The organism is Pseudoalteromonas 'SMAR', assembly GCF_048515945.1.
GTDB lineage: Bacteria > Pseudomonadota > Gammaproteobacteria > Enterobacterales > Alteromonadaceae > Pseudoalteromonas.
This window is the reverse complement of sequence record NZ_JBLWMW010000020.1, coordinates 1-57,671: the sequence shown is the minus strand read 5'-3', so window position 1 is coordinate 57,671 and position 57,671 is coordinate 1. Positions and strand designations below refer to the sequence as shown.

Below are 57,671 nucleotides of genomic sequence, written 5' to 3'. Positions count from 1 at the left end.
GTGCGATTAAACGTTATTTCAATATGACGGCCATCTTGCATTTTTAGTAGCAGGGCTTCTGGGGCTTCACGATGGCCACATAAGGCAACGAACTGGCGACAGTTTTTTAGCCCGCAGTGACTGCCGTTGGCAAAGAAAGCCAACAGGTGGTTGTAGTAAACCACATAGTTGCTTACCTCGGCGTGAGAGCCAAACTCAAGCGGGCATTGCTCGTCTAAATACTGCTTTGCCAGTTCAGTTTGCTGCACTTTGTCGTTTGTGATTGGGGTTGTTGTCTGTTGCTGTAACTGCGCTGCCATGATCCACCTCACTTGTTCATGTTGTCATGTAATAGGAAATATATTCTGGTTGTTTCGTGTACATTTTGAGTGTAGGGTAAATATTCAAATAATTTCACAAAAAGAATTTCACAGTGTGAATTTCACAAAACAAGGGTGTGAAATCATGGCTAAAGTGGCAAGTTTAATCAGAAAATCCCATTTTCTCGGCACCAAAATACGTAACTTAAGAAAAAGAAATCACTTAACGCTAGAGGACCTTTCGGCACGCTGTGTCAAACAAGATCCAGCCAGTGCCCCTTCGGTGTCTTACCTATCGATGATAGAGCGCGGCCAGCGTACCCCCAGTGAAGCCATGCTGGAGAATTTTTCTAGCGTGTTCCAAAAGCCCATAGACTGGTTTTTAGACAGCCAGCCCGAGGCACCTGAGTTGGCTCCAGATAAGGGCAATTCGGGTGGTATTATGGGGATGGCGTTGGAGCCAAACTTTTTGTTTGCCAAAGAAATTTTACAAATAGCGATTCCGGAGATGCTGTCTCAAGCTGGGATCAGCGGTCGTCAGTTTGCACACTTGCTGATCCGTGCCCACCAAGAACATCATCAAAACCATTTCCCCGATTTAGAGCGTGCCGCCGATGAAGTGGGGGGCAAAAACCTCTATCTCAGTGTCGATGAGCTCAAGAGCATTTTACAGCAAAAAGGCCGTACACTGGTGTGGTTTAAACAAGACAGTCACCCAGATCAGGGGCTTATAACGTCATACTTTAAAGAACCCAATCAGGTGTATCTTAATGAACAATTAAAACAGCACCCAGCGCGGCTAAAATACGATTTAGCGGTGCATATTGGTCATGCTGTGCTGCACACCACTGAGGGCTTAGAGTGTACCTTGACCACCGGTGAAAGCCGTCAGGATGCCCATACTTTCGATCACGATACCCCCAATGCGCAAGATATCCTAAGAGCCTGGCAGGACTTTGAGTCGAGCTTTTTTGCCGGTGCTCTACTGTGTCCCAGAACGCCATTTCGGCAACTGCTTGAAAGTCGTGGCTACGATATTCGCGTGCATCAACAATTGGGGATATCGGCCTCGGTGGTGATGCGTAGAATGACCTCGGTGTCTCCTTACCCTCACTGGCACTATTTTGATGCTTACCAAGCCGGTAAGCTTAAAGCGGTCTATCGCGGTAATGGTATCCCACTGCCATGGGGGAATATGCGCAGCGTGGCCGATCCTTGCCAGCATTGGGCGGTGTTTCGCAAGTTTCACGATGACAGCCAACAGTCCAGTGCCCAGTTGTCGATCCTCAATGTTGATGGCAAGCCCCGGCTTTACTGTTGTGAATCAGTGAAAATTATCGATGTGGCGGATCGTCCTCGGGTGCTATGCGCTGGGCTTGATTTAACCCCGGCTATTGCAGCACAAGGAATTGATGCCGATGCCTTAGTCGGTGAATTGCAACAAGCTTGCATACAACATGGTGGTGCCAGTGTGGTGCCGTACCATATGAAAACGCAGTTATTGCGCGTTGCGAAAATCTTGAATATTCAATGGGTCGAACGTGGTTTAGATGGGGTGGTGCGGGTGATTTGCACTCGCGGTAAAAGTTGTCCTAGGCAGCCAAGTTGTTATGTCGAGAGGCATAGTTGACGCCATCCGGTGAATTTTTGTTGAGTTTTTGATAATAAAAGTTGAAAAAATCGGCGTTGCATGCCATATTTTTTATGCAGTTTGTTTACATCTGCTTAATACTCATTCTTTTAACTATCATCTAGGAGACGTAAATGTTCATCTACAACAAACAGCGCCCTAGTGATCTGCATGAATGTTCCGTTAATTACCACTTGAGTGAGTGGTTCGACGAATAGCCTCACCTGAATTTTAATTCTATTCCCACTGACAATATGTCGGGCGGGTTTATCACGTTCCGTATCAATGCGAATGTAAACTCGAACCTTAATTGCGTTTGGCTTTTGCAAAAAACGAAATGAATAAGGCTTACTTCTGCGCGTGTGACCATCGTCATCTGTGTATAAGTTGCCGCGGGCGCTTCGGGCAAAATACGCTGTGCAGCAGCCTAGCTTTGCAAGGGTACGGATCATAGAAACATATATCATTCAGGTAAATACTATGAAAAACAATAACATTCTATTTGTATCACTAGCGGCTTTAATGCTTGTGACAAGCCATAGCTATGCTTGCTCAACTACTGAAACAGAACCGAACGACAGCGAAGGTAATGCCAATAGTGGAGTGTGCAATAACACCACAATTAGCGGCGAGTTATCCAGAAGGGATATCGACTGGTTTACTTTTGATGTGGCGGCACCAGGTTCAATAGATATTTCCCTAGACCATAGCTCTGGTGATGATTTTGACTGGTTCTTATATCAAGAGACTGGCTCAGCGGTTATCAGTAGGGAAACCAGTCAAATTCCAGAAACGGGAAGTTTTTATGCTGAGACGGCAGGTACCTATTATTTAAAACTAACGCGATACAGTGGTTCTGGTTGGTATGATTTGATTGTTAATTTTGTCCAAGATGAAACTCCTCCGCCATCAACTGGAGAGTGTAATTACGGTATTCGGCCGTCAAAACCTAGGTCATTAAAGGCATATCTTGCTGGTAATAGCTCAGACACTTGCAATACGCTGACACCAGATAACGGTGCCACGCTCTTAATGGGAGGGGGAACCGATGTTGATAACGCCTTAAGCCAAAGAGTCGCTCCTCATATTGGTAATGGTGCTGATGTGGTGGTACTGCGTACTTCAGGCACAGACGCGTACAATGATTACTTACTTGGTCTGATGGCGGCAGATTCCGTTGAGACCTTAATTATTGACTCTGTTAGCAAGGCTAATGACCCTTATGTTGATTGGGCTATTCGCAGTGCCGAGTTTGTCTGGTTTGCTGGAGGCGATCAGTCTGATTATCTAAATACATGGCAAGGAACTTTTGTTCAAAGCGCGGTGCAGCACGTTTTTGATAAGGGCGGTGTTGTTGGTGGCACATCAGCGGGAATGGCATTACTGGCCGACAGTATTTACGATCCTGATGGGGTGCTCGGTGCTATTTCCAGTGAAGTAGTAACTGATTATTGTCACGAAACACTGAACTTTAGTAGTCGATTTGTTGCTATTCCCATGCTAGACAATTCGCTAACAGACACGCACTTTGCTGAGCGTGACAGAATGGGACGTGCAGCCGTATCTTTAGCTCGTCACAGTAGTAACTATTTTAATATTGCAGCAAGCGAAGCAACATCAATTTTCATCAATAGCGACGGTGAAGGGATCGTGGATGGCAGCGCTGAAGTTTATATTCTTAAAGAAACAGCAGACACTAAAAGAACAGCACTTGCTTGCGGTGAAGCAGTACAATATCAAGACTTTTTGCGAGTAAAAGTGTTGCCGGGGCAGAGTTACAACATCTACACCCATACACATAGTAGCAGTGAACTTGCAGTCTCCATTGACGGCAACTTGAATAACTTCTATTTACCCAATAATCCTTATTAATCAGATAAGTACAATTACTTTTCTGCGCAAAAACCCAATGCCGTTGTCGGTATTGGGTTTTATATCTGGAGTAAAAGGACCGTACTAAGGGTCGTATTCTATGGTTGAGCTATGCATTTTAGTTAGCTCATTTCTAATCACGAGTTCAGATGAAAGCGCAATGATTACCCGTGGCGAATATTTTCAATATTCAATGGCTCGAACGTGGTTTAGATGGGGTGGCGGGTGATTTGCACTCGCGGTAAAAGTTGTCCTAGGCAGCCAAGTTGTTATCTAGAAGGTGCTTGAGTTGCTGCTAGCTATGAGGATTTAAGGCTGCAATGGTGGCGCCTTTAGGCTAAAATGGCGAACCGTCTCAGTGAATGGTTACTATGAATATTGCAATTAAAAGCGAAACCAACCCCAACGTCTCCTGCAGTAATTGCAAAGCGTGTTGCTGCCGTTTAGAAGTCATGATTATTTCAGATACTGGGGTACCAGAGACCTTTATCGAACGCGATCAGTTTGGCAGCGAAACCATGCGGCGACTGGATGATGGCTGGTGTGCGGCGCTGGATAGAGACACTTTTATGTGTACGATTTATGAAAACCGTCCTTGGATCTGCCGTGAGTTTGAAATGGGCTCTTACGAGTGCATTGAACAACGTGATGCTACCTTGTAAGGCAATTCATGGCATGAAAAGGTGTGCTAACTAGGGCAATATCGCGGCCTTGATGACACGGAAATAGCATCAGTGATGCGCGCTTACCGCTGCAGGCAAGAGCTTGTGGCAAACGCGCTATGTTTGTTAGTGATTAGATTTTATTGCGAATTAGGTCTCTGACCATAAAGCGGTTGGGGTGAATGGCCTGATGAACACGTTCACTGAAGGGCCGTGGCTCTGTGAGTAAACTTGATACTAGGTGCTCTGTAGCAAGCGGCGCACTGCATAGGCCCCGAGCGCCAAAGCCAGTAACTAGGTGCAAGCCTTGATGGGGTTGTGTAAGTGGTGCAAAGTCAAATTGCTTACCCTTTCTTAAATTAGCAAAGCCGTGACAGAAATCCTCAGGATCTTGAACTTGCCCTAGCATGGGTAAGTGATCATTAAAACAGCAGCGCACGGCAGCCTTAGCACTGGTGATAGCGCCTAAACTGGTGGCAAAGTCGCTGTCTGGGTAGAAACGCTGAAGCTGGGCGCGATTGCTGTCATCGTCCTGGGCTTTTAAGGCTCGACTTTTACTATTTTTATCAAAGGTTGCCCCCATGCAATGGTAGCCCTCAAGAGCTGGGGTGAAATACCCCTTGTGGCATAACACGGTTTTTAGCTGCTGCGATGCTTCTCCCGCTTCCACATGCGACACTTGTCCACGCACTCCATGGAGTGGAATATGGCGCGTTTGTTCAAAGCGATCACTGTGCTCTCCGGCGCACACGAAAACATCGCTGAAAGGACCATATTGCTGACCTTGACTGTGCAATATCCAGCCGGCATCGGTGTGTTCGAGTGCTTCAATGTCGGTATTAAAGTGGCTTTCTATGTGCTGTAATTGACTTGCTGCTGAGAAAACCGCTTGGGTAGCTTGGGCCGGATGCAGCCATCCTGCTTCGGGAATATAGAGGCCACCATAAGGTAGGGGTGTGCCGGCAAGCTCCGAGGCCATGTGTTTATCTACGGCATAGATCAGCGCCTGGGGCCAATTGGCTTTATCGGTTATATTCTGGTGCTGTTGCTGTTTTGCCTCGGTGACGGATTGCAGCAGTACGCCGCACCAGTCATGGGCAAAGTCAAAACCGGCTTGGTGCACCTGCTGATACAGGCGTTTAGCGTATAAGAAGCTATGGGCATAAAACTCACTCGGTGGGGTCGTATCCGCTTGCAGATTAGGATAAAGCGCCCCTTGGCGGTTGTGAGATGCGCCCATGGCAAGCTGGGGATCTTGGCAAAATAAACTGGCCGCAATGCCACGCTTAGCTAAATGGTAAAGTAGGCAGCTTGAAGCGATGCCGCCACCAATCACAGCAACATCACTCAGCTGACGTGACTGGGTATGATAAAAAGACGGGGTGTTGTGCTGCTCAGTGGCCTGCGGCAAGACGCCCACCACCATCTCGCGTTTACGACCAAATCCTTTTACTTTTTGGCATTCAAACCCAGCTTGTTGCAGTCCTCTGCGCACAAAGCCAGCTGCAGTGAAGGTGGCAAAGGTGGCATTGGCTCTACTCATGTTCGCCATGGCATCAAACAAAGACTGCTGCCACATATCTGGGTTTTTGCTTGGAGCGAAGCCATCTAAAAACCAGGCATCAACAAACCCTTCCTCACTGTAGCTAAGTTGTGGCAGGGTGTCGTGAATGTCACCAAACCACAGATCCAGTATTACAGAACCGTGCTCAAACTCGAGGCGATGACAGCCCGATAACGCCATCGGGTACTGCTGGCACAGTTGTGTAGCCAGCGGCTGTAAAGTGGGCCATGCCGATAAGGCTGGAATAAGGTCATTGAGGTGAATGGGGAACTTTTCAAACGAGACAAAGTGCAGTTGTGTGACATTGGCATTACTGGGTCGCGCTAAAAACTGTGCCCAGGCGTTTAAAAAGTTTAACCCGGTACCAAAGCCGGTTTCAGCAATAACAAATTTGCTCTTGCCATGATTTTGTAACCGCTTATCGATATGGTTTTGCTGATAGAAGACATAATGTGACTCGGCTAAGCCGTCATCATTAGAAAAATAGACGTCATCAAAACTATTGGCGACTGGGGTGCCGGCCTCGTTGAAATGTATTTCAGCGTTTTTAATCATGGAAAACTCTATGTTAGGCTATTTTAGGCCTATTTTACTGACTTTTAGGGTAATAGTCTGGTTGCATTTTTACTTATTTAGGTTCAGAGTACATGTGTACGCTGGAAAGCTGACCACTTGGGACTAAAATTCAGCGTATACTACGCACAATTTAGTTAATTCGAAGGGAATAACCCATGAGAAGAGCCGTTATTACGGGTATCGGTGTCGTTTCAAGCATCGGTAACGACAAGCAAGAAGTTTTAGAATCATTAAAAGCTGGCAAAAGTGGTATTGCTTTTAACCAAGAGTTTGCTGATTACAACCTTCGTAGTCAGGTTTCAGGTAAAATTGATATCGACATTAAGTCGCTTGTAGACCGTAAAGCACATCGCTTTATGGGCGATGCCGCTGCATTTTCTTATATTTCAATGGCCCAAGCCATTGCGGATTCCGGTTTATCTGACGAACAAGTGTCTAACGAGCGTACTGGTCTTATTGTTGGCTCTGGCGGTGGTTCGTCAAAATATCAGGTTGAAGCGGCGGATATCCTGCGTGAAAAAGGGGTCAAGCGAGTAGGCCCATACATGGTGCCTAGAACCATGGCCAGCACCACTTCAGCTTGCCTCGCAACGCCGTTTAAAATCAAAGGTGTTAACTATTCTATAAGCTCAGCATGCGCGACGTCTGCGCACTGTATTGGCAATGCGGTTGAACAAATTCAGCTGGGTAAACAAGACGTCATCTTCGCTGGTGGCGGTGAAGAACTGCACTGGACGTTGGCGATGGAGTTTGATGCTATGGGTGCATTGTCAACAAAATACAATGACACGCCTGAGCGCGCTTCTCGAACTTATGACGCTAACCGTGATGGCTTTGTTATCTCTGGCGGTGGCGGTATCGTTGTGGTTGAAGAGCTTGAGCATGCGCTAGCACGTGGTGCCCACATTTATGCTGAAATTGTTGGTTATGGTGCGACTTCTGATGGCTACGACATGGTGGCGCCATCGGGTGAGGGCGCGGTTCGCTGTATGAAGCAAGCCATGCAAGGGCTTGAAGGGCCAATTGATTACCTTAACACTCATGGCACCTCAACCCCTGTAGGTGACGTTAAAGAGCTTGGGGCAATTCAAGAATTGTTTGGCAATAACTCGCCTGCGATCAGTGCTACCAAAGCAATGACGGGCCATGCTCTAGGTGCAGCAGGTGTACACGAAGCCATCTATTCGTTGTTGATGCTAGACAATGACTTTATTGCGCCATCAATCAACATTGATGAGTTAGATGAGCAAGCGCAAGGTTTGGATATTGTTACTGAGCGTCGCGATGGTGCGCTTAATACGGTTATGTCTAACAGCTTTGGCTTCGGTGGTACTAACGCGACTTTAGTGATGTCGAAATACAAAGGCTAATTGCTGATTTCTAATACCAATTCGCTTAATTAAGTGGTCTATTTGAGGCAAGAAAATTCTGTCGATAACACCGCTCTCGCGTCCTGCTACCGCCAAGGTACCTACATCCGTGTAGGCAAGGCAAAAATTTTGCTATTTAGTTGTTCTAAATAAGAAATTTTTAACGCAGTTAGCGTCGAATTTACTCCCTCAAATTGAGCAAGTATTAATGCGGATTGGTATACTAGCATGAACAACAAAAGGCCCCCAATCATCATTGGGGGCCTTTTACGTTGTCTGCTGTAGTGTTTTGCAATCGGCTTGCTGTTAACGTACTTTGTGTTTCATCAAACGCTCTTTATCGCGTGACCAGTCGCGGTCTTTGATGTCTGCACGTTTGTCGTGTTGCTTTTTACCTTTTGCAAGATAAAACTCGAGCTTAACCCAGCATTTTTTCCAATACATTGCCGTAGCAATAAGTGAATACCCTTCACGCTCCGTAGCACCAATTAAACGAGATATTTCACGCTTGTTTAATAGTAACTTGCGATACCGTAAGGGATCACAAACCACATGAGAAGAGGCGCTATTTAATGGTTGGATTTGGCTACCCAGCAGGTAGGCTTCACCATTTTTGATGTGAATATATGTATCGGAAATATTGACCTTACCGGCACGGATGCTCTTAACTTCCCAGCCTTGTAATTCAATACCTGCCTCGAACTTATCGTGTAGTGAATACTCATGACGCGCTTTTTTGTTGAGCGCTATGGTATTGCTGTTTGATTTACTTGAATTTTTCTTTGCCATAATGGCCTAGTTTACCTATAAATCGGGTTATAAGACAGCGCTTTTTAAGCGATGTCGCGTATTTTTACCTAGTCAGTGCCTGCAAACAAGATAATTCTTCAAAAGCTTGGTAAAATCACCACATATAATTTTGGAGTGTCTATGCCACAGATAGAAAAAAGTGCATTGGTGATGTATAGCACCACTGAGATGTTTGAATTAGTCAACGATGTTGATGCCTATCCCGCTTTTTTACCGCACTGCTCGAATGCCAAGGTGATCGATAGTGATAACCAAGGAATGACCGCGAGCTTGGAGATCTCTAAAGCCGGGATAAAAAAGTGGTTTACTACTAAGAACCAATTTGACGACAACCGAGTTAAAATGCAGCTTGTTGATGGGCCATTTAAATCATTACATGGCTATTGGGAGTTCACGGCTTTGGATGACCAAGCGTGTAAGGTCAGTTTAAAGCTGGAGTTTGAATTCGCCAGTAAACTCATCGAAATGGCGTTTGGCAAGTTGTTCAACGAAGTTGCAAAGAGTATGGTGGCCGCCTTTACTCAACGAGCAAAAGTGGTGTACGGAGCAAGGTAATGATAAAAGTGGAAGTGGTTTTTGCGTTGCCAGACAAAGCAACCAGTTTAACCGTTGACGTGCCAGAAGGCACCTCTGCTGAGCAGGCTGTGCTCCAGTCAGGAATTTTAGAGCAATGCCCTGAGATTGATGCTAATAACCTGACATTAGGAGTGTGGAATCGTACGGTGAAACTTCACCATGTGGTAAAAGAAGGCGATCGTATCGAAATTTATCGTCCGCTTATTGCCGACCCGAAAGAGGCCAGAAGACGCCGAGCAGAAAAGGCAAAAGAGGAAGGCAGAGCCAGTAAAGTGACTGGTGGCAGGCCCACCGAGCAGAAATAACAAAAAAGGGATGTTGCCATCCCTTTTTACTATTGATCGAGTGGAGTATCAAAGTTTTCGGGTTTGTCGAAGTCGCCGCTTACTCTAGCAAGCTTGTCATTTTCGAAATACACCGTAAAAGATTTCCTTACTTCCGATTCGCGGTCAATATTGAATACATATTTATAGTGCCAAACATCATCATTAAAGGCATCTTTTGCCAGTGGTGTGCCCAACACATAAATAACTTGCTCTCTAGTCATCTCAACACGCAGTTTATCGACATCTGACTGCTCTAAGAAATTACCTTGTGGCACGTTGATGCGATAAATCCAGCTAGAGCAGCCCGATGTAAATATCATCATCACTACAGCACTGAGCCAAACAGAAAGGGTTTTATTAGACAGCATGAAATTGTGTATCCTTATTATCAGTTGTTTGCATGATACCTATTGCACAGAGAAGGTAAAGTCTCTTAGCGGATTTGGACTGCGCTCAGTGTAAAAAGTTCGCCGGGAAGTTGCAATAGAGAGATAGTGGCAGTATGGCGTTGAGCAAAACCAATTACACGAGACAGACAACACTATATTGCTTAAGCTGGGTGGTGTGGCAATAACGAGAAGCCTGGCAAAGTGATTGTGACTTTAATTGGGTGATTGCTTAGTGAATTGGTATAAAAGGTGTATTTTGTTAGGAAAAAAATGGTTAACTGCAATGGCAGTTCCGCCGCAGCCGATGTGGAGTATTTATATTGTCGAAACCCGAGGAGGCCATTGGTATACCGGTGTTACCACTGACGTGGCCAGAAGAGTAAGTCAGCACCAAAGTGGTAAAGGCGCAAAAAACTTACGCGGCAAAGGACCTTTAACGTTAAAGTATCAACGTCAGGTTGGCAGTAAATCTCAGGCTTTGAAATTGGAGTGGCAGCTTAAAAAGCTGACCAAAACCCAAAAAGTCCAGTTTGTCGCGTCCAATGGCCAACGTGCTAACGACAAGATAAAAGCGTTATTAGCAAATCAATCGCATCAAAGCTGAGTAATGCAATGGCCTGCTAATCAGTGATTGCCGTCGGTTTGGCTAGCAGCATGATAAAGCGGTTAATGAGTTCGACGCTGGCTTGGTACTTGTTGAGGTCGATATTGTCGATACTATCGCTGATTTTATGGTGGTGCTGATCTTCCCCCATGCCAAAGTAGATATAAGGGATCCCTTGGCGATAAAAGGCATAATGATCGCTCGCCTTATGCCAGTTAATTCTGGCGTTGTTGCTATAGCGAGCTAATTGCCGAGTTGAAGAGACTACTTTGAGTTGGATTTCTGGGCTAGGTAGTGCTTTTAATATACTTTCGTAATCAGAAAAGCGTGGTGACAGTAAGGCAAAAAGGCGGTTGCGATGATTCACCGCTAACATGTCTAAGTTAATATTAAACGCCACCTTTTGATCTAGTGTATCTGCGTAAAATTTGGCGCCATGAAGGCCCCTTTCCTCGGCGTCAGTGGCGACAAATAAAAAGTCTCTAGCGCGAGCTTGAGTCGATAAGTTGTGCGCTATGTTAAGCATGGCAGCAACACCAGAAGCGTTATCATTGGCTCCCGGGTAATGGCGTTCACCATGGCGTCCGAGGCCGTCATAATGGGCGCTTAACACAATAGCATCAGTGCATCGCTGTTTAGTACAGGGAAGTTTTGCGATGACATTATGCCCTGTGGCTTGGCTAAAGAACCCAGCAGGAAAAGTAAAAGGTTGATAGCTAGGCTGTGCTGCCATGCTGTCAAAGCGAGCAAAGATATACTCGGCACTCAAGTTGGGTGTTTTGGCGCCACTTTTCCGGCCTAAATGTTGCTCACTGGCCAGTGTGTTTAGGTCGAGTAACAGAGTATTAGGCATTTGCGCCTGTGTTCCCACTGGCCAAAACAGAGCCGTTAAAGTTAATAAGCTTGCCAGAAATATCTTCAGAATCATCATATGCTGAACACGTTGGTTGTTAATAAGAGGCTGATGGTTCAACCAGATGTTGAGCGACCCCTCTTAGCACCGCCAGCTTACCTTCATACACTCGTTTGTCATGACTAAACAGTGCCATTTGATGGGCACGTGTTAACAAATGTTCAGCCTGGTCAAGATCACCGGCAACGTAGGCCACCTTAGCTAAGCCAAAATAACTACCATGTAAATGCTTATCAAGCACTTTTGCCTGGGTGTAATAGCGCTTTGCTTGTTTCATATTACCCTTTTTAAACGCTTCATCACCCAATACCAACATATAATATGGGTTCGACTTCCTCGCTAGATGAATACGGTGTTCTAATTCTTGCGCCTCTGCTGTTCGCTGGGTTATAGAGTAAAGTTTAGCGAGGTTGCTCATGACATTGAGGTTATCATCATTAATTTCGAGCGCTTGGTTGTAGGCACGCTCAGCCAGTTTAAACTGACCACTAATACGATAAAGAATGCCGAGATTACCCCAGGCACCATCATGGTAAGGGTCGACTTTGATAGCCGCATTGTAATAGCTATATGCTAAGTCTAACTGATCATTTATCATCGCCATTGCCCCTTTGTTACTATAGAACATGGCGAGTATAGTGTCGGCGCTAATCGCGGTGGTAGCAAAATCACGGCCTCGGCTGTTGGGGTCGAAGTCAATGGTGACGGATGCCGGTTTTACATAAAATGTTTTGACGTCATTGTTAACTTTATCGACTTCAGATACACGAACATTCACATGACCGGTAAGTAAGCTGTAACCACGGCTTTGGTCCCAGTATTCAGGAATATGTACCCGCTGAAACTGGGTGTGTAAGCCTAAATGTCGAGAAATAGCGTGCGCTAAGATAGAAAGCGATAAGCAATTAGCATTCATATTACGATATGTCTGGTTTGCAGTGAGGTTAGCGCCAGATTGATAGGACATGGATTGATCGCCACTTTCAACTAAAAATCGTAGCAACTGCTTGGCCTGCTTTAAACCAACCGTATCCGCTTTAAAGTACATACCTAATTGCTGTTGAATATCTTCGTTAAGCTTGAAGACTTCATCACGCGTTTCTACCGCTTGTATTTCAAAGGGCTTGGCAGAAACCAGTATGGTGTTGTCGATATCGATGGTTTTGGTGGCTTTACAGCCCACGATAGTGACAGATAATAGTAACAGTGAGAGCAACTGGCGTGTTTGCATACAACCTCCTACAGGGTAACGAAAGTGCAAAACATCGTCATTATGAGATTTGCTTGTACCCAACTACTTTCTTATACCTTAGTACAATAATAGTCAATTGCGGTAGACAAACTTGTTACTGAATATGACTAATGGTTGGCGTAGGCAACCTGCTGATTGCTACGCCATTGGTCACAGATTAAAAACTAGCAACTAGGTCATCCAGTGTTTTCGCCGAGGTTGCTAGACGCTGAATGGCTTGTTCGGTATCGAGTTGCTCATGCATTACTGAGTCACTGATTTCACTGATCTGCTCAATGTTACGGCCAACATCGGCAACCACATTACTCTGTTGCTCTGTTGCCGTAGCGATAAGTGCAGTCATATCATTGATTTGGTTTGCGGTTTCAGAGATCTCAAGCATTAAATCAACAGACATTTGCATGGTATCGACACTCTGTTCTGCCTGTTTACTTGATTGTTGGATCTGGGTGACTATGCTGTCAGAAACCTGAGTAAGCTCGGAAATGGTTGCTTGAATCTCGTCTGTTGACTGTGAGGTACGGCTGGCTAACGCACGAACCTCATCAGCGACCACGGCAAAGCCACGACCATGCTCGCCAGCTCGGGCAGATTCAATCGCCGCGTTTAATGCCAGTAAGTTAGTTTGCTCAGAGATGCCACTGATGACGTCAACGATATTGGCAATGGACTTGGTCTTTTGCGCCAGTGTAGCCACTTGAGATGCCATGTTGTCGATGTCTGTCGCTAACAGGTGCAATGTCTCTTGGCTTTGTTGTACGCCTTGGCGACTGCTTGCAGTGGATACTTTACTCTCTTCAGTGAGCTTAGCTGTATTGGTGGCGCTACTGGCAATTTCTTGCACGGTGGCGCCCATTTCATTTATTGCTGCAGCAACAGACATGGTTTGCGACTTTTGCTCTTCTAGTGACTGCGAGTTTTGCTGGCTTTGTGTTAACACTGCCTCACTAGTTGCGCGAATAGAGTGGCTTTCTTGGGCCACCATGTGGATCGCCTCTTCAATTTTGGTCATAAACTGGTTAAAGCCATTCGCCAAAGCATGCAACTCAGGCTGCGAGGAGTCAGGCAAACGATAGTCTAATTTGGCATCACCATTGCCTAGTTGATCAAATAACTCTGCCATATTCTTTAGAGGCGCACTGAGGTTTTTTGACAGCAGCATACTGATAAAACTAGCCACCAAAGCAATAACCAGTGAAAACCCGATGATCTGCCACTGCAACTCAGTGATGCCACTGTATACTTCGCTGGTGGGCACTTGAGCAACAACCAAAAGATCGGTATTTGGAATAGGGCTGGCAGCAACCAAATTGGTTTCACCATCCACCTCTAGCTCTTTGACGATAAAACTATCGGTATTACTAAATACGTCGCTATCGTTACCATAAAAGTCGCTTAGAGACGATTTCGCTACTTTACCGGCATCGGGGTGAAGTTGCACTGTGCCTTGGCGGTTAATGACAAAGACAAAGCCGGTTTGCTCAATCTTCATATTGGCTAACATGGCCTGCATGTCGTCAATGCTTTTCGCCAACCCCGCCAGACCAATGCCGTTAAGCTGCTGGTGGTTCACAAACATCTTCACATCACCAGGAGCTTCTTGATAGATGCTAATAGAAAACGCCTGACTACTTTGCGTAAAGCCGAAAAACCAACCGTCTTGTTCACGGTTTAGCTGGCGCAAAAAGCCATTTTGATTCCAGTAGTTATGGTTTTCTCGGTTCGCCCATGAGGCCGTTACTAAGTCATATTGAGCAGCAATGCGTTTGAGCTCATTCACTAACAAAGTCTCATCAAGTTGGTTTTGCTGTGCACTTTGCGTAATAAATAAGTTACTGGATAGCTGTTGTGCTGCATTCTTTAAGCTATTAATTTCCTTGCTCAGTGATTTATTTATACTTTCTACTTTGCTGGGTAATTCAGATTGCAGCATGCGTTCATTTGTGAGCGTTTTGGCGCTGTAGAGCGAGGTAACCCCGATCAAACAAGCAACCGCTATGGCAATAAGACTACCTAGTAAAGTAATTCTTTGAGTTATAGTTAAGCCTGTATTTTGCATTAGATTTGTGTGTGTAATCCCGTGGAACCGATTATTCTAGCATAGTAAATAACCAGCTCGGAACAAGTTGGCATGCTCTAAAAGCAAAAAAATTATCTTGTAGATGAGTGCCATAACAAGACAGGCAGATTGAGCGAAGACAAATAAAAGGCCACAACCTCAGGGAGGGAAGTGGCCTTGGTTTCTAACAAGCGAATCGGTTGTGATGCATCACCTTCTGCTGTGCACAAGAGCACCATCATTAGATTATTTTCTTCATATCAGACATGTAGCCGCGCAAGGTTGCACCGACTTTTTCAACCGGATGATTACGAATGGCTTGATTCACCGCAATTAACTTTTGGTTGTCTACGTAGCCATCAGCTGCTGTTAAACCTTGGCCAATATCACTCACACTTACGCTTTGCATAAAGGGTTGTAATAAAGGTAAACACGCATGATTGTACAAGTAACAGCCGTATTCTGCCGTATCAGAAATAGTCCGGTTCATTTCAAACAGCTTTTTACGTGCGATGGTATTGGCGATTAATGGTGTTTCATGTAGTGACTCATAATAAGCGGATTCGTCAATGATCCCCGCAGCGGTCATGGTTTCGAAGGCCAGCTCTACACCGGCTTTAACCATCGCCACCATTAAGATACCTTGATCGAAAAACGCTTGCTCTGAGATTTCGGCATCGCTGTTGGCTTGCTTTTCAAACGCGGTTTCTGCGGTTTCGGCTCGCCAAGCATGGAGCTTAGCATCGTCTTCAGCCCAATCGGCCATCATGCCCTTGGAGAACTCACCACTGATAATATCGTCCATGTGCTTGTTATAAAGCGGGCGCATTAGCGTTTTTAACTGCTCACTTAAGTCAAAAGCACGAAGCTTTGCTGGGTTAGATAGCCTATCCATCATGTTGGTGATACCACCATGTTTAAGTGCTTCAGTGATGACTTCCCAGCCATATTGGACTAATTTTGAGGCGTAACCAGGTTCTATCCCTTCTGCGACCATTTTGTCAAAGCATAATATTGAACCGGTTTGCAGCATGCCGCATAAAATGGTTTGTTCGCCCATTAAGTCCGATTTCACTTCGGCAATGAAGGACGATTGTAATACCCCAGCTCGGTGGCCACCGGTGCCAGCTGCATACGCTTTCGCTTGTTCTAAGCCTTTGCCCTCAGGATCGTTTTCTGGGTGAACGGCGATCAAAGTGGGGACACCAAAGCCGCGTTTGTACTCCTCTCGAACTTCAGTACCAGGGCATTTAGGGGCAACCATGATCACCGTTAGGTCGTCGCGCACTTGCATCCCTTCCTCAACAATATTAAAGCCATGAGAGTAGGCTAGGGTGGCGCCTTTTTTCATCAGTGGCATTACGGCGTTGACCACCGCTGTATGCTGTTTGTCTGGGGTTAAGTTAAGCACCAAATCCGCTTCGGGAATAAGTTCTTCATAAGTACCAACCACAAAGCCATTTTCGCTGGCGTTGAGGTAAGATTGTCTTTTTTCTGCGATGGCAGAAGGACGTAGTGCGTAACTTACGTCAAGCCCCGAGTCACGTAAATTAAGGCCTTGGTTTAAACCTTGAGCACCACAGCCGACAATCACTAGCTTTTTGCCAAGGAGGGCATCGACACCTTGTTCGAACTCTTGGGGATCCATGAAGTGACATTGAGAAAGCTGAGCTAATTGCTCACGCAAAGATAAAGTATTAAAGTAATTCGACATGATATTTCCTGATGCTGTCCAAGTAGAAACTCAGTGTAGAGTAGAGCGTGGTTTTGGTTGCGTAAAATGATATATTTGAACTATAGTATTTCAAAAGGTGAAATACTATGAATCATAAACAATTAAAATACTTTCTTGCTCTGGCTGACACACTGCACTTTTCTCGCGCCAGTGAGCGTTGTTTTGTCAGTCCACCCACATTAAGTCGACAAATTAAGCAGTTAGAGGAAGAAGTTGGGGCGCCACTGTTTTTGCGAGATAACCGCACAGTTGAGTTAACCCAGCAAGGCAAAGCATTTATTCACTATGCCCAGTCGACTTTATCGAGTTGGCGGCAATTTAAGAGTGAGTGTGTAGACGATAATAAACCACTCAGTGGTGAGCTCAGTTTATTTTGTTCGGTGACCGCGACTTACAGTTTTATTTATGATTTATTCTCACGGTTTCGTCACCAATACCCCCAGGTAGAGTTGAACCTCATTACTGGCGATCCGGCGCATTCAATTGCGCAAGTGGCCAGTGGCAAAGAAGATGTGGCGGTGGCGGTAAGGCCAAAACACTTGCCCAGTGGCATCGAATATTTGCCGATTGGTCGCTCGCGCTTAGTGTTTATTGGCCCCACCATGGACTGCCCCCTAAAAGCCACCTTAGAGCAGCACAGCAATGGTGAAATGCCATGGCACAGCTTGTCTTTTATTATGCCAGAGCAGGGCGTATTGAAAGAAAGGGTGGATAATTTTTGCAAAAAACACCATTTTACGCCCAAGGTGTATACCCATGTTTCAGGTCACGAAGCCATGGTGGCACTGGCCAGCCTTGGCTTTGGTATTGCTTGTGTGCCAGAAATCGTGATCAGTCAAAGCCCGTTCAAAAATCAAGTGCAACTATTACAGCTGCGTTCAGACGAAATTGAAATTGGCTTAGTAACTAAGAATAAAAGACTATACGACCCGGTGGTTAAGGCCCTATGGGATACGGCAAAAGGATTATTTACGTTGTAAAGCATCTATTCAGCTTGTGTGACTACACTGTTGCCATCCAAATTGAATGAATGAGGTGCGTCGGTGTCTACTATCTTGGTTGCACAAAGCAATGACACGCAATTAACAACACAACAAAAAATGCTTGAAGAACAGGGGTATGACGTTGAATTATTAAGGGAAATAGGGCAAATAAACGGTTACGCAGGGAAATCAATCAGTGGTGTTGTGCTCGATCAAGCTATCGCTTCGGTTCCCAGCTGTGACTCAATTAGTCAATTTCGACAAAAATTTAAAGCGCCAGTGATCATCAGCCTAGACAGTCACGATGAAGATGTCCACAGTTTGTTTTTAGAGCTCGGTGCTGATGAAGTCATCGCCAAAGACGCCAAACCCCGACTTTGGCGTGCCCGTCTAGATGCTTTATTGAAACGGCAACTACCCTATGAAGAGGAGTCGCAACCTGAACAACTGAGTTTTGGTCAACTCCACATTGATAAAAACACTCGTCGAGTGAGCTTTGCGCAAGAGCGCATTGACTTGACTACCCATGAATTTGAATTGCTATGGCTATTGGCCAGTCAAGCAGGCAAAGTGGTCAAGCGTGAATTTGTCTATGAACAAATCTTGGGTAAATATTATCGCCCAGACACTCGCACCATTGACGTCAGAATTTCTCGCTTACGAAAAAAATTACACGATAACCCCAGTCGCCCTGAGAAAATCAAGACTATCTGGCGACAAGGTTATTTATTTGTAACCGATGTGTGGAATTAAAACACGGCTGGGTGGTTTTTGAGCAACAACCTATTGTTTTGTTCTAATAATTGATTTACTTGTCCCAGATCAACTGCGGCTTATTTTTTAGACATAAATCCATTGCTACGGGTTTATGTCTTTGTTTTATATGTACCTCTTAGTTTTCTTTCTTTTCTTTATGCACTAAAAAAGAGCGAAATGTTAGCAGAATTGTTATTTCTACAATGCAAATAATATTGATTGCTATTTACGTATGTGTATACTTTGCACCTAGTTATGAAAATATAACCATAATTAGTCTTAAAGGAACACAATAATGGTACTTAGAAAGTCTCTGTTAAGCTCAGCAATTTTAGCTGCTACGTTAGGTTTAACCGCATGTGGTGGCTCAAGCAGCAACTCAAACGATAATAACGACGACAACACTACGACTCCGCCACCGGCCACTAACGCGGCACCGACTATTTCAGTAGATAACGCCAGCATTACTGAAGATAAGCTAGGTGCGGCCGTTGCGAATGTTTCTTTCTCAGACGACAGCGACGCGGTGAGTGAGTTGACCTTTACTGTGTCAGACAATCGCTTCGAAGTGGTGGATGGAGTGTTGAAACTAAAAGCGTCTAACGCCCTGAACTATGAGCAAGTTGCAGGCGGCGCAGTGAATGTCAAAGTGACAGCAACAGACAGTGAAGGCGAGAGCACCGAGGCTGACATCGCGGTTGCCGTGACGGACGTAGAAGCAACAGCAGGGGTGAACTTATACGCCTTCAACAACGCCAATGGTGAGTCGAGTGTGGCTTACTCTGGTCAGGTTGCTCGTCACGCTGCAATGGTTCAAATCAAGAGCCTAATGGGTAAATTGAACAACGAAACCGTAGGCGCAGCTGAAGGCCAAAAAACAGCGGCCGCGGCCATCACCGAAATTAAAAGCTTTTTACTGACTAATGACAGCATCCTCGAAAACACCTTAGGTTTCGCTGAAAGCGTGAATGCGGAGCAAACCACCCTAGGTGCGATTTCAGGTTCATTGAAAAAAGTCGCTGGTGAAGGCGGTAAAATCGCCGGTCGTGACGCCACCTACATGCACAAAGATTGGATCCAAGAAGGCACTATGGTGGGCTGGTCTGAGTTTGGTAGTCAAGCAAAAACACCAGAAGGCCTAGCGCTACACTTTGTTGACCTACTCGAAGCGCAACTTGAAATGTTTGAAAGTGGCTCTAGCATCACGGCAGAGCACAATGGGCATTCAGTGACGCTAAACAAGCTTTACGTCACGCCTGAAGGTCTTGATTTAGCGCAATTGGTACAGAAGCACCTTAACGGTGCGGTAGCACTTTCTCAAGGTGCCGATGACTACCTAGATGAGCTACTTATTGGTGATAAATCAGCCGACAACTCAGCCCTTGCTGAAGGTAAAGACTACACTGAGCTAGAGCATAAATTCGACGAAGGCTATGGCTACTTTGGCGCCGCGATTAACTACCTAGAATACAGCGACGATGAAATCGCTGGTAAAGGTGGCCGTGAAGAGTTTGGCAATGGCTACAATGACTTTGATGGTGACGGTAAAATCGACCTGAACTCAGAGTACAACTTTGGTAACTCAACCAACGCGGCAAAACGTGACCGTGGCACGAAAGGCAATGCTCACCCAACTGACTTCACTGCGCAGGCACAGTTAGCGTTTATTGAAGCACGTAAGCTTATCAACGATAACGTAGGTACTGACGTAGCACAGTGGGCAACTGAAGACCAAGAGCGCCTAGAGGCACTGCGCGATCAAGCTATCTTAGCGTGGGAAAAATCAATTGCAGCGACCGTGGTACACTACATCAATGATACAATCTCTGATGATGACGGTGACATTTTCGATATTGCCTCAGGTGACTTTACTGCTGAGCAGTTCTACACCGTGGCGAAGCACTGGTCAGAAATGAAAGGCTTTGCCCTTAACTTCCAGTTTAATCCGCATTCTCCAGTAACGGCGGAAAACTTTGCTAACATCCATGAATTGATGGGCGATAAGCCAGTCTTATCAGCGGATGGGGTTGACGCTTACAAAGCCGACCTAGAGCAAGCCCGTGATATTATTGCAGCTGCATACGGTTTTGATGTCGAGAATGTTGCTAACTGGTAATAGCCACACCCACTTATAACGTTGAGAAGGTTAGCCGTTTTGCGGCTAGCCTTTTGTTGTATATGACTAACAGAGAATGCAAATGAAAGTGTATAAACGTTTAAGCGCCGCTGCCGTGGCTGTCACGCTAGCACTCACAGGTTGCGGCGAAAGTACCTCAAGTAGCCAGGGTCCTGCTTTTCAAGACAATGACACGCCTGATACAGGTAATCCAACCACACCAACGCAGTTTGATGAAGCGGCCTTGGTGAGCAATTTAGTTAACAATGTACTGACCCCAGCCATCGAGCAATTTAATGCCCTTGCCACCGAGCAGCAGCAACAGGTTGGCAATTACTGTGCCGCGGAAAAATCAGCGGCAGACGATACGGCGTCATTACGCACGTTAGCCCAAGACAGCTGGCGCGATACCATGGTCAGCTGGCAATACGTCGAAATGATGCAAATGGGCCCACTCACCGCCAATAGCAAAGAGCTCAAGAACAATATCTATGTATGGCCGGCCACGGGATCACTTTGTGCCCTAGACCAAGATGTTGCCTACTTCGAAGACGGTGTTATCAATGGCGACAGCGATAGACCTTATGTGCTTGAAGAGCGTACCGCCAATCGTAAAGGCTTGACGGCACTTGAGTACCTTTTATTTAGCGATGAGCTTAATCATCACTGCACCACGGCCAACACCGCGTTAGCAACCTGGAATACCCGCCCAGAGCAAGAACGTCGCATTGCCAGATGTGAATTTGCCACGGCAGTTGCCCAAGATATCGAAGGGCACAGTGAAACCTTGTTATCGCGCTGGAATGGCGACCAAGGCTATGCCGCCAAGCTGCTGAATGCAGGTGGCCCAGGCTCTCCTTTCGATACACCGCACCTAGCGCTGAATGAGATCTCAAAAGCGTTATTCTACATGACCGAAGAGTTAAAGGATGGCAAGGTAGCAACACCATTGGGTTTAGGTTTTCCAAACGCCTGTGGTTTAGAGGCTTGTCCTGAAGCCGTAGAGTCTCCGATTGCGGAGCATTCTAAAGAAAACTTACTTGCCAACATTCGTGCCTTTAAACAGATTTTCACCGGCCAGGGCAGTGACAGCGATAATACCCTAGGCTTTGATGATTTTCTCGATGCCGAAGATGGCAGCGATGTTAAAGCACGCATGTTAGAGGGATTAGCCGCAGCAGAAGCGACCTTAATGGCGATGCCTGCCAGCTTACAGCAAGAATTGGCAAATAATCCTGAAAACGTAACGCAAACACACACGGACGTAAAAGTCGTAACGGATGAATTAAAAGCGGACTTTATTGAAAAGCTCGCCTTAGAACTTCCACAAACTTCGGCAGGTGACAATGACTAAGCGTATGAACATGAAAAAATCTTTACTGGCAGTGGCAACCGCCTTGGCTATGCCATATGCCATTGCGGCCGATGATAATGCCGATATCGAGCACATTTCGATTATTAGCCACCACGATAAGCTACGCAAAGAAGCCGGCTCGGCAACCTTGTTGTCAGAAGCGCAGCTAGAGGAATACGAATACGACGACATTCACCGTATTTTGGCTAACGTGCCGGGTGTCAATATTCGTGAGGAAGATGGTTACGGGCTGCGTCCTAACATTGGCTTTCGTGGTGTGACGCCTGAGCGTAGTAAAAAGATTACCATTATGGAAGATGGGGTGTTAATCGGGCCGGCGCCATATTCCGCTCCCGCAGCGTACTATTTCCCAGTGACCACGCGCATGACCGCAGTGGAAGTGTTTAAAGGTCCTGCAGCTATCCAACATGGCCCTCAGACTGTGGCTGGCGCACTGAACTTAGTTACCAGACAAGTTCCTGAGTTTACCGAAGGTGGCTTAGATGTGGCGGCAGGCAGTGATGGTTACAGTAAAGCCCATGGTTATTATGGCTCGGTGGTGAATAATGTTGGCTTCTTATTTGAAGCAGTTAATTTACAAGCCGATGGCTTTAAAGAGCTAGACAATGGCGGTGATACCGGGTTTGAAAAAAATGATTTTCTCGCCAAGTTCAATTACAAACTAAGCCAGGGCGATTTAAACCACACCTTTGGCCTTAAGCTGAGTTACGCCGATGAGCTGTCGGATGAAACCTACTTGGGGCTAACGGATGAAGACTTTGCGGCGAACCCGTATCGTCGTTATGCCGCCACGCAGCCTGCCGAGATGGATACCAAACACACCCAAGTGATGTTTTCACACCTCCTTGAAGGGAGTGGCTTTGATGTCATCACGCGCCTTTATCGCAATGATTACGAGCGTGCTTGGTTAAAACTCAACGGCATTGGTAGCAGTGGTGGGCCATCGTTGTCCAAGGTGTTGGCCAATCCAGCAGATTTCGCTGATGAATACGCTGTTATCACTGGCAGCCGAGACTCAGTGATTGCCGGTTCAAACTTATTCTTAACCATGGGCACCAACGACCGTGAATACTTTTCTCAAGGTGTACAAGTTGATGCCGATGCTACCGTGTCGCTATTTGGTTTAGAGCACGATGTCGCTGTAGGTGTGCGCTTTCACGAGGATGAAATTGAACGTAAGCACTTTGAGCAAGCATATGCGATGGAATCTGGCATCCCGATGTTGGTGGAAGGCTCCAAGCAGTTCGCCTCACTGAACTCAGAAAACACCAAAGCTTGGTCTGTTTATATTGAAGATAAAGTGCAACTGGATGCCCTGACTTTAGGGGTTGGCTTACGTGGTGAGCTGATGGACATGTACTATCAAGACAACAAAGATGCCGATCGCTGGATTGATAAAACCACGCGTATTTGGCTACCCAGTGTCAGTGGCTTTTATCAGTTATCTGAGGATGCCGGATTATTGTTTGGTGTACACCAAGGCTTTATCCCGTCGTCACCGCAGCAAGATCCGAATTTAGAACTTGAGAAAAGTATTAACTATGAGTTTGGTGGTCGCTTTAATGATGGCGTAACGCAATTTGAGGTGGTTAGCTTCTTTAATGATTACGACAATCTCAATGAAACCTGCGGCCAGTCAAACTGTGGTGTTAATGATCAACAAGGGCGTCAGTTCAGTGGTGGTGAGGCCAGCGTGTATGGCCTAGAGATGCAGTTTGCCCAGCGCTACCCATTAAACCTGCAGGTAGACATTCCGTATAGCTTTACCTATACCTACACCAAAGGGGAGTTTGAAAGTGAGCAATTCACTAAATTTGCGCAATGGGGCCACATTAAAGACGGTGATGAACTGCCGTATTTACCAGATCATCAAGCGACCTTTAACATTGGTCTAGCAGCGAATGACTGGAAAATTAATTTAGCAGTGAAGTACATAAGCTCAATGTCGGAATCGGCAGGCCGTAGCTGGGTATTATACGATGCCAGCGGTCAAACGGAACTGGACAGCTATGAGCTGCCACTGGAATCGTCAAAAGTGCCGAGCGCGACCATTGTGGATTTATCAGCAAGCTATGAACTGGGCCGTTATGGCCAAATCTATGGCAAAATAGATAACCTGTTCGATGATGCTGAAATCGTCAGTCGTCGCCCGTATGGCGCTAGACCAGGTAAACCAAGACAGGTTAGCCTGGGCTATAAATATCGCTTTTAAAAAATAAAGGCATGGGGCTCAATGCGGTGGCTTGAGCCCCAATTTGCGATTAATATATGGTAATCGCACAGCAACACGATTTACTCTGGAACTCCTATGTTAGAGCAATTATGGCAAAGCATTGTTGAACTCCCAGGCTATCTTTTCGATGCCAATAAGAGAGTGTATTTGCCATACTTGTTGAGTGCTGTGGTGATGGCACTGCCGGTGTATTACGCCAGTGAAAAAGTTCGTTCCAGCAAGGGCTTTGTTAAGTTCTTATTTCCCAAACAGGTCTGGTGGTGTCAAAGCGCTAAGCTGGACTATTGTTTGCTGATCACCAATCGGCTCATTAAAGCGGCCACCTTTACTCCTATTGTGTTAACCATGGTTCCCATTGCCATGGGCTTATCGGATGGTTTTGAGCACCTATTTGGCCCTGCTTTGCATCTCGATGCGCCGTCTTGGCTAGTGATCACCATATTTACTTTGATGCTGTTTTTAGTCGATGATCTAACGCGTTTTTTGTTGCACCTGATGCTTCATAAAGTTCCTTTTCTGTGGGAATTTCACAAGGTGCACCACTCAGCGAAAGTGCTGACACCGTTTACGATTTATCGCTCTCATCCTGTGGAGAGTTATCTATATGCTTGTCGTATGGCGCTAACTCAAGGGATTGTGGTGGGGTGTGGCTATTATGTCTTTGGTGACACCTTGAGTATGTATGACATTCTTGGCGCCAATGCCTTTGTCTTTTTGTTTAATATTTTTGGTGCCAATTTGCGTCACTCCCATATTTGGTTTAGTTGGGGTGACCGGCTCGAAAGTTGGTTTATCAGCCCAGCACAGCATCAGGTGCACCACAGTGACAATCCGGCGCACTTTGATAGTAACTTAGGCTCGGCGCTGGCGATTTGGGATCGTCTCTATGGCTCTTTGATCAAAGCCTCTGAAGCGGGGAAAGTGTCGATTGGTGTTGGCCAGTACGATGCTGGGCATGATTCACTCAGTGCCATTTATCTAAAACCAATTAAGCTTGCAATGAAAACATTAGTGCCGAAAAAGCCTGTAAAACCGATAGTAGAAAAGCAATTGAAGAGAAAATAGGCTGACGACGGGCATTGTCAGCCTATTGTGGGAGAGTAGGCTCCCTAATTTTTTTAGTGCAATTGGGTGGCTGATTTGGTGCGGTAGAATCCCAATTCATTTAATTTTTCAATTAACTTAGGATCATCTAAGCGACTCGGAGTCTCTTGCTCGCGCAAGAAGTGATCCGTCGGAACGGCATGTAAATCGAGCATTTTATGGAATAAAACGTTACGGATTGTTAGCCCTGTCATGCCTTCGTCCTGAATAGCATCCAGCTTGTCTTGAAGGTCTGAAAATGGTGCTGCTTTAACATCGTCTACGGCTGCAGAAAATTGACCATTCGATTTGTTTTTAAACATACGGCCTCCAAAGAGAGTTTGTTCACAATCCAGTGACATTGACTTACATTAACCAAAGTCACTATTTTATGTGTATAAAATAGTGACTTAGGTCAATTCCAATGCGTTCAGTTTACTCCGAAGTGGGATGAAATTGCTAATACCGATGTAAAGCTTTGTAAATCGAATAATGCGGTCAACGCCATAATATTTTATACGTCTAGACGTAACTTTCTGATATGCAGGTGGAAATGGTTCTCAGTACCATTTAAGGTACTGAAAACTCGCAGTTAAATTAAGAAAATAATTTTTCTTTGACGTGTTCAGCAAAGCCACTACCGGCTTCTAGATAGAAGTTATAGGTTGAATCCACCCCCATATCTTCAAGCTCTTTTTGCTGATCTGGGTAGTTAGCAATGGCGGTGACTTGGCCGTCGTAGCCGGATGCTTTTAACTGCTCCAGGGCATAAATGTTCTGCATGTGCTTGGGCATGGCCAGCATGACCATTTCTACTTCTGAGTGGTTAACCCGTTGCCAAAAGTCAGGGTCGGTGGCATCCGCCGTAAGCACTCGTCTGCCTCGCGAGACATGTTTATCCACCACTTCTGGTTTGATATCAACGCCGGCAACGGTATCGGGAAAACTGGCTTGAATGGTCTCGTAGGCACCGGTACCAATTCTCCCCATGCCAAAGATCACCACCTTGGTATTAGTCAGGTTAACGGGCATTTCCTCTTCTAAGCGATCATTGCTTTCAAACTTTAATAGCCAAGGTTCAAGCTTGACGTAAATTTCATTGGCGCGTTTGTTAATTGGTGAAGCGATGACAAAGGTAATGGAAACAGCTATGGCCACCACTGCCAACCAATCCGCCGCAATCAAACCAGAGGCCGAGGCGACCGCACAGACAATCAAGCCAAACTCGCTGTAGTTGGTGAGCGTGAAGGCGCTCAATAAAGAGGTCCGGGCGCGCAGCTTAAACATATTAGTAAAGGCGTAGTACAGTGACACTTTTAGCGGCAATACCACAATTAATAATAGCGCAATGAGCAAGGCATCCAGGGTGATGGTGGCATTTAAACCAATGTTAAGGAAAAAGCCCACTAATAAAATGTCTTTTACATTCAGCAGTGCTTTGGAAAGTTCACCTGCTTTTTTGTGTGGTGCAAAAATCATCCCCATGATCAGAGCGCCCAAGTCGCCTTTTAAACCGGCAAACTCAAAAGCGTGATAACCCGCAACCAGGGCAAAGAAAAAGCCAAACAATGGCAGTAGCTCACCATGTTTCGAGCGGCTTAGCACCCAATACATCAGGGGCCGTACCAAGGGGAGTGCGACCAGCAGTGCCAGTGCCCACATATTAGGGGCTTTGCCAGTGCTGACTGCAAGAAAGATCACGGCAAAGATATCTTGCATAACTAAGATACCAATGGATATCTTACCGTGCAGACTCGACATTTCGCCACGCTCTTCCAGTACCTTGACGGCAAAGACGGTACTGGAGAAGCTAAACGCAAAGCCAACCAGCAGTGCACTTTGCCAATCTAAGTCGGTAAATAGCGGCAGACTCATGGCGCCCAGCATCAGCAATAGGCCAGCAAAAAACGCGCTGCTGGTGATTATGTGCATGGTGGCAGGGGCCCAGACTTGGGGTTTAAGCAAGTTACCGACTCGCAGTTTTAACCCTATGCTAAACAGCAATAAGGTGACACCCAAGTCCGCTAACTGGGTTAACAAATCAGTTGTTTGATAGCCCAGCAAGTTGAGCACAAAACCGGCCATCAAAAAACCAATCAGTGGCGGCAGTTTTAATTGATAAACCGAAAAGCCACACGCAAATGCGACAGCAAAATAGAGCAGTTCCATAAAATCTTACTTTTATCCAAGATATAACCAGTGTATCAAAACCTTATGATATATAAATTAGAAATTTTCGCTGACAAGTCGGAGCAAATGTGGTTATGATGCTGTTAAGGACATACCGGACAGGAGACGTAATGTTTAAAAAGATCCTCGCATCAGTCGGTATCGGTGCAGCAAAAGTTGATACTGTATTAGAAACTGAACATTTGCATCCTGGGCAAAAGTTTCAGGCGCAGATAATTATTAAAGGTGGCGACGTTAGCCAAGAAATTTCAGGTCTTGAACTGGCGTTAATGACCCGCGTTAAAGTAGAAGGTGAAGACGGTGAATACTTCACTAACCACGTGATTGACCGCTGGCGTGTGGGTGACCAATTCACCATCGCACCGGGAGAAGAGAAGGTAATCCCTTTTGAAGCAAGGCTTCACTCTGAAACCCCAATCACTGAAATAAACGCAGGCTACAACCGCTGTCACGTGTGGGTTGATACCGGTTTAGATATCGACTTGGCGCTTGACCCTTCAGACAAAGATGCCTTGCATATTTACCCTAATGAAGCGGTCAAAGCCTGCATGACAGCAATGGAGCGTTTAGGTTTTCAGCTTGTTAAAGCCGATGTTGAAAAAGGCTATTTAAGAGCGACCGAGTTTCAATCGGTTTCCGGTTGTTATCAAGAGTTGGAATATCGCCCTAACACCCGTTCGCTATTTGGACTGCAAGAAATTGAGCTGTCGTTCGTCCCTGAGGCGCACCGCACTCATGTGCTGATTGAGCTAGACCGCGCATTTCGCGGCGATGGCTATGTCGACTTAACCATTGAGCACGATCACGTCAATATTTCACAGCTGTGCGACCAGCTAGAACGCTTATTTTCGTAACAAGACATAGAAAGCACCAAGCGCCCACGCATGGGCGCTTTTTTTGTTTTTAATATAGGTAAATAATACCGTTACTAAAACAGGGGAGAATACGATGAACTGGCACGCAAAAACGTATGCGCAGCTTTCTAAAGACGAACTTTATGCTATTTTTAAAGCAAGGGTCGATGTTTTTGTGGTGGAGCAGAACTGTCCATACCCAGAAATCGATGACATCGATATTGCCGACCATACCCAGCATCTTTTTTTACTGTCAGGCAATGAACTGATGGCGTACGCCCGTTGTTATCGTAAATCAGACACTTGTGCGGCAATCGGTCGGGTGTTAGTGGCCGTGCCAGCAAGGGGCAAAGGAATTGCAAAAAATTTGATGCTGCGGGCCATTGAATGCTGTGAGCAACACATTGCGCACCAACAACTTGAGATCGCCGCGCAGTGCTATTTAGACGGCTTCTACACCGAGCTGGGCTTTGTAAAGCAAGGGGAGGAATACCTCGAAGATGGTATTCCTCATCAAGACATGGTGCTGCGAAAAAGTACTGCTAAATAAACCGTTAGCAGCTGTGGTTAGATTGAGTTTAAAAACACCGCAGCGATGGCCAATGGGCAAACAAAGCGGATGTACCATGGCCATACTTTCCAAAATAGGCTGCTTGCCACTTCTGGGCAGCCTGTTTCAATCTCTTTAAGTAACTTAGCACGATGCCACATCCAACCCACGAAAATACAACACATCATACCTAGCAGTGGCTGGCCAAATTTGGTGGTGAGTGTCACCACAAAGCCAAACAACGACTCCAAATTAAATAGAATAGTGAGACTGACAATTGTGATAAGCGCGCCTATTAGCCAGGTTGCTTGAATACGGCTAAGAGCGAAGCGTTCCACCGCGTATGACACCGGCGCTTCCAACATAGAAATGGACGAAGTCAGTGCGGCAATGCTCATTAAGGCAAAAAAGGCAAAGCTAACAAATAGGCCGATATAGCCCATGCTATCGAACAGCGCCGGTAACACTTGGAATACTAGGGTGTCTTCTTTAAGCAAACTGCCGTCGGCGGCAAAGATTTCTACCCCTTGTGCCTGAGCTACGTACATGGCTGGGATGATAAGCAGGCCTGCAACAAAGGCAATAAAGACATCGATTAGCGTGACCAGTGCCCCTAACGAAACCAAATTTTCGCGTTTACTAATGTAGGAGCCATAAATAATCATCACACTGGTACCTAGGGAAAGTGAGAAGAAGGCTTGACCCAAGGCATCGACCAATAACTGTGGTTGTAGCACCGATGAAAAGTCCGGCACTAGGTACACTTGCAATCCGGTTAACGCGCCATCTTGCGTTAGCACATAAGCAATGAGCATAAAGAGAATACCCAGCAAGGCTGGCATCAAGCGTTTTGACCACTTTTCGATACCGTTTTCCACCCCTTTGCTAATGATCAGTACGGTCAGGGCAATAAAGCCGGCGGTGAAAATAATATTACGCGACAACGACGAGTCTTCTAACCAGTGCTGCGCGCCAGAAAGCGCAGTCAACTCAGCCACCGGCTCAAGTGTGGCGCTAAACATCCAGCCTGCCACAATGGCATAAAAGCTGAGGATTAACCCGGCGCAAATAATGCCACCAAAGCCCACTACAAACGCCAATTTACTTTGCCACGCTGAGCGCGTAAGTTTACGTAATGAAGAAACGGCATTCGCTTGGCCGTGACGACCAATAACAAGCTCTGCCATCAATGCTGGGTATGCTAAGCAAAATGCTAACACTAAATACACTAAGACAAACGCAGCACCGCCATTAGATGCGGTTTGTGTTGGAAAGCCCCAAATGTTGCCCAGACCGACTGCCGAACCGGCGGCAGCCATAATAAAACCAAAGCGAGAGCTAAACTCTCCTCGGATATTGCTCATAATTATTATACTTCTCTAATTTTTGCTAACGGCTCAGACAATCTACTGTAATTAAAAGGAAATAAAAAGAGTAAATTTCTTTGATTTAACACAAGGTTATGGCTGAAATTTCGCCGTAACTAAGGTGTTGCACTAACAGCGGTGAGTTTAGTTCATAAGTTAATGTTTTCACGTTTAATTTTTTCACAAAGTGAGGAGCAGTGTAGTGTCATATTTACAGCTATTATTTTTCTTTACATGGCAGGAATAAGGTAAATTTTGCCCCGCCTAAGCGCTGTGATTGACCGACTTTAGCGTAGCCATGGTGCCAATCCATCACTTTGGCGACAATAGCCAACCCTAGGCCATAGCTTTTTTCGCCGCGGTTGCGGTGAGTTTGCTCTTGGAAAAAGGGGCTAAATACTTTGTCCCAATTGCTTTGCTCAATGCCTGGGCCGTCGTCTTCAACGTGGATCAGTAGGCAGTTGGGTTGTTGCTCGGCACTAATGTGTAATTGTTGCTGGGCAAAATCGCACGCGTTACTGATGAGGTTGCTAATGGCTCTGGCAAGCCAATGTAAATCGCCATTGATGTGTATTTCTGCGGCAACGTCTAGGCTGCTATTAAGCTGATTACTGTGCAGCTTAGGCTGCATTTGCAGCAAGATCTCTTTAAGGTAAGGGTGCAGCTCAGTAGATTGTGGTTTAAGCAGGTGGGACTTTTGTTCTAAAGTGGCAAAAGCCAAGTAACTTGAAAGCATGCCTTCCATTTGGTCTAAGTCTTTTTCCATGCGCGTAAGGTAATGGTGAACGGCCTCTAAGTCGTGTTCTTCTAGTGCGGCATCGAGACCGAATCTAAGGCAGGCGACTGGCGTGCGTATATCGTGAGACAAACTCGACGCCATCAGTTTATTCTCAGCGATTAACTGCTCAATTTGGTTGGCCATGCGGTTAAAGGTATTTTCTAAATCGCCAATGTAAGTAAAGTGACTTTTGTTAATTCGGGCGCTGAGATCGCCACTGGCAAAGCGTTTTGCCGCGGTATTGAGTACAATGAGACGCTTCACTAATGGCGACAAGATAAACCATAAAATGGCACCAATGCCGCCGTAAAATAATAACGTCAACACCACGTCATACTCGGCTTGAGGTGTGTCTGGTGACCATTCAAGCTCGATAAAATCCGGAAACAAGGTGGCGTTGGTTTTTAGTAAATACACACTTTCATTTTCAATGACCAAACCACTAGGTTGCAACATTTGCTGTTTTAACTCCAGCGGCATGGCTAAGGTCTCACCTTGTTTAAAGGCAACATTAACCTCGAACTGTTGTGCTAATGCTTCGGTAAGTGCTTGACGCTTAGCTTCTGGGACTTTAGACACTTGTTCAGCAAAGCCAGAGATGAGCTTACTTTGCCATGCAAAGCTGTTGTCGGCGGGAGCGGTTTGTTGATTAAAAATATCAATGACCCAGCCTAACGCCACAATGGAAATTAACGCGCCAGCCAAGAGATATAAATACAGTTTTTTCACACAGTACTCATCATGCTGCTAAATTACCAAGCAGAGGGAACCAATAAGTAGCCTTTGCCCCAAACCGTTTTTATTTTGTCCGGGTTTTGCGGGTCATCACCGAACTTTTTTCTTAGCGCTGAGATAAGCACATCGACACTGCGGTCTAAGCCATCATATTCACGGCCTTTGGTTGCCTTAAATACGGCGTCTCGTGACACCACTTCGCCGGCATGACTGGCTAAAAACTGTAATAGTAAGTACTCGGCGCTGGATACGGTGACGGCTTGTTCGCCAACGCAAACACGGCGAGCTTGAGTATCAATGCTCAATTGACCAACTTTGATTTGATGCGCTGTGTTTGGGGTTTCTGCTGGAGCTTCTTGTGCGCTTCTAACGTTGGCTTTTATCCTGGCTAATAATGCTCGTGGTCGCACTGGTTTGATAACATAGTCGCTGGCGCCCACTTCAAGGCCAATGACTTCATCCATTTCTTCGTCTTTGGCGGTGAGCATGATCACTGGTTTATGGTAAAACTGGCGTAAATCACGACAGACACTGATACCATCTTTACCGGGTAACATAACATCCAACAATACCAAGTCCGGATTCAGCGTTTTTACCTGCTCTACCACTTCATCACCACGGTAGCAGCAGTGGGTTTTGTAGCCCTGATTATCTAAGTATTCAGCGACCCATTGTGCTAGTGAAGCGTCATCCTCAACCAGTAAAATTGTGCCATATTGTTCCATGCTTTCACTCCAAACTTACTCTGTTGCCCAGCCGAGTATAATTCTTTGACCATGTTTGTCTGTAAGTAAGTGTAAGTATTCGTGTAGCTGCCAGAGCGTTATACCAATTCGCTTAATTAAGCGAGTATTAATGCGGATTGGTATTACTTCACATTCAACTTTTCAATTAAGCTTTGCGCTAAATGCAGTTGCATATCAGCACTTAAGGCTGAAACTTCGGTTTGGGTGCAGGCACCTGCAGTTTTCTTTAGCGCGGAAATCTTTTTCTCGATCTTGTATGGTGGCAAAGAAACCGGGTTACTACTGCGTGCTTGTCTTGCCTGTTCGGTATTTTGCGCCGCAATAAAGGCTTTTACTTCTTGCTCGTTGGTGATGGTTTCTACTTCATTGAAAGTAAACTGCAGTGGGATACCTTGGAACCCCGCGCTGTCTATTGACGACTTGGCAAACCACACCACATCTGAAGAGGCTTGATGTGCTAACCTCATGCTCACTGCGGCAACAATATTACTGCACTGAAAGGCTGGAGTGTTTTGCGCCAGCTCGGCGATGTAAGGGTGCGGGTTTTTGGGTCTGTCCAGGGCATAGGTTTTATTGGCGGCAAAGTCCAAATCAAGCTGGTTGATGGTTAAGGTATAAGCCGCTTGTGGATGACTCACCACGTTTAACCCTTTTTGCTGCAACATCTTGCTGATTTCAGTTTTTAGGGTGTCGGTGAGGCTAACCTTATCCGCATTAATATACACACTGTCGCCACTAGCTAAAGGGTGAGCCGGAAGCTGCACCGACTTGATGCGAGCGGAGTTGAGCTCGGTACTATAGCTAATTTGGTACACAGACTTTTGCAATAGCGGTTTTTTCGGCAGCGTTAACTTCGGCGCCAACGGCGTCGTGGTCACACATCCAACAAGCAAGGTGGTACAAAGAGCTGCTAGCACTAAACGCATTAAAATACCTCAATTAAACAGTTATTTTTTATATTTTCGTGAGTTGTGCCAATTCATCATGTTAGTATGGCAAGCGAGTGTTAATGAAATGAGTCATTATGAAGTCGCTAATTCTCACAATCGTCGGCGTTCTTTGTCTAAGTTGGTCGCAACTTGGACTAGCAAACGCTGCCAACGAACAATGGTCACAATTTTTAAAGCGCTATTCTAAGCAAGTCGAGCGCAAACTAAAAGAAAAATCGATACCCGGTGCGGCTTTGTCGATCGTGCATATGCAACACGGTAGTTATGCTGTGGGGTTTGGCCGTACCAAAAGCCGTTCAGGTCGGGCGGTGGATGCCAATACGCGATTTCGCTTGGCGTCGGTATCAAAAACCTTTGCCGGCAGCCTAACCGCCAAACTAGCCAGCGACGGATATTTTGCCATTGATGATAAAGTATCACGCTACTTACCTGAAATTGCACACGGCGATTACCAGCAGGTTAAATTATATCATTTACTAAGCCACTCCAGTGGTTTGGTACCGAATGCCTACGATAATCTTATTGAGTCCCGTATGGATTATCCGCAAATTGTTGAACGTTTATTGCAGGTAAAAGCCTTATGCCAACCTGGTGACTGTTACGGTTATCAAAATGTGATGTTTAGCTTGATTGGCGATGTAATTAAACAAGCCACCCAAATGAGCTATCAACAATGGTTAGATGAGTTTATTTTTGCGCCGTTAAATATGCATGATGCCGGCCTCGGTTATGAACATATGACTTTGGATGACAACTTTGCCTGGCCTCACGTTCGTGGCCGCAAGCGTTGGCACACAGCAAGATTAAAGCAGCACTATTATAAAGTGTTGCCAGCAGCTGGGGTGAACGCCAGTGCCAGTGATATGTCGCAATGGTTAAAAGCGCAATTGGGCTTGTATCCAAATGTGTTGTCACCCGACGCACTTAGCAAACAATCGGTTCCCTACACCTTGACCAAACGCGAGTTAAGAAGGCGGGTGTGGCGCAAACACGTTGAAGAGGCCTATTATGGCTTAGGCTGGCGAATTTACCGCTACGATGGTCAATTACTTTATTATCACAGTGGCTGGGTGCAAGGCTATCGCACCGATGTGGTGGTGATCCCAAGCTTGGGGATTGGTTTTAGTTTACTGCTTAATGCTGAAAGTGGTGTCATCAATCAATTAACCAATGACTTTATTGTGCAAGCGTTAAAGGTGAAAGAGCGGTTGTTACCAGTGCTAACGGAGCAAGAAATTGCAGAGATTAAGGCTGAGGAGCAGGCGCTGTTAAAGGCAGTGGTGTCTTCATCACAGAAGACACCAAATGAGTAGGGTTACTGGCGAGGCAGTTGAATTTTTTTGTCTTCGCTTTGGCGATACAACACGATGATGTGGCCAATGCTTTGTACTTTGTGCGCTTTGGTCTCGCGAACGATGGCTTCAAAAATTAACTGCTTGGTTTCACGGTCATTGGTCGGTACTTTTACCTTAATCAATTCATGAATATCGAGATTTTGCTCAATTTCCGCCATGACGCCTTCTGTTAGGCCATTAGCGCCAAGAAGAACTACTGGGTTTAAGTCGTGAGCCAGCCCTTTTAGGAACTGCTTCTGTTTATTTGATAAGGTCATATTGATACAATCTTATTTATTAAAAGGCTTGAATTATCGATATTCTAACGCCATCTAGACAATATTACTAATGAGTTGTAGTTAATATGGCAAATAAAAAACATTCCGCCAGTTCGAAACGTTGGTTAAAAGAGCACGTAGAAGATCCCTATGTTCATGAGGCACAAAAACGCGGTTACCGTTCTCGTGCGGTGTTTAAGCTTGAAGAGATCCAACAAAAAGATAAATTAATCCGCAAAGGCATGACGGTGGTGGACTTAGGTGCTGCACCGGGGAGTTGGTCGCAATACCTGGCAGAAGAAGTAGATATTAATGGTCAAGTTATTGCCTGTGATATTTTGCCTATGGATTCCTTGGCTGGAGTCGACTTTTTGCAAGGGGATTTCAGAGAAGAAGCTGTGCTGGATGCCTTGTTAGATAGAATTGACGGCAAAAATGTCGATGTGGTGTTTTCAGACATGGCGCCTAATATGAGTGGCAACATGACAGTCGATCAATCAGGCAGTATGTACTTGGTTGAGCTAGCACTGGATATGTGTCACCAAGTTTTAAAGCCAAACGGCGCATTTGCTGTTAAGGTGTTTCAAGGCGAAGGCTTTGATCAATTCGTACAAGAAGTACGTAAATGCTTTAAGGTGGTGAAGATCCGCAAGCCTAAAGCGTCACGACCACGTTCGCGTGAAGTTTATATAGTGGCGACGGGCTACAAACTGTAGTACAGTTGGAAAGCATCAAGTTGAATTTAAATTTTTTGGATACATGAGGTTAACTCCTTGAGCGATATGGCTAAAAATCTAATACTCTGGTTGGTTATAGCGGTTGTACTGATGACCGTATTCCAGAGCTTTAACGGTGGCGAACAATACGATCGTCAAACGAGTTACACACAGTTTGTAAAGGATGTGCGCAGCGGCTCTGTGAGAGAGGTCAGTATTGACCGTCAAACAGGGGTGATCAGTGGCGTACGTTCAAGCGGCGACCGCTTTCAAACCGTGATACCATTGACTGATTTAGACTTGGTTAATGACCTATTAAAGAACGATGTCAACATCAAAGGTGTGGCGCCTGAGGAGCAATCTTTCTTAGCCAACATCTTTATTTCATGGTTCCCAATGTTGTTATTGATCGGGGTATGGATTTTCTTCATGCGCCAGATGCAAGGCGGCGGTGGTAAAGGTGCCATGTCGTTTGGTAAAAGCAAAGCCCGGTTAATGAGTGAAGATCAGGTGAAAACCACTTTCTCAGACGTCGCTGGCTGCGATGAAGCCAAAGAAGACGTGACTGAGCTGGTTGACTTCCTACGCGACCCATCGAAATTCCAGAAACTTGGCGGCAGCATTCCCAAAGGCGTGCTAATGGTAGGTCCTCCTGGTACTGGTAAAACGCTATTGGCAAAAGCGGTGGCGGGTGAAGCGAAAGTGCCATTCTTTACCATTTCAGGTTCGGACTTTGTGGAAATGTTCGTGGGTGTTGGTGCTTCTCGAGTTCGAGACATGTTTGAGCAGGCCAAAAAAGCCGCACCATGTATTATTTTCATTGATGAAATCGATGCCGTAGGCCGTAAGCGTGGCGCTGGTATGGGCGGTGGTCACGATGAACGTGAGCAAACGCTAAACCAAATGCTAGTGGAAATGGATGGTTTTGAAGGCAATGAAGGCATCATTGTGATTGCTGCTACTAACCGTCCAGACGTGCTTGACCCAGCGCTGTTGCGACCAGGACGTTTTGACCGCCAAGTGGTGGTGGGATTGCCTGATATTCGTGGCCGTGAGCAAATCCTTAACGTACACATGCGCAAAGTACCACTTGATGACAATGTTGAAGCATCAGTTATCGCCCGTGGCACACCAGGTTTCTCTGGTGCTGACCTTGCCAACTTAGTTAACGAAGCGGCGTTATTTGCTGCTCGTGGTAATAAGCGCAAAGTGAGCATGGCCGAATTTGATGCCGCCAAAGATAAAATCATGATGGGTGCAGAACGTAAGTCCATGGTGATGAGCGAAGAAGAAAAAGAGATGACGGCATACCACGAGGCGGGTCACGCCATCGTTGGTCGCTTAGTACCAGAGCACGACCCGGTGTATAAAGTCTCTATTATTCCTCGCGGTCGCGCGCTGGGTGTAACCATGTATCTACCAGAGCAAGACCGAGTAAGTCATTCGAAACAGCACTTAGAATCCATGCTATCCAGCTTGTATGGTGGCCGTATCGCTGAGGCCATTATCTATGGTGACGACAAGGTCACAACCGGTGCCAGTAACGACATAGAACGCGCTACTGACATCGCGAAGAAGATGGTGACGCAATGGGGCTTAAGTCCGAAGTTAGGGCCACAAATGTACCTTGAAGAGCAAGGTGAGATGTATATGGGTGGCGGCTCGCACCGCATGGCCGGTATTTCTGACGAGACTGCAAAACTGATTGACGCGGAAATAAAAGACTTTATTGATCGCAATTACAATCGTGCTGAACAAATTTTAAAAGATAACATTGATATCTTGCATAGCATGAAAGATGCGCTAATGAAGTATGAAACCATTGATGCGCTGCAAATTGATGACTTGATGGAACGCCGTGATGTCCGCCCACCACGTGACGCGCATGACAGCAAACCAGAGAAAAAAGAAGCGCAACCTAAAGTTGAAGAAAAGCCAGAATCAAAGGCCGAAGAGCCGCAAAATGATAATGGCAATGACAGTTCATCAAATTCAGAGCTTGATGACAAATCATAACATTAGGTAGAATACTACAGCCCCGAGCGATCGGGGCTTTTTTGTATCAATCGCTGTGTGCTTTTATCTCTGCGTCATGAGTTACTAATGACACACTAGAGCATTGAGCAATTGATATTTAACCTTACCCTCGATACCGAAACTCATAAACAATGAAATAATAATAGGTATAATATGTACGAGCTTCGTTTACCAAGATCACGTAGGCTAGCACTCTCTCAGCCACAAGTGATGGGGATCCTGAACGTAACACCGGATTCGTTTTCTGATGGTGGCCAATTCAATCACCTCGATAATGCCTTGCAACAAGCACAAAATATGTTAGCGAATGGCGCGACGATATTAGATATTGGTGGCGAGTCAACACGACCTGGTGCGCCCGATGTGGCATTAGCCGAAGAGCTTGACAGGGTGATCCCAGTGATTAAAGCGGTGCGAGCAAGTTCTGATTGCGTTATCTCTGTTGACACTAGCAAGGCCGAAGTGATGCAACAGGCAATCGAGGCGGGAGCAGACATTATTAATGATGTGCGTGCATTACAAGAACCTGGAGCACTCGATGTTGCTGCTCGCTATCCTGAGGTTCCTATTTGTTTAATGCATATGCAGGGGCAACCTAGATCGATGCAAAATAACCCCCATTATGATGACTTATTTTCAGACATCAGTCAGTTTTTTCGCGCTAGGATAGCCGCATGTGAAGCCGCTGGAATAGATAAAGGTCGATTGATCTTAGACCCAGGGTTCGGTTTTGGTAAAACACTTGCCCACAACTTTGCATTATTGGGTGGTCTTAAGGCGTTTAGTACGTTTGGCTTACCCATCCTTGCAGGACTTTCAAGAAAGTCAATGTTTGGGCAATTACTCACTCGGGATACTCATGAACGTTTGCCGGCCAGTTTGGCTGGTGCCTTGCTTTGTGCACAGCAAGGAGCGAACATTATTCGCGTTCATGATGTGAAAGAAACAAACGACGTAATTAACGTATGGTTAGCGTCGGTCAATGGAGTTACTCAATGACAACAAGAAAGTACTTCGGTACAGATGGTGTAAGAGGCATGGTGGGCGAGTTTCCCATTACCCCTGAATTTGCAATGAAATTAGGTTGGGCTGCAGGTAAGGTTTTATCTGAACGTGGCACCAAAAAAGTCATTATCGGCAAGGATACGCGTATCTCAGGCTACTTGTTAGAGACGGCATTAGAAGCTGGACTCATAGCCGCAGGCATTAACGTGGTCTTACTTGGACCAATGCCTACCCCAGCAGTGGCATATTTATCGCAAACGTTTCGAGCTGAAGCGGGGATTGTGATCAGTGCCTCACACAACCCATATCATGATAACGGTATAAAGTTTTTTGCTGGTGATGGTCGCAAATTGCCGGATGAAGTTGAGCTGGCCATTGAGGCTAAGCTGGATGAGCCTATGACTTGCGTCGCTTCTGAAAAATTGGGTAAAGCTAAGCGTTTAGAAAGCGCTGATGGCCGTTACATTGAATTTTGTAAGAGCCAATTTCCCAAAGAACTTTCACTGGAGGGATTAAAAGTGGTATTGGATTGTGCCAATGGCGCAACCTACCATATAGCTCCGAGTGTGATGCGCGAGTTGGGTGCCGAAGTGATCCCCACAGCCTGTGAGCCGAATGGGGTTAACATTAACGATAATTGCGGTGCAACTCACGTCGAAGCATTGAAAAAGGCTGTGCTAGAACATCAAGCTGATGTGGGTATTGCCTATGATGGCGACGGTGACCGAGTAATGATGGTGGATCACGATGGTCATGTGTTCGATGGCGACGATATTGTTTATATCATTGCATGTCAAGCAGACAGCGATGGCAACTTAGGTGGTGGTGTGGTCGGAACGGTTATGTCGAATATGGGTCTGGAAAACGCATTAAAAGCCCGCGGCATTGCCTTTGCGCGCAGCAAAGTCGGCGATCGCTACGTGATGGAGTTATTAGGTGAAAAAGGCTGGAAGATCGGCGGTGAAAGTTCTGGCCATGTGTTGAACCTAGACCTGATCAGCACCGGTGATGGCATTGTCTCTAGCCTGCAAGTGTTAGCCGCCATGGTGGCGCAAAATAAAACCCTAAAAGACTTAGGGGAAGGTTTTAGCAAATATCCGATGAAGATGATCAACGTGCGTTACAGCACCGCAGCGGATCCCACAGAGCAACCATCAGTGAAAGCCGTGGTTGCTGAAGTTGAAGCGCAATTGGCTGGTAAAGGTCGTGTCTTGTTACGCAAGTCAGGGACTGAACCGGTGGTGCGTGTTATGGTGGAAGCGCAACAGCAAAAGCAGGTCATCGATTTTGCTCAGAAAATAGCTGAAGTTGTTGAAACTGTGAGCAATTAAACCAAATAACGAATTTATTTCTTGTAACTTGGGGTGAGTAGCGGTAGTATCTCACCCGCTTTCTACTGCGGAGTATCGTATGTCATCTAGAAAGCCAATTGTCGCTGGTAATTGGAAAATGAACGGCTCGAAAAGCCTAATTAACGACATTGCTGCGTCACTAAATGGTCAAACGTTTCAAGCTGATGTGATTGTTTTCCCTCCTGCAATGCTTATTGAGCAAGCAGCCAATCAGGGACTCACCGTTGGAACGCAGACTGTATCAGAGTACGAAAAAGGCGCCTACACAGGGGAAACCCAAGCGGCACTTGCCAAATCTCTTGGGGCAACGTATACACTGGTTGGACACTCAGAACGCCGCGCTATTTATGGCGAAAGCGACACTGATGTGGCAAACAAGTTTGGTCATGCTCAACAGCACGGTTTGACACCTATTTTGTGTGTTGGTGAGACCGAAGAAGAAAGAGAAAGTGGCCTTACAGAAGAGGTTGTCGCAAGACAGATAAATGCCGTTATCAGTAAATTAGGTATAGCGGCACTGGCAAACTCTGTGATAGCATACGAGCCGGTTTGGGCTATTGGCACAGGTAAGACAGCGTCTCCTGAGCAAGCACAAGCGGTACACAAATTTATTCGTGATTTGTTAGCAAAACAAGACCAACAAATTGCGATGGCATTGCGACTTTTATATGGTGGCAGTGTAAATGAACAAAACAGTGAATTATTATTCGCACAACAGGACATAGATGGCGGACTTATCGGCGGTGCAAGCCTTAAGCCTGAAAGTTTCAAGGCCATCTGTCAAAGTGCAAAAGGATAAGTAAATGTACGAAATTCTAATGGTTGTTTACTTAGTTGTGGCATTAGCATTAATTGGTATGGTGCTAATCCAGCAAGGTAAAGGCGCAGATATGGGGTCATCGTTCGGTGCTGGCGCATCGTCAACTGTGTTTGGCTCGTCTGGTGCTGGTAACTTTATGACTAAGTCAACAACGGTTTTAGCAACGATCTTTTTCGTATTAAGCATCGTGCTTGGCAACCTGACCACAGGTCAGATCAAAAAGAGCGATGAGTGGGAAAACCTAGAAGCGCCAGCCGCGACAACGGCGCCTGCTGCTAGCGACGTTCCAGCTTCAGAAGAAAATCCAGCTTCTGATATTCCTAACTAAATCTAGGAAAACACCGAATTTGCGAATGTGGTGGAATTGGTAGACACGCCATCTTGAGGGGGTGGTGGCTTCGGCCGTGGGGGTTCAAGTCCCCCCATTCGCACCAAATAAAAAAACCAGCTACGGCTGGTTTTTTTTCGTCTGCAAAACATGGCTGCAAACCTCTTGGCCAATTTGAGAATGAACCTGAACAATACTTCCCTTGGTCAAAGTCAAATAACCTCTGTAGATCAATGCGTTAATTTAAATGGAAGCGGATTAGAATAATTAACCTTATCTGTACTTATTTTGGTTACGGTATCCTCAAAACTAATTTTTATTAAATAATTATTTCATTTTAGAGTGGTTGTGACTATAATGCCCCTCCAGAGGAAAGAGATGCCCTACGCGCATCTTTTTTTATGCCTGAAATTTAATAGTTTTAGGCATGGGTTGCTTACATCGCAACTTGTACCAATCCGTATTAATACTTGCGCAATTAGAGGGAGTAAATTTGACGCTAACTGCGTTAAAAATTTTTTATTTAGAACAACTAAATAGCAAAATTTTTGCCTTGTTATCGACAAAATTTTCTTGCCTCAAATAGACCACTTAATTAAGCGAATTGGTATCACTAATTGCGACCTCTCGCAACTAGTTCACACACGGTGATTCCTTTGGAGATTATATGATTACAGTTTTACCTCGCCTTGGTTTATCTGCGATTTCAGCTGCGGTACTTGCAGCCGTTACCTTCCCTAGCACTGCAGTTGCTGAGCAAGCTGATGCTAAACAAGAAAAACAGGTCTTTGAGAAAATCGAAGTAACCGCACGCAAGCGGACTGAAAGCCTATTTGAAACCCCAACCGCCATTACGTCTATTGGCGCGGGCGACATTGATAAGGCGAACATCAGCAACCTCGATGACATTGGTAAGTTTGTACCAAACTTGAACATCACTCGCTATGGTGTTGGTAATGCCGCTCACGCATCCGTATTTATTCGTGGTATTGGCTTGCAAGATCATGTTATCACTACCGATCCAGGTGTGGGTGTTTACGTTGATGGAGTGTATCTTGGTCGCCAGATGGGCTCAAACCTGTCGTTGCCAAACGTAGAACGAGTTGAAGTTTTGCGTGGTCCACAAGGAACCTTGTATGGCCGTAATACTCTAGGTGGTGCCGTTAACGTTATCACCAAACAACCTGACGCTGAAGAAATTGCCACAGTACAGGCTAAAATCGGCTCACGTGGTCGTTTAGCAACCGATGTATACACCAGTCAGTCTTTAACCGATGATTTAAGTTTCTCAGCAAGTGCGTCATACAAACAACGTGATGGTGTTGGTAAAGCGATTAATTTGGCCAACCCAGAAAAAGAAATTGGTGAAGAGCAAGAGCTCAGTGGCCGCTTAGCGGTTAAATGGCAAGCAAGCAGCGATGTTGTTGTAACGGCTGCTTTTGACGCCGTGGATAATGAGTCAGGTCAATCCCCTTATACCATCGAGCTGACCGAGCCACTGGATGGCAGTGACCCATTTAATGGTGACTTTCCACTGCTTGACGCGTCCATGCTACCCAATAACCCTGACGACCTTGCAACCACAGTGGCAGGAATTGAAAGCACATACTATTCAGGTTGGGGTGGGGCGGTTACCGCTGAGTGGCAAGCAACCGATACCTATGCAGTAAAATTCATTGCCAGCAAGCGTAGCTCAGAGTACACCGGTGGCCTTGATGATGATGCGGTAGCACTAAACTTGTCGGAATTCCCAGAAGAAGGCGGAGCCGATCAGCACTCATTCGAACTACAACTCAATGGTACGTACGATACCTGGGACTTTGTCTCTGGACTGTATTACTTTAACGAAGATGGTTTCACCAGCTCAGGGCCATTCGTATTTAGCCCTTGGAATACCCCAAATGGCCTATTAAACGATGGCGAAACCGCCTCATTTGGTGATTATGGTTACTTCGACATCAACCAAGAAACAGACGCTTATGCGGCTTATATTAATGCCAGCTTTGATATCACTGATTTATTAAGCATTGGTGGTGGTTTGCGTTATTCGGAAGATAAAAAAGCAGCCGATGCTATGTTCCCAAGCTTTGCGGAGCGTAAGTTTGTTACTGCTGAGTTTGATGAAGTAACGTGGGATGTTAATGCTGCGTACCAGTTAACTCGCGATATTAACGTCTATGCGCAGGTACAAAAAGGCTATCAAAGCGGTGGCTTCCCGCCACGTCCATTTGGTGGACCTGCGCAGTTTGCAGCGTTCGAAGAAACCAAAGCCATTAACTATGAAGTGGGCTTTAAAGGCCAGGTGCATGACAATGTGTCTATGATGGTTGCGGCATTCGTGACCGATTACACCGACCTAGCTTTACCATTTAACGACCCAACGGCCGGTGGTGGTTTTGTCACTATTGTTGAAAATGCCGGTGAATCTAAAGCGCAAGGTATTGAGCTGGAAACCACAGTGGCAATCACTGACGACTTCTCAGTACGTAGTTCAATTGGTTACCTTGATTCTGAAATCACTCATGTTGACGATGGCGTAATTGGTATTGGCGAGGGCGATGCGCCAGCATTGACACCACGCTGGACCGTAATGGTAGCACCAACGTACTTCCATGACTTAGACCATGGTGCAACCATCACAGTGAACGGCAGTTACTCTTACCGTTCAGACATGCAAGGTCAATCGGTTACCCGTGCAAGTGAACACATTGAATCACGTGAGCTACTTGGCTTTAATGTTTCTTATACTAACGCTGATGGCGACATAGAAGTAACTTTATACGGTGAGAACGTATTAAACGAAGTGTACGACGTAGGTCGTCTGCAGCAAAGTGGCTTTGTCGGCGTAATGCGCAGCAATGACCGCAGTGAATTTGGTCTGAAATTCAAAAAAGAATTCTGGCTAGATTAATGTCGCTGTTGTGATAAAAAAATGGCCGCAATTGCGGCCATTTTTGTTGCTGTGATTAACAGTTCAAGGGATAAATTTGCTTATTACGTGCAGCTTTAAAAACTATAGGCAACACTAAACTTAACGCTTCGAGGCATAATATAGCGGCCATTTGGTGAATCTGGGTTACGCGGATCGCCTTCCGTGATCCCTTGTTCATCGGTTAAGTTATCCACTGCGAGCTGCAACTTAACGCCTTCACTTGGCTCAAGAATAAGGCCGACATCAAGCTTTTCATAGCCCTCTAAAACAACGGTGTTTTCATTATTACCGTAGCGATCATCCACTGCTGAGAGGGTGCCGTAGAGGGTGGCGTACATATTGGCAATTTCAAAGTCGTAGCTTGGTGTAATACGCAGCATCCAATCTGGCTGGCGCTGTGCCTTGTTACCTTCATTGCTAGGGCTTTCTGTGATTTCAGTGTCTTGCCATGTGGCGTTTAAGTTGACCGACAGACCAGAGCTGTGGTTGTATTTGTAATCCACTTCTAGGCCCATTGCTTCATTGGTTAAGATCTCTGCTGGCACGCCTGGGCGTCTAACAAAGGTGTCACCTTTAACTTCATTACTGAATAAGGTGACAAATAAGTCGCTGGCATCACCCATGTATTTGTAACCTAGCTCAGCCTGAGTGACTTCTTTTATTAGTGACTCACCACCTTCGTAGGCACCAAAGTTATCTCTAAAGTCATCGAAATAAGGCATTTTATAGCCTTTATTCATGCGCACAAAAGTCCCCGATTTTTCATTTAGGCGGTAATCGGCACCTAGAGTCCAAGACGTTTTACGCTCACTGTAGTCAACTGCTTTGGTGATGATGCCATCAAGCCCCTCATCAACAGAATATTCCACTTCATGTTGCTCGCTGCGTAAACCTAAATCGAGTTTTAGGTTGTCGGTTGCTTGGTAGCTTTGTGTGGTATTAAGGGCAAAAGTGGTGGCGTCTCCTGAGCTATTAATATCGTAGTTAAAACCACAGCCTGCTAAGTCGGCATTACAAGCAATGCCATTAAGCATTTCGCCACCTTGCTCTAACACATGGTAGGCGGTGTTACCTAAACTCCACCAGTCTTGTGCTGATGTTGTCGCGGTGTAAAGGCCAAAGGCACTTGACCAATTACCAAAGTCTTTGCTGAAGGCGAGGTCATTGCTGAATGCCTCTATCTCTTTTAGCACCAGCCAACGGCCATACTGTTGCACCATGGTATTGCCATCATAACTGTTGCCAGTGACACTGCCAGTGGCTGACTGGCCATTGTCAGCCACATCACTTAATAAAGTCGCAGCACCCGCTGGCACTAAACCTAAGGTGTTAGCATCACCTTGAGTTAAACTAAAGCGGTCGGTCAATTGCCATCCATTATCAAACTCGACGTTCAAACTTCCGCCAGAGACATGGCCATTCCAACCACGGCCATCACCAAGGTCAATAGCCATTGCAGTGGGGTTATTGCCAGCATAAATAATGGCTTTACGGTTATTGGTGCCCAGTTGCGTAAATTCAGCATCCACTCCGGCAACATTCAGTGGCGTAGGTAAGTACCACGCGCCAGTATCGTCGGTTTGACGGGTGTAAATATTAAACTCGCCACGGTCAAACTCTTTAGTTAAGTTAATGGTAAACTGATGGCCACGTTCAGAGCTAAAACCGGCATCGCGGATCCCCGATGAACGCTTAACATAGCCGCCCACCATGTAATAAAGATCGTCTGCTATTTCGCCACTTAATACACCGTCAATGCGGTTGAGGCCATAATCTGTGGTGGTGTATTTGAACGTCGCCTCGGTTTCAGAGCTGCCACGTTTAAGCTGAAAGTTGGTGGTAAGCCCTGGCTGGCCATTAGAAACAACCGGGTTAGGGCCGCCACGTAAGCCTTCCATCATGGCGATGGTTTCATCGAGACGAAAAATAGAAGTGTTTTCTAAAAATGACAGTGTTGGAGCCGGATAAATAGGGCTGCCTTGCAGGCTGACGGTTAAAAATGGCGCATCGCCACCACCGGGGAAGCCCCGTACAAACACGTTCGCACCCGACTCACCACCTGAGCTCTCAACCCATATACCAGGAACGGCTTTTAGCAAGTCGGCGGTACTTTTTGGAGCTAACTTATCGATTTGCACGGCATCGATATTAGTCACGGCAAAGCTGGCATCGATTTTTGATACCCCCATACCTCCAGGTGTACCAGATACGATAATGGTCTCTACTTTGTCTTTTTTGTTGCTCGCTTGCTCGGCATTAGCTGAAACGCTGAGCGCCATGCTCACAGCAGCAGCGACCAAGCTAAAAGTGGTTGTATTTATCACGGCAAAAGCCCTCTCGTTGTTGTCATAAGTGTTATGCTCGGCAGCATCGCATAAGCAATTAAGCCGGCAGTTATTCGCTGTGTTTTTACTAAAATAGATGTTAATGCAAACGTTTGCAATGGTGTTGTTTAAAAATCTGTCATAAAATTCTGCATTGGCTTGCCAATCTGATTAAAAGGTGCGGTATACTGAATCTTATAGATATGCAGCAATATTATTATTTTCATATAGTTAGCAATAACCAGCAGCATATGATGCATTAAAGGTCAGCAATAATGGCAACAAAGAAACTCAATTTATCCGATTTAGCTCAACTTGCTGGCGTGTCTGCCTCGACAGCATCTCGTGCCTTAAACGACAATCCGCTGATAAAAAAAGAAACCCGCGAACGGATCCAAGCCTTAGCAAAACAACACCATTTTAGCGTCAATGCTGCTGCAAGCCGCCTGCGGATGCAAAAAACCAAAGTGATTGCCGTTATTATCAACCTTGAAGCCGAAACTCAGCAGTCAGTTGATGATCCTTTTTTGCTTAAGGTGGTGAGTGACATTAATCGCGCAGTAAACCGCCAAGGCTATGAGTTACTGTTATCGAATTCGTTTATGGCCGGTGAAGATTGGCACGGCTACTTTATTTCTGGTCGCCGAGCCGATGGCGTGATTGTTATAGGCCAAGGTAAAGAGCAAGCCAGAATCGAGCAAGCCGCAAAAGCCGGAACACCGATAGTGGTGTGGGGCGACCCTAAAACCTCAGCCAACTACCCCATAGTAGGAAGTGACAACTTTGTTGGTGGCTTAACGGCGACCGAGCACTTATTGGCACAAGGCGCGCGAAACCTATTGTTTATGGGCGACCCGGGTCACGCTGAGCTTGGTGAGCGTTACCGAGGCTTTTGTCAGGCCGTAGCTCATGCGACGGATGCGGTAAGTGCCAATATGGTGAAAATTGATATCACTTCAGACGCCGCTTACAGCAAAATCAATCAATTATTACGTGAACAAGGGTTGGTGTTTGATGGCATTTTTGCATGCAGTGATATGGTGGCATTAGGGGCATTGAAAGCATTAAAAGAGCGCTATGTTAGTGTTCCCAATGACGTGCGTATTGTTGGCTTTGATGATATTGCCATGGCACAGATAAGCTTTCCGGCCCTGACAACGGTTAAACAAGATACCACCGCAGCGGCTGACCTGTTAGTGGCCAAGCTATTACAGCAACTAGATGGCAAGCAGAGTGACTCACAAGAAGTCGCTTCAACCTTGATAGTTAGGCAATCAAGCTAAATGAGTTTATCAGCAACGCCAACTCTGGCATAAGTTCGATTTTTGCATTCATTACAAAGACAAGTAAAAAATCGTCGGGTTTTAAATGCAAACGATTGCAAAAAGGCGTAACTCTGTCTAGACTGAATAACATTCACTCTAGTTACGAGAATAATAATGAACCGAGCACGCATCATTCTCGCTATGGCAGCAAGTTACTTCCTCTTCGCTATTTTGCTCAATAGTGTTGGTACGGTAATTTTGCAATCGATTCATAGCTTTAATATCAGCAAAGCGGAAGCGGCGACGCTAGAGGCGTTTAAAGATCTTCCCATCGCCATTGTGTCTTTCTTAGTGGCCTCCTTTATCCCTCGGGTGGGCTTTAAAATCGCCCTTACGCTGGTTTTAGTGCTGGTGAGCTTAGTGTGCGCGCTCACTCCGATTATTGCTGAGTTCTGGGTATTAAAGTTGGTTTTCGCTGCGGTTGGATCTGCGTTTGCGGTGGTGAAAGTATCGGTGTACGCCTTAGTGGGGCAAGTCACCGAGGGCAGTAATCAGCACTCTAGCTTACTTAACTTCATTGAAGGCGTCTTTATGCTCGGGGTACTGGGTGGTTATTGGGTGTTTGCTGCTTTTATTGACAGCAGCACCTTGGAGCCCAGTTGGTTAGATGTCTATTTTGTTTTAGCTGTGCTCAGTGCTATCACGGCGTTTATTGTTTGGGTTTCGCCAATCGCTAAACCAGAGCGGCAACAAGTCACCGAATCGCCTCTGCAAGCGTTCTTATCCATGCTTAAGCTGGTGGCCAAGCCATTGGTGTTAGTATTTGTTATTTCGGCGTTTTTATACGTACTCATTGAACAAAGCATTGGCACTTGGTTGCCAACGTTTAACAATGAGATTTTGGCACTGCCAGTGGATATTAGCGTGCAAATCACCAGTGTTTTTGCTGCTTGCTTAGCGCTTGGGCGCCTAGGTGCGGGGGCAATATTAACCAAAGTTCATTGGTACATCGTATTAAATGTCTGTGTGTTTGCCATGGCGGCATTGGTGTTATTAACCTTACCAATGACTGAGCTGGTTGACCAAGCGCCCATTGACTCTCTCTTCGATGCCCCTTTAGTGGCGTTTCTAATGCCTTTAATAGGGTTATTTATGGCGCCCATTTATCCGGTTATTAATTCGGTGATGCTCAGCAGCCTACCTACCACTCAACACGCCGCCATGACGGGACTAATTGTGGTGTTTTCGGCGCTTGGTGGCAGTACCGGCTCAATGATAACCGGGATCGTATTTGAACAATTCGGTGGCCAGCAAGCGTTTTATGGTGCACTGGTGCCCATGGCTATCATTGTTGTGTGCTTGTTCTTTTTTAAAATTATGAGTGATTCAACCAAATTGGCTCAGGATAAAGCCAACCTGCAACATGAAGTGAGTTAATCCTATGCAGTACCAATCGAGCTTTTATAGCAGCAAATTGTTTAAAGCGGTGCAACAAGCGGGCATTTTTGCCGATAGCAAAACCTTTGCAGACGCAGTCGCGAATAGTCCCGTTGATGAAATCGAGGCGCAATTTGCATTGCAGCAACCTAAAGGGCAGGACTTGCTTACGTTTGTGCAAGCACACTTTACCTTTCAAGCGGCGACGGAGTTACAGGCGTTGCCAAGATTGAGCAATGCAAAACAATACATCGCAGAGCTTTGGCAGCGCTTATCACGGCAGCCAAGTGTTGCAGCCCATGGCTCACTTTTGCCGTTACCCTATCCTTATGTGGTACCGGGTGGCCGCTTTAATGAAATTTACTATTGGGACAGCTATTTTACTGCGCTTGGGCTCATGGATGCTGGCCGCGAAGATTTAGCCGCGGGCATGTTGAATAATTTTATAAGTCTAATTAATAGCTTAGGGCATGTGCCTAATGGTAACCGCGACTATTATCAGAGTCGTTCGCAGCCGCCGGTGACGGCCTTGATGGTGGACTTGTTGTGGCAACAAGTCACGGCGGACAGGGTATGGCTAGAGACGGTTACTCATGCCTTAGAAAAAGAATACGCATTTTGGATGGCAATGGATGATGAGGGCTCTGAACAATTGGCTCAGCGCCGCGTGGTTAACATGCCCTGTGGCGGGCGACTGAACCGTTACTGGGATCCGCTGCAGTTACCAAGGCCTGAGTCTTTTAAAGAAGACCTAGAGCTGGCGCAATCAGCATCAAACCCTGGGGTCTTATATCAACATATTCGTGCTGCGTGTGAGTCGGGGTGGGATTTTAGTAGTCGCTGGCTCGCCGACCCCCAAAGCCTCAGCAGCATTCGCACCACAGACATTGTTCCGGTCGATTTAAATGCTTTGATGTTATTGCTAGAAAAGCAACTCGAGAAGTGCTGGTTACAACTGGCAAAACCGCAGCAAGCTGAGTACTACGGGGCACTGGCAGAAAAAAGACAGGCATTATTACAACAGTATTTTTGGTGTGAGCAGCATGGCTGGTACTTTGACCTCGACCTCAGTGACTTTAGTCGCACCAGGGTTAGCTCTTTGGCAGCAGCGGCGGTGTTATTTGCTAAGGTACCGACCCCGCAGCAAGCGCAACAAATGGCGGCTAACATTGAGCGTCGGTTTCTAAAACAAGGCGGCTTAGTGACCACGTTAAACCACACCGAGCAACAATGGGATGCCCCTAATGGCTGGGCGCCTTTGCAGTGGTTTGCCGTGGCTGGACTCATTAATTACGGTGAAACCAAGCTGGCCAAAGCCATTATGCGGGCTTGGCTGTACGCCGTCGAAACAGGCTTTGAGCACCATGGTTGCTTATTGGAGAAGTACAATGTTGAGCATCCAGAACAACGGGCAAGCGGTGGCGAGTATGTGGTACAACAAGGATTTGGCTGGACTAATGGCGTAAGTAGTCGTTTTTACCACTTGCTAGAAAACGGTTTTGATACGCTTTCGGGCTAATATTAAACGCTTGTTTAAATGCCCGGCTAAATTGACTGGGGTGCTTAAACCCCAGTGCAAAACTCACCGCAGTGACTTGTATACCTTGCTTTAGCTTTTGTTTGGCATGGTTTAACTTTCTTGCTTGTAGCCATTGCTGTGGCGTGGTGTTGAAATAATGGCGAAACTGAGCAAAGAAACGACTGCGGCTCATACAGCTTAGTTTACAGAGTTTATCAACATCCAGCGGTTCCTCTAGGTGGCTTTCCATATAATTAAGTGCGTGATGCAGACCCGATCTGTCTGGGCTTTGCTGTGCCACAGTCAATAGTAAGTCACGACTTTGTTGTTGCAGTAATCGGGCGATCAACTCTTCCATGGCGAGATCAATAAAGTAGCTGCGATTTGGATCATTTTCAGTAAATAGATGCAGTAAACGGCTTAAACAGTGCTGTGTTTGCCAATTGTGCTCGGTGTGCACTAGGGTATCTTGATAATGGATTAAGTCATCATCGTGACGCCTCATGCGCTCACTCACTTGCGCAATCTTATCGCGGCTGATTTCAATGGCAAGGCAGCTAGTGGGGGATTGCAAAGACGCCTCTGGAAAGTCGATATACACAGCTTGTTGCGGAGCGAGTACAAAGCTTTGCTGGGGTAGAAAAGCTTGGTGATAATTGCAATCATCGACATGCATGACCTTTTTGCCACTTATCATGGCGCAGAATAACACTTCACTGGCGGCCAATTTGACCCCATGACTTGGCTCATAGGTATCGTAAACACTGAGTTCAGCATCGGTTGCCGCAAAACTGACTTTATTTTCTACTAACCGTTCTACCTTGGCGCGTTTTTTAGCTAATTGCACTGTGCCTTTCCTTTTTTGCAATTCGGACTCAGAGTTCAAATTTACATACCCATAGTTAAGTTTTTAAGAGGGAACTGGGCTAATGTCAACTGGATTAGGTGAATAAAAGTTAAACAGTGTGTTTGGCTTTATTCAACAATAACGATAAAAAACACGTTGCAGAGGTTACTATGATATACGCAGATCCGAACACCGATGGTGCCGTAGTCAATTTTAAGTCACAGTATGAAAACTTTATCGCGGGACAATGGCAACCGCCCGTGTCGGGAAATTACTTTGATAATATTAGCCCGGTTAATGGCAAAGCGTTTTGCAAAATTCCCCGCTCAGATCATCAAGACATTGCATTAGCGCTGGATGCCGCCCATGAGGCAAAATCTGCTTGGGGAAAAACCAGTGTCACTGAGCGCAGTAATACGTTATTAAAAATTGCCGACAGAATTGACGCCAATCTTGAATACCTTGCCGTTGCTGAGACTTGGGACAATGGTAAGGCGGTGCGCGAGACACTGGCAGCTGATGTGCCATTAGCGGCGGACCATTTTCGTTACTTTGCCGGTTGCATCCGTGCTCAAGAGGGGGCGATTGGCGAGATTGATGAAACCACCGTCGCCTATCACTTTCATGAACCGCTAGGCGTGGTTGGGCAAATTATCCCGTGGAACTTTCCCTTACTGATGGCAGCGTGGAAGCTCGCTCCAGCACTGGCTGCAGGCAATTGTGTGGTACTTAAGCCAGCTGAGCAAACTCCTGTATCGATCTTACTATTTATGGAGCTGATAGCGGATCTGCTGCCAGATGGCGTGGTCAATATTGTTAATGGCTTTGGCGCTGAGGCAGGCGAGGCGCTGGCAACCAGCGATAGAATCGCCAAAATTGCATTTACTGGTTCAACGCCAGTGGGCTCGAAAATTCTCGAGTGTGCGGCTAAAAACATCATTCCTTCCACGGTGGAGCTTGGCGGCAAGTCACCGAATATTTTCTTCAGTGACGTCATGCAAGCCGACGATGAGTATTTAAGTAAATGCATCGAAGGTGCGGTGTTAGCTTACTTTAACCAAGGTGAGGTATGCACTTGTCCGTCGCGTTTATTTGTACAAGAAGACATTTATGACGACTTTATTGCCAAGGTAGTGGCTCGTACGCAGGCAATTAAACGGGGCAACCCATTAGATACTGACACCATGGTTGGGGCGCAAGCATCAAAAGCACAGTTCGATAAAATCTTGAGCTACATCGATATCGGTAAGCAAGAAGGAGCTGAGGTGTTGATTGGCGGAGGAGTGGAGCAACTGAGCGGCGATCATCAGGCTGGTTATTATATTCAACCGACCTTGCTAAAAGGTCACAATCAGATGCGCGTATTCCAAGAAGAAATTTTTGGTCCGGTGATCTCCTTGTCGACCTTTAAAGATGAGCAAGAAGCACTGGAGCTGGCTAACAGCTCTGAGTTTGGACTCGGTGCCGGAGTTTGGACCAGAGACATGAATCGCGCTTATCACTTTGGCCGCAATATTGAAGCGGGTAGGGTATGGACAAACTGTTACCACATGTACCCAGCGCACGCGGCATTTGGTGGTTATAAAAAGTCAGGGATCGGCAGAGAAACCCATAAAAAAGCACTTGATCATTACCAGCAGACGAAAAACATGTTGGTAAGTTACAGCACCAGCCCTCTGGGTTTCTTTTAATATTCTAGGTGTTGTGCAGGCTGTCGTCATTGTGAGTTATGTAAAACGGTAATGGCGACAGCAACACAGCAATAAAATAACCATCAGTAAGTGTGAGAAAATAGCTATATAGCCTATCGCTTGTAAGATATTTCTTACTTTATTGAGAGCGAAATAGGTTTCTTTAAAAGAAATAAGTTAACTTTTGAGTAATTGAAATGATTAGTTTATTGATATATATAGTTTTTTATTAGGGTTTCGGCAATTAGGTCGAACTGCTGGTAAATCATCTTTATTCAGCTTCATGCAATGACTTGTCGTGAGAATAAAAAACGCTAAAGTATCTGGCAATTAATCAAATTAAATAGCAAACGGAGATGCTATGTTTAAATTCATTTCTTGGATTTTTTCCATTACCGCCTTTTCTCTGGCCGTTTTCTTTTTAACTCAGTCAAGCTATGGCCTGTTATTCACCATGATTCTTGCAGGGTTGATTGCCTTACCCAAGCAGTCTGCTGAAGTTCAGCCATTAGGGGTTAGACTTCATGCCAAGCACCTAGTAAAAGAGCATAAAACATTGAGCTCCAAAGAAGTCATGAATTTTATTATTGCTTGCTCACTGGCCGGAGCTGGCTTGTTTATGCAATGGGTATAAATTTGCGGTGTAGCACAGCAAAGACGTTTATTTGCTTTCTGTAACGCTTGTTGAAGCCGCTTGTTTAGTTGTAGACAAAGGTTATACCAATCCGCATTAATACTTGCTCAATTTGAGGGAGTAAATTTGACGCTAACTGCGTTAAAAATTTCTTATTTAGAACAACTAAATAGCAAAATTTTTGCCTTGTTATCGACGAAATTTCCTTGCCTCAAAATAGACCACTTAATTAAGCGAATTGGTATTATTCTTGTAACCTCCCCATTTTAAGTAGCTGTTATTCGTACAATTAATGAACCACTTGCGTTAAATATTTGGGCGGGAGCCCGCCAATGTCCGTACTCGGCCCTTGGTTGGCATAAATTCAAAGCCACTCAATAGTAAGTTTTTGAGATTATTTCTGAGGACACCCACTAAAACTTTACTGAAATTCGGCTTTCAACAGTTTAAATGAAAAAGCATATAAGATATCTATGATATAGATTTAGACTGGCCTGTGCTCATCAGTTAGGAAGTGTTTTAGTCAGGTCGATTAACTAAATTTATTGTGGTACAACTTCACTTCGTACTCTTCCGCGTTTTGGTTTATGACTAGAGTCCAGTTTAGCACGTCTGTAATCCGTTTCATCAAATGAATACCGTGACCAAAGCCTTGGTGTAGCATGTTCTTTCTTTTGATGTTTATTGGTTTAACAGTAACCTTGTTACTAAAGCGTAATAAGCCAAATTGCGCATTGATATGCAAAATATTCCCGCCACTGTGGTAGCAGGCATTCCCAAGAATGTTCAATAACAGTAATTGTATTAATTGTGGGTGTCCTGTTATCGATGCATCTTCAGAAACCTCTAGTTCGATTTGACTAATAAACTCAGGCTCACTTAAGTACAGAGTAAACATGGCTTTTTCCAGTTGGGGAAGCAGTAACAGCTTTTCTCCCCCATGGTGTTTATTTCGTGCCAAAGCGAGTAAAACATTAAGTTGCTCAACCATTGACGTACAGGCTTGTTTTGCCAAATTTAGTCTATCATTTGTAATTAGTGTACTATCTTCACAGTTTAAAGCGTTTTGTACTATAGTGAGAGGTGTTCGCAATTCGTGACTAACATCGTTTGCGAAAGCTTGCTCGCGTTTTAAGGTCGATTTTAACTGCCTCTGAGAAAGGTGAAAGCGGTAGAGTAGCCAAGCGCAACAACTAGTAAAGAGAGCTACTATCACCGCATTGATCACTTGTAGCAACAACAAGAAGTCATTAATTGCAAATGCTGTATCCATGTCTAGCAGGAGCCAAGTTGGTGTATTACTATCACCTCTTGCAATAAGCTTAATTGCAAACATAGATTGCTCTGAAAAAAGCCAAACCGAACTATCGTGTTTCAATGGAGTGGCTAAATCAGGTAAAGGGCTATGCAATAAAGAAAAGTAAGACCGAGACGTTGTGACATTTAATGGTTGACCAGTAGTTAAAGGGTGGTCATGGTTCGTTTTACTGGCTAAGCCATCATTGAGTTGAGTGTTGAGGTAATCACGCTCTTGCTCTAAGAGGTGGCTTGCCATAAGTTGAATAAGGGTGTTCGAAAACTGTTGGGATAAATAAATACTTGATGCGGCGGTTATCGCTATTAACAAGCCAAGTAAAACTAAAGGTTTGTTGCTAAATAATTTAAGCATCAGTTAAGCCTTTTAGCTGGTATCCAATAGTGCTAATGGTTTGAATTATTTGTTTATCAATAGCGGTACAGAGGCTTTTACGCAGCGTATATATATGAGCTTTAAGGGCGTTACTCTCAGGAGGATCACTAGGCCACACAGCATTAATCAGGTCGCGGCGAGAACTCGGATATGGGTGATCTTCCATCAACTTTTGTAAGATTTTAAAGCCTGTAGATGTGAGTGAGACTGGTTTATCTAGCCACCAAACTTGCTGTTGGCGTCTACATAGGCTTAATTGGCCTACAGCAATAACTTGTTTGGCAAATAATTGCTGGCGGCGTGCAAGTGCCTCACAACGCAAAGCTAGCTCTCGTAAGTCAAAGGGTTTTGTTAAATAGTCATCAGCACCAATAGCAAAGCCGTTAGCCTTGTCTTGATAATCGTCGCGGGCAGTCAACATTAAAATCGGTGGCCGAACTTGTACCGTCGAAAGAATTTGTTCACAGACAATCAGTCCGTCCAAGTCGGGCAAATTTAAGTCAAGCAAGATCACATCAAAAGTCCTTTTCTGCGCTAATTCCAAACCCAGTTTACCGTCCGCAGCGAAGTCAATTTGCCACCCATGACCTTCTAGAAAAGACACAAGTTGGTACGCCAAAGCCTGATTATCTTCAATAAGTAAAATTTTCATAGGTTTTGGCATCACGTACTCCTTTATTAAAGTAATGCTCTTAAGTGGTTTAACACTAAATCGGGATCATCGCGCATTATGTCATGCCCCACATGATTTAACTTAAGATGACACCCTTTGGTTACCTTAGCAAAAAGGGCTTGGTGAAGTTTTAACCATATTGCTTTACCTTCAGCCGTTTCAACAAATGCGATAGGCTTTGTTTCAACCCGCATTGATGTCAGCAAAATTGTTTTTACATTAGAAGGTAAAGGTACAACATCAGGCTTAGCATCATCAAGTGTTTGATTAAGCTTCGTTAACTGTGCAAGTAAATGCGGTGGCAACATTGTAGCAAACAGAGCATCCTCTTCAGCTACCGCCTTTGCGTTAGATGCTTTAAACCATAAGCGTTGTTGCTTAACTGCGGGGTCTATTAACATTAAACTATCTACGCTATTAGGAAAACGGCGAGCAAACTCAGTGACCACTAAACCGCCATAAGAATGACCAACCAATATTAACCGCTTTTTTGATGCAAATTGGGTGATAAGTGATTTCAAGTCTTGTATGTGGTGCTCTAAGCCAATGGGCTCTATTTGGTTCCCCGTGGGTGTATTGCCCGCCCGGTGATACCGAATCGCCAAGACGCTCTTAGGGAGGTTAGTTATGATCTCTTCCCAAACACCAGGGCCTTGAGCAAAACCCGACTCAAACACAATCACGGTATCTCCATTGCCCGAGAGCTCAATAGACAAGTTGTTTGTGTCATGTGCGTAAACTGGAGTAGATTTGGATACAGTTAACAACATCAGCATCACTATAGTCGCAGTGATATGAAAACCAAGTTTTAAAAATAGCTGCATAGATTCTCTAGACCTCTAATAATCGTTTGATGTTTAGCAAGATAACTGAAAGGAGGTAAAGGAATGGTAAAGATGCGTGATTATCGTATGTGAATTAGAGCAAAACTCATTAACCTCGTACTTTTTAAACGGTAATGATGACAAATAGACAGATACCAGCCAAAAATTTTGATTTTTAAAGAAATAGATTACTGTTATTTCTTAACTAAAGGCTTGAGGATATGTAACATGGCAACAGTCAGAAAAAGGCAAATTGAGGGCGTTCAAAACTCTATGTCAGATAAAAACGCCTAAATATCCAAGTACCCATCTCAGCCATAAACTCTTTCTGGTGTTTTGAGGCTACATACTTGATTGAATTGCGAATTTGATGAATAACACATTCCTGTACTTCTGTATTCGGGTAGATACTGGCAATCGCCTCTGGAAAGCCTTTGAGGCCATCAACACAGGCAATAAGAATGTCTCTAACACCGCGGTTATGAAGGTCAGTCAGTATGGAAAGCCGATAATTAGCCCCTTCTGACTCGGATAGGTGTAGCCCCAGTAGCTCTTTCTTGCCTTCAACATTCAAGCCTAGAATGGTGTACACCGCTTTGCTGACGTAGCGAC

At 45.5% G+C, this 57,671-nt stretch carries 48 protein-coding genes, 1 tRNA gene and 2 pseudogenes (1 of these 51 running past the window's edge); 30 read left to right on the top strand and 21 right to left on the bottom strand.

Annotated elements, in window-relative coordinates; all coding sequences use genetic code 11:
• Positions 1–299, bottom strand: partial view of an aldolase/citrate lyase/malate synthase family protein gene (locus tag ACNKW2_RS10210; protein WP_419148459.1) — the 5' portion only. The gene continues 190 nt to the left of window position 1, outside the view; only the first 299 of its 489 coding nucleotides appear in the window; its start codon is at positions 297–299; its stop codon lies off the left edge, out of view.
• Positions 300–444: 145 nt separating this feature from the next.
• Here ACNKW2_RS10210 and ACNKW2_RS10205 point away from each other — a divergent pair, with 145 nt between their 5' ends.
• The 4 genes and pseudogenes from ACNKW2_RS10205 (at position 445) to ACNKW2_RS10190 (ending at position 4,463) form a co-directional block, all read left to right on the top strand.
• Entirely contained in the window at positions 445–1,929 is a 1,485-nt protein-coding gene (locus tag ACNKW2_RS10205; RefSeq protein WP_419148458.1) for a DUF3612 domain-containing protein, read from the top strand.
• 480 nt (positions 1,930–2,409) lie between these two features.
• Positions 2,410–3,801 carry a pre-peptidase C-terminal domain-containing protein gene (locus tag ACNKW2_RS10200; RefSeq protein WP_419148457.1) on the top strand — a complete coding sequence of 464 codons (1,392 nt, stop codon included), beginning with the start codon at positions 2,410–2,412 and terminating at the stop codon, positions 3,799–3,801.
• Between the two features lie 170 nt (positions 3,802–3,971).
• Positions 3,972–4,089 (top strand): annotated as a pseudogene (locus ACNKW2_RS10195) (DUF3612 domain-containing protein); the annotation flags it as partial.
• A gap of 83 nt (positions 4,090–4,172) precedes the next feature.
• Positions 4,173–4,463: a YkgJ family cysteine cluster protein gene (locus ACNKW2_RS10190; RefSeq protein WP_419148456.1), complete on the top strand. Its 291-nt coding sequence runs from the start codon at positions 4,173–4,175 to the stop codon at positions 4,461–4,463.
• Positions 4,464–4,596: 133 nt separating this feature from the next.
• On the opposite strand, the gene mnmC is transcribed toward ACNKW2_RS10190, so the two are convergent.
• On the bottom strand, positions 4,597–6,582 hold the full coding sequence (mnmC, locus tag ACNKW2_RS10185; RefSeq protein ID WP_419148455.1) for a bifunctional tRNA (5-methylaminomethyl-2-thiouridine)(34)-methyltransferase MnmC2/FAD-dependent 5-carboxymethylaminomethyl-2-thiouridine(34) oxidoreductase MnmC1: 1,986 nt from the start codon (positions 6,580–6,582) through the stop codon (positions 4,597–4,599).
• A gap of 176 nt (positions 6,583–6,758) precedes the next feature.
• Between mnmC and fabB the strand changes: the two genes are divergently transcribed.
• Positions 6,759–7,973: a beta-ketoacyl-ACP synthase I gene (gene fabB / locus ACNKW2_RS10180; RefSeq protein WP_336565911.1), complete on the top strand. Its 1,215-nt coding sequence runs from the start codon at positions 6,759–6,761 to the stop codon at positions 7,971–7,973.
• A 306-nt stretch (positions 7,974–8,279) separates the two neighbouring features.
• Here fabB and smpB read toward each other — a convergent pair whose 3' ends face one another.
• Positions 8,280–8,762 (bottom strand): SsrA-binding protein SmpB, encoded by a 483-nt coding sequence (gene smpB / locus ACNKW2_RS10175; RefSeq protein ID WP_336565912.1) that lies wholly within the window; start codon positions 8,760–8,762, stop codon positions 8,280–8,282.
• Between the two features lie 141 nt (positions 8,763–8,903).
• Here smpB and ACNKW2_RS10170 point away from each other — a divergent pair, with 141 nt between their 5' ends.
• Together ACNKW2_RS10170 and ACNKW2_RS10165 are read left to right on the top strand one after the other, a co-directional pair.
• Positions 8,904–9,338: a type II toxin-antitoxin system RatA family toxin gene (locus tag ACNKW2_RS10170; RefSeq protein ID WP_419148454.1), complete on the top strand. Its 435-nt coding sequence runs from the start codon at positions 8,904–8,906 to the stop codon at positions 9,336–9,338.
• Positions 9,338–9,664, top strand: a complete 327-nt coding sequence (locus ACNKW2_RS10165; RefSeq protein ID WP_336565915.1) for an RnfH family protein — start codon at positions 9,338–9,340, stop codon at positions 9,662–9,664. The genes ACNKW2_RS10170 and ACNKW2_RS10165 overlap by 1 nt, the downstream gene beginning before the upstream one ends.
• 29 nt (positions 9,665–9,693) lie before the next feature.
• On the opposite strand, the gene ACNKW2_RS10160 is transcribed toward ACNKW2_RS10165, so the two are convergent.
• Positions 9,694–10,053 (bottom strand): outer membrane protein assembly factor BamE, encoded by a 360-nt coding sequence (locus ACNKW2_RS10160; RefSeq protein WP_336565917.1) that lies wholly within the window; start codon positions 10,051–10,053, stop codon positions 9,694–9,696.
• Positions 10,054–10,357: 304 nt separating this feature from the next.
• On the opposite strand from ACNKW2_RS10160, the gene ACNKW2_RS10155 reads away from it, so the two are divergent.
• The gene (locus ACNKW2_RS10155; protein WP_419148453.1) at positions 10,358–10,678 is read left to right on the top strand and encodes a GIY-YIG nuclease family protein; all 321 of its coding nucleotides are present in this window, start codon (positions 10,358–10,360) and stop codon (positions 10,676–10,678) included.
• 16 nt (positions 10,679–10,694) lie between these two features.
• Here the strand turns inward: ACNKW2_RS10155 and ACNKW2_RS10150 are convergent, their stop codons facing one another.
• The 4 genes from ACNKW2_RS10150 to ilvC all read right to left on the bottom strand — a co-directional run bounded on the left by ACNKW2_RS10150 (position 10,695) and on the right by ilvC (position 16,616).
• Positions 10,695–11,609: a M20/M25/M40 family metallo-hydrolase gene (locus ACNKW2_RS10150; protein WP_419148452.1), complete on the bottom strand. Its 915-nt coding sequence runs from the start codon at positions 11,607–11,609 to the stop codon at positions 10,695–10,697.
• A 19-nt stretch (positions 11,610–11,628) separates the two neighbouring features.
• A complete protein-coding gene (locus tag ACNKW2_RS10145) occupies positions 11,629–12,822 on the bottom strand; it encodes a tetratricopeptide repeat protein (protein ID WP_419148451.1) in 1,194 nt (397 codons plus the stop codon).
• 178 nt (positions 12,823–13,000) lie between these two features.
• Positions 13,001–14,902 carry a methyl-accepting chemotaxis protein gene (locus tag ACNKW2_RS10140; protein ID WP_419148450.1) on the bottom strand — a complete coding sequence of 634 codons (1,902 nt, stop codon included), beginning with the start codon at positions 14,900–14,902 and terminating at the stop codon, positions 13,001–13,003.
• Positions 14,903–15,143: 241 nt separating this feature from the next.
• Entirely contained in the window at positions 15,144–16,616 is a 1,473-nt protein-coding gene (gene ilvC / locus ACNKW2_RS10135; protein ID WP_419148449.1) for a ketol-acid reductoisomerase, read from the bottom strand.
• 107 nt (positions 16,617–16,723) lie between these two features.
• Here ilvC and ilvY point away from each other — a divergent pair, with 107 nt between their 5' ends.
• From ilvY to ACNKW2_RS10105, 6 genes are all read left to right on the top strand, one after another.
• Entirely contained in the window at positions 16,724–17,617 is an 894-nt protein-coding gene (gene ilvY, locus ACNKW2_RS10130; protein ID WP_419148448.1) for an HTH-type transcriptional activator IlvY, read from the top strand.
• A gap of 63 nt (positions 17,618–17,680) precedes the next feature.
• Positions 17,681–18,373 (top strand): winged helix-turn-helix domain-containing protein, encoded by a 693-nt coding sequence (locus tag ACNKW2_RS10125; RefSeq protein ID WP_419148447.1) that lies wholly within the window; start codon positions 17,681–17,683, stop codon positions 18,371–18,373.
• A gap of 298 nt (positions 18,374–18,671) precedes the next feature.
• On the top strand, positions 18,672–20,492 hold the full coding sequence (locus ACNKW2_RS10120; RefSeq protein ID WP_419148446.1) for a DUF4856 domain-containing protein: 1,821 nt from the start codon (positions 18,672–18,674) through the stop codon (positions 20,490–20,492).
• A gap of 82 nt (positions 20,493–20,574) precedes the next feature.
• Positions 20,575–21,846 (top strand): imelysin family protein, encoded by a 1,272-nt coding sequence (locus ACNKW2_RS10115; protein ID WP_419148445.1) that lies wholly within the window; start codon positions 20,575–20,577, stop codon positions 21,844–21,846.
• Positions 21,839–24,079 (top strand): TonB-dependent receptor family protein, encoded by a 2,241-nt coding sequence (locus ACNKW2_RS10110; RefSeq protein WP_419148444.1) that lies wholly within the window; start codon positions 21,839–21,841, stop codon positions 24,077–24,079. The genes ACNKW2_RS10115 and ACNKW2_RS10110 overlap by 8 nt, the downstream gene beginning before the upstream one ends.
• A 96-nt stretch (positions 24,080–24,175) precedes the next feature.
• Positions 24,176–25,165, top strand: coding sequence for a sterol desaturase family protein (locus tag ACNKW2_RS10105; RefSeq protein ID WP_419148443.1), 990 nt, complete (start codon positions 24,176–24,178; stop codon positions 25,163–25,165).
• A 53-nt stretch (positions 25,166–25,218) separates the two neighbouring features.
• Here the strand turns inward: ACNKW2_RS10105 and ACNKW2_RS10100 are convergent, their stop codons facing one another.
• Both ACNKW2_RS10100 and ACNKW2_RS10095 read right to left on the bottom strand, forming a co-directional pair.
• On the bottom strand, positions 25,219–25,506 hold the full coding sequence (locus ACNKW2_RS10100) for a hypothetical protein (protein ID WP_419148442.1): 288 nt from the start codon (positions 25,504–25,506) through the stop codon (positions 25,219–25,221).
• Positions 25,507–25,780: 274 nt separating this feature from the next.
• Complete coding sequence (locus ACNKW2_RS10095; RefSeq protein WP_419148441.1) at positions 25,781–27,352, bottom strand: cation:proton antiporter domain-containing protein; 1,572 nt, start codon at positions 27,350–27,352, stop codon at positions 25,781–25,783.
• Positions 27,353–27,483: 131 nt separating this feature from the next.
• Here ACNKW2_RS10095 and ACNKW2_RS10090 point away from each other — a divergent pair, with 131 nt between their 5' ends.
• Both ACNKW2_RS10090 and ACNKW2_RS10085 read left to right on the top strand, forming a co-directional pair.
• Positions 27,484–28,227 carry a sporulation protein gene (locus ACNKW2_RS10090; protein WP_419148440.1) on the top strand — a complete coding sequence of 248 codons (744 nt, stop codon included), beginning with the start codon at positions 27,484–27,486 and terminating at the stop codon, positions 28,225–28,227.
• A 94-nt stretch (positions 28,228–28,321) separates the two neighbouring features.
• Entirely contained in the window at positions 28,322–28,777 is a 456-nt protein-coding gene (locus ACNKW2_RS10085) for a GNAT family N-acetyltransferase (protein WP_419148439.1), read from the top strand.
• 17 nt (positions 28,778–28,794) lie between these two features.
• On the opposite strand, the gene ACNKW2_RS10080 is transcribed toward ACNKW2_RS10085, so the two are convergent.
• The 4 genes from ACNKW2_RS10080 to ACNKW2_RS10065 all read right to left on the bottom strand — a co-directional run bounded on the left by ACNKW2_RS10080 (position 28,795) and on the right by ACNKW2_RS10065 (position 33,329).
• Complete coding sequence (locus ACNKW2_RS10080; RefSeq protein WP_419148438.1) at positions 28,795–30,141, bottom strand: sodium-dependent transporter; 1,347 nt, start codon at positions 30,139–30,141, stop codon at positions 28,795–28,797.
• Positions 30,142–30,364: 223 nt separating this feature from the next.
• On the bottom strand, positions 30,365–31,651 hold the full coding sequence (locus tag ACNKW2_RS10075) for an ATP-binding protein (RefSeq protein WP_419148437.1): 1,287 nt from the start codon (positions 31,649–31,651) through the stop codon (positions 30,365–30,367).
• 23 nt (positions 31,652–31,674) lie between these two features.
• A complete protein-coding gene (locus tag ACNKW2_RS10070) occupies positions 31,675–32,382 on the bottom strand; it encodes a response regulator (RefSeq protein WP_419148436.1) in 708 nt (235 codons plus the stop codon).
• A gap of 143 nt (positions 32,383–32,525) precedes the next feature.
• Positions 32,526–33,329, bottom strand: a complete 804-nt coding sequence (locus ACNKW2_RS10065; RefSeq protein WP_336565943.1) for a YajG family lipoprotein — start codon at positions 33,327–33,329, stop codon at positions 32,526–32,528.
• 98 nt (positions 33,330–33,427) lie between these two features.
• Between ACNKW2_RS10065 and ACNKW2_RS10060 the strand changes: the two genes are divergently transcribed.
• Positions 33,428–34,666, top strand: coding sequence for a serine hydrolase domain-containing protein (locus ACNKW2_RS10060; RefSeq protein ID WP_419148435.1), 1,239 nt, complete (start codon positions 33,428–33,430; stop codon positions 34,664–34,666).
• Between the two features lie 2 nt (positions 34,667–34,668).
• Here ACNKW2_RS10060 and yhbY read toward each other — a convergent pair whose 3' ends face one another.
• Positions 34,669–34,965 carry a ribosome assembly RNA-binding protein YhbY gene (yhbY, locus tag ACNKW2_RS10055; protein WP_336565945.1) on the bottom strand — a complete coding sequence of 99 codons (297 nt, stop codon included), beginning with the start codon at positions 34,963–34,965 and terminating at the stop codon, positions 34,669–34,671.
• Positions 34,966–35,051: 86 nt separating this feature from the next.
• On the opposite strand from yhbY, the gene rlmE reads away from it, so the two are divergent.
• The 8 genes from rlmE to ACNKW2_RS10015 all read left to right on the top strand — a co-directional run bounded on the left by rlmE (position 35,052) and on the right by ACNKW2_RS10015 (position 44,134).
• Positions 35,052–35,681, top strand: coding sequence for a 23S rRNA (uridine(2552)-2'-O)-methyltransferase RlmE (gene rlmE, locus ACNKW2_RS10050; RefSeq protein ID WP_336565947.1), 630 nt, complete (start codon positions 35,052–35,054; stop codon positions 35,679–35,681).
• A gap of 66 nt (positions 35,682–35,747) precedes the next feature.
• A complete protein-coding gene (gene ftsH / locus ACNKW2_RS10045) occupies positions 35,748–37,697 on the top strand; it encodes an ATP-dependent zinc metalloprotease FtsH (RefSeq protein ID WP_419148434.1) in 1,950 nt (649 codons plus the stop codon).
• Positions 37,698–37,871: 174 nt separating this feature from the next.
• The gene (gene folP, locus ACNKW2_RS10040; RefSeq protein ID WP_419148433.1) at positions 37,872–38,717 is read left to right on the top strand and encodes a dihydropteroate synthase; all 846 of its coding nucleotides are present in this window, start codon (positions 37,872–37,874) and stop codon (positions 38,715–38,717) included.
• Complete coding sequence (glmM, locus tag ACNKW2_RS10035; RefSeq protein WP_419148432.1) at positions 38,714–40,054, top strand: phosphoglucosamine mutase; 1,341 nt, start codon at positions 38,714–38,716, stop codon at positions 40,052–40,054. The genes folP and glmM overlap by 4 nt, the downstream gene beginning before the upstream one ends.
• A gap of 79 nt (positions 40,055–40,133) precedes the next feature.
• Positions 40,134–40,874 (top strand): triose-phosphate isomerase, encoded by a 741-nt coding sequence (gene tpiA / locus ACNKW2_RS10030; RefSeq protein ID WP_419148431.1) that lies wholly within the window; start codon positions 40,134–40,136, stop codon positions 40,872–40,874.
• Positions 40,875–40,878: 4 nt separating this feature from the next.
• Positions 40,879–41,223 (top strand): preprotein translocase subunit SecG, encoded by a 345-nt coding sequence (gene secG / locus ACNKW2_RS10025; RefSeq protein ID WP_419148430.1) that lies wholly within the window; start codon positions 40,879–40,881, stop codon positions 41,221–41,223.
• 21 nt (positions 41,224–41,244) lie between these two features.
• Positions 41,245–41,329 (top strand) — tRNA-Leu (locus ACNKW2_RS10020).
• A gap of 561 nt (positions 41,330–41,890) precedes the next feature.
• Positions 41,891–44,134 (top strand): TonB-dependent receptor, encoded by a 2,244-nt coding sequence (locus ACNKW2_RS10015; protein WP_419148429.1) that lies wholly within the window; start codon positions 41,891–41,893, stop codon positions 44,132–44,134.
• Positions 44,135–44,229: 95 nt separating this feature from the next.
• On the opposite strand, the gene ACNKW2_RS10010 is transcribed toward ACNKW2_RS10015, so the two are convergent.
• Entirely contained in the window at positions 44,230–46,434 is a 2,205-nt protein-coding gene (locus ACNKW2_RS10010) for a TonB-dependent receptor (protein WP_419148470.1), read from the bottom strand.
• 320 nt (positions 46,435–46,754) lie between these two features.
• On the opposite strand from ACNKW2_RS10010, the gene ACNKW2_RS10005 reads away from it, so the two are divergent.
• From ACNKW2_RS10005 to ACNKW2_RS09995, 3 genes are all read left to right on the top strand, one after another.
• On the top strand, positions 46,755–47,762 hold the full coding sequence (locus ACNKW2_RS10005) for a LacI family DNA-binding transcriptional regulator (protein ID WP_419148428.1): 1,008 nt from the start codon (positions 46,755–46,757) through the stop codon (positions 47,760–47,762).
• A gap of 156 nt (positions 47,763–47,918) precedes the next feature.
• The gene (locus ACNKW2_RS10000; RefSeq protein WP_419148427.1) at positions 47,919–49,181 is read left to right on the top strand and encodes an MFS transporter; all 1,263 of its coding nucleotides are present in this window, start codon (positions 47,919–47,921) and stop codon (positions 49,179–49,181) included.
• A 4-nt stretch (positions 49,182–49,185) separates the two neighbouring features.
• A complete protein-coding gene (locus ACNKW2_RS09995; RefSeq protein ID WP_419148426.1) occupies positions 49,186–50,700 on the top strand; it encodes a trehalase family glycosidase in 1,515 nt (504 codons plus the stop codon).
• Here ACNKW2_RS09995 and ACNKW2_RS09990 read toward each other — a convergent pair.
• Positions 50,636–51,547 (bottom strand): AraC family transcriptional regulator, encoded by a 912-nt coding sequence (locus ACNKW2_RS09990; protein ID WP_419148425.1) that lies wholly within the window; start codon positions 51,545–51,547, stop codon positions 50,636–50,638. The two genes, ACNKW2_RS09995 and ACNKW2_RS09990, sit on opposite strands and share 65 nt — an antisense overlap.
• Before the next feature lie 170 nt (positions 51,548–51,717).
• Between ACNKW2_RS09990 and exaC the strand changes: the two genes are divergently transcribed.
• Together exaC and ACNKW2_RS09980 are read left to right on the top strand one after the other, a co-directional pair.
• Positions 51,718–53,238: an acetaldehyde dehydrogenase ExaC gene (gene exaC, locus ACNKW2_RS09985; protein ID WP_336565961.1), complete on the top strand. Its 1,521-nt coding sequence runs from the start codon at positions 51,718–51,720 to the stop codon at positions 53,236–53,238.
• A 361-nt stretch (positions 53,239–53,599) separates the two neighbouring features.
• Positions 53,600–53,872 carry a hypothetical protein gene (locus ACNKW2_RS09980; protein WP_419148424.1) on the top strand — a complete coding sequence of 91 codons (273 nt, stop codon included), beginning with the start codon at positions 53,600–53,602 and terminating at the stop codon, positions 53,870–53,872.
• Between the two features lie 532 nt (positions 53,873–54,404).
• Here ACNKW2_RS09980 and ACNKW2_RS09975 read toward each other — a convergent pair.
• From ACNKW2_RS09975 to ACNKW2_RS09960, 4 genes and pseudogenes are all read right to left on the bottom strand, one after another.
• Complete coding sequence (locus tag ACNKW2_RS09975; RefSeq protein WP_419148423.1) at positions 54,405–55,541, bottom strand: histidine kinase dimerization/phospho-acceptor domain-containing protein; 1,137 nt, start codon at positions 55,539–55,541, stop codon at positions 54,405–54,407.
• Entirely contained in the window at positions 55,534–56,226 is a 693-nt protein-coding gene (locus ACNKW2_RS09970) for a response regulator transcription factor (RefSeq protein WP_419148422.1), read from the bottom strand. The genes ACNKW2_RS09975 and ACNKW2_RS09970 overlap by 8 nt, the downstream gene beginning before the upstream one ends.
• A gap of 14 nt (positions 56,227–56,240) precedes the next feature.
• Positions 56,241–57,005, bottom strand: a complete 765-nt coding sequence (locus tag ACNKW2_RS09965; protein ID WP_419148469.1) for an alpha/beta fold hydrolase — start codon at positions 57,003–57,005, stop codon at positions 56,241–56,243.
• Between the two features lie 361 nt (positions 57,006–57,366).
• A pseudogene (locus ACNKW2_RS09960) lies at positions 57,367–57,671 on the bottom strand (transposase); the annotation flags it as partial.

What these genes read in the sequence shown, in the direction of transcription:
- ACNKW2_RS10205 (WP_419148458.1), top strand. Translation starts at nt 445, where the DNA reads ATGGCTAAAGTGGCAAGTTTAATCAGAAAATCCCATTTTCTCGGCACC.
- ACNKW2_RS10200 (WP_419148457.1), top strand. Translation starts at nt 2,410, where the DNA reads ATGAAAAACAATAACATTCTATTTGTATCACTAGCGGCTTTAATGCTT.
- ACNKW2_RS10190 (WP_419148456.1), top strand. Translation starts at nt 4,173, where the DNA reads ATGAATATTGCAATTAAAAGCGAAACCAACCCCAACGTCTCCTGCAGT.
- mnmC (WP_419148455.1), bottom strand. Translation starts at nt 6,582, where the DNA reads ATGATTAAAAACGCTGAAATACATTTCAACGAGGCCGGCACCCCAGTC.
- fabB (WP_336565911.1), top strand. Translation starts at nt 6,759, where the DNA reads ATGAGAAGAGCCGTTATTACGGGTATCGGTGTCGTTTCAAGCATCGGT.
- smpB (WP_336565912.1), bottom strand. Translation starts at nt 8,762, where the DNA reads ATGGCAAAGAAAAATTCAAGTAAATCAAACAGCAATACCATAGCGCTC.
- ACNKW2_RS10170 (WP_419148454.1), top strand. Translation starts at nt 8,904, where the DNA reads ATGCCACAGATAGAAAAAAGTGCATTGGTGATGTATAGCACCACTGAG.
- ACNKW2_RS10165 (WP_336565915.1), top strand. Translation starts at nt 9,338, where the DNA reads ATGATAAAAGTGGAAGTGGTTTTTGCGTTGCCAGACAAAGCAACCAGT.
- ACNKW2_RS10160 (WP_336565917.1), bottom strand. Translation starts at nt 10,053, where the DNA reads ATGCTGTCTAATAAAACCCTTTCTGTTTGGCTCAGTGCTGTAGTGATG.
- ACNKW2_RS10155 (WP_419148453.1), top strand. Translation starts at nt 10,358, where the DNA reads ATGGCAGTTCCGCCGCAGCCGATGTGGAGTATTTATATTGTCGAAACC.
- ACNKW2_RS10150 (WP_419148452.1), bottom strand. Translation starts at nt 11,609, where the DNA reads ATGATGATTCTGAAGATATTTCTGGCAAGCTTATTAACTTTAACGGCT.
- ACNKW2_RS10145 (WP_419148451.1), bottom strand. Translation starts at nt 12,822, where the DNA reads ATGCAAACACGCCAGTTGCTCTCACTGTTACTATTATCTGTCACTATC.
- ACNKW2_RS10140 (WP_419148450.1), bottom strand. Translation starts at nt 14,902, where the DNA reads ATGCAAAATACAGGCTTAACTATAACTCAAAGAATTACTTTACTAGGT.
- ilvC (WP_419148449.1), bottom strand. Translation starts at nt 16,616, where the DNA reads ATGTCGAATTACTTTAATACTTTATCTTTGCGTGAGCAATTAGCTCAG.
- ilvY (WP_419148448.1), top strand. Translation starts at nt 16,724, where the DNA reads ATGAATCATAAACAATTAAAATACTTTCTTGCTCTGGCTGACACACTG.
- ACNKW2_RS10120 (WP_419148446.1), top strand. Translation starts at nt 18,672, where the DNA reads ATGGTACTTAGAAAGTCTCTGTTAAGCTCAGCAATTTTAGCTGCTACG.
- ACNKW2_RS10115 (WP_419148445.1), top strand. Translation starts at nt 20,575, where the DNA reads ATGAAAGTGTATAAACGTTTAAGCGCCGCTGCCGTGGCTGTCACGCTA.
- ACNKW2_RS10110 (WP_419148444.1), top strand. Translation starts at nt 21,839, where the DNA reads ATGACTAAGCGTATGAACATGAAAAAATCTTTACTGGCAGTGGCAACC.
- ACNKW2_RS10105 (WP_419148443.1), top strand. Translation starts at nt 24,176, where the DNA reads ATGTTAGAGCAATTATGGCAAAGCATTGTTGAACTCCCAGGCTATCTT.
- ACNKW2_RS10100 (WP_419148442.1), bottom strand. Translation starts at nt 25,506, where the DNA reads ATGTTTAAAAACAAATCGAATGGTCAATTTTCTGCAGCCGTAGACGAT.
- ACNKW2_RS10095 (WP_419148441.1), bottom strand. Translation starts at nt 27,352, where the DNA reads ATGGAACTGCTCTATTTTGCTGTCGCATTTGCGTGTGGCTTTTCGGTT.
- ACNKW2_RS10090 (WP_419148440.1), top strand. Translation starts at nt 27,484, where the DNA reads ATGTTTAAAAAGATCCTCGCATCAGTCGGTATCGGTGCAGCAAAAGTT.
- ACNKW2_RS10085 (WP_419148439.1), top strand. Translation starts at nt 28,322, where the DNA reads ATGAACTGGCACGCAAAAACGTATGCGCAGCTTTCTAAAGACGAACTT.
- ACNKW2_RS10080 (WP_419148438.1), bottom strand. Translation starts at nt 30,141, where the DNA reads ATGAGCAATATCCGAGGAGAGTTTAGCTCTCGCTTTGGTTTTATTATG.
- ACNKW2_RS10070 (WP_419148436.1), bottom strand. Translation starts at nt 32,382, where the DNA reads ATGGAACAATATGGCACAATTTTACTGGTTGAGGATGACGCTTCACTA.
- ACNKW2_RS10065 (WP_336565943.1), bottom strand. Translation starts at nt 33,329, where the DNA reads ATGCGTTTAGTGCTAGCAGCTCTTTGTACCACCTTGCTTGTTGGATGT.
- ACNKW2_RS10060 (WP_419148435.1), top strand. Translation starts at nt 33,428, where the DNA reads ATGAAGTCGCTAATTCTCACAATCGTCGGCGTTCTTTGTCTAAGTTGG.
- yhbY (WP_336565945.1), bottom strand. Translation starts at nt 34,965, where the DNA reads ATGACCTTATCAAATAAACAGAAGCAGTTCCTAAAAGGGCTGGCTCAC.
- rlmE (WP_336565947.1), top strand. Translation starts at nt 35,052, where the DNA reads ATGGCAAATAAAAAACATTCCGCCAGTTCGAAACGTTGGTTAAAAGAG.
- ftsH (WP_419148434.1), top strand. Translation starts at nt 35,748, where the DNA reads ATGGCTAAAAATCTAATACTCTGGTTGGTTATAGCGGTTGTACTGATG.
- folP (WP_419148433.1), top strand. Translation starts at nt 37,872, where the DNA reads ATGTACGAGCTTCGTTTACCAAGATCACGTAGGCTAGCACTCTCTCAG.
- glmM (WP_419148432.1), top strand. Translation starts at nt 38,714, where the DNA reads ATGACAACAAGAAAGTACTTCGGTACAGATGGTGTAAGAGGCATGGTG.
- tpiA (WP_419148431.1), top strand. Translation starts at nt 40,134, where the DNA reads ATGTCATCTAGAAAGCCAATTGTCGCTGGTAATTGGAAAATGAACGGC.
- secG (WP_419148430.1), top strand. Translation starts at nt 40,879, where the DNA reads ATGTACGAAATTCTAATGGTTGTTTACTTAGTTGTGGCATTAGCATTA.
- ACNKW2_RS10015 (WP_419148429.1), top strand. Translation starts at nt 41,891, where the DNA reads ATGATTACAGTTTTACCTCGCCTTGGTTTATCTGCGATTTCAGCTGCG.
- ACNKW2_RS10010 (WP_419148470.1), bottom strand. Translation starts at nt 46,434, where the DNA reads ATGGCGCTCAGCGTTTCAGCTAATGCCGAGCAAGCGAGCAACAAAAAA.
- ACNKW2_RS10005 (WP_419148428.1), top strand. Translation starts at nt 46,755, where the DNA reads ATGGCAACAAAGAAACTCAATTTATCCGATTTAGCTCAACTTGCTGGC.
- ACNKW2_RS10000 (WP_419148427.1), top strand. Translation starts at nt 47,919, where the DNA reads ATGAACCGAGCACGCATCATTCTCGCTATGGCAGCAAGTTACTTCCTC.
- ACNKW2_RS09995 (WP_419148426.1), top strand. Translation starts at nt 49,186, where the DNA reads ATGCAGTACCAATCGAGCTTTTATAGCAGCAAATTGTTTAAAGCGGTG.
- exaC (WP_336565961.1), top strand. Translation starts at nt 51,718, where the DNA reads ATGATATACGCAGATCCGAACACCGATGGTGCCGTAGTCAATTTTAAG.
- ACNKW2_RS09980 (WP_419148424.1), top strand. Translation starts at nt 53,600, where the DNA reads ATGTTTAAATTCATTTCTTGGATTTTTTCCATTACCGCCTTTTCTCTG.
- ACNKW2_RS09975 (WP_419148423.1), bottom strand. Translation starts at nt 55,541, where the DNA reads ATGCTTAAATTATTTAGCAACAAACCTTTAGTTTTACTTGGCTTGTTA.
- ACNKW2_RS09970 (WP_419148422.1), bottom strand. Translation starts at nt 56,226, where the DNA reads ATGCCAAAACCTATGAAAATTTTACTTATTGAAGATAATCAGGCTTTG.
- ACNKW2_RS09965 (WP_419148469.1), bottom strand. Translation starts at nt 57,005, where the DNA reads ATGTTGTTAACTGTATCCAAATCTACTCCAGTTTACGCACATGACACA.